The 55,791-nt window shown below is 54.4% G+C and carries 57 protein-coding genes (2 of these 57 cut by a window edge); 21 read left to right on the forward strand and 36 right to left on the reverse strand.

Translation table 11 applies throughout. The features are described from left to right. The 5 genes from TRICHSKD4_RS08515 to TRICHSKD4_RS08535 form a co-directional block, all read right to left on the reverse strand. Positions 1 to 1,055 carry the 5' portion of an AMP-binding protein gene (locus TRICHSKD4_RS08515; RefSeq protein ID WP_009467090.1) on the reverse strand. Its footprint begins 358 nt before the window's first position, so 1,055 of the gene's 1,413 nt are visible here — the first part of the coding sequence; it begins with the start codon at positions 1,053 to 1,055; its stop codon lies beyond the left edge, outside the window. Between the two features lie 9 nt (positions 1,056 to 1,064). After that, the gene (locus tag TRICHSKD4_RS08520; protein WP_040616589.1) at positions 1,065 to 1,619 is read right to left on the reverse strand and encodes a biotin transporter BioY; all 555 of its coding nucleotides are present in this window, start codon (positions 1,617 to 1,619) and stop codon (positions 1,065 to 1,067) included. A 67-nt stretch (positions 1,620 to 1,686) separates the two neighbouring features. Beyond that, complete coding sequence (locus tag TRICHSKD4_RS08525) at positions 1,687 to 2,301, reverse strand: energy-coupling factor transporter transmembrane protein EcfT (protein ID WP_009467092.1); 615 nt, start codon at positions 2,299 to 2,301, stop codon at positions 1,687 to 1,689. Further along, on the reverse strand, positions 2,298 to 3,077 hold the full coding sequence (locus TRICHSKD4_RS08530) for an energy-coupling factor ABC transporter ATP-binding protein (RefSeq protein WP_009467093.1): 780 nt from the start codon (positions 3,075 to 3,077) through the stop codon (positions 2,298 to 2,300). Before TRICHSKD4_RS08530 ends, TRICHSKD4_RS08525 begins: the two co-directional genes overlap by 4 nt. Before the next feature lie 136 nt (positions 3,078 to 3,213). Then, on the reverse strand, positions 3,214 to 4,623 hold the full coding sequence (locus tag TRICHSKD4_RS08535) for a PLP-dependent aminotransferase family protein (RefSeq protein WP_009467095.1): 1,410 nt from the start codon (positions 4,621 to 4,623) through the stop codon (positions 3,214 to 3,216). Positions 4,624 to 4,710: 87 nt separating this feature from the next. Here TRICHSKD4_RS08535 and TRICHSKD4_RS08540 point away from each other — a divergent pair, with 87 nt between their 5' ends. Beyond that, positions 4,711 to 5,307 (forward strand): LysE family translocator, encoded by a 597-nt coding sequence (locus TRICHSKD4_RS08540; protein ID WP_009467096.1) that lies wholly within the window; start codon positions 4,711 to 4,713, stop codon positions 5,305 to 5,307. 44 nt (positions 5,308 to 5,351) lie between these two features. Here the strand turns inward: TRICHSKD4_RS08540 and TRICHSKD4_RS29185 are convergent, their stop codons facing one another. Continuing rightward, positions 5,352 to 5,591 carry a DUF1127 domain-containing protein gene (locus TRICHSKD4_RS29185; RefSeq protein ID WP_009467097.1) on the reverse strand — a complete coding sequence of 80 codons (240 nt, stop codon included), beginning with the start codon at positions 5,589 to 5,591 and terminating at the stop codon, positions 5,352 to 5,354. Between the two features lie 93 nt (positions 5,592 to 5,684). Between TRICHSKD4_RS29185 and TRICHSKD4_RS08545 the strand changes: the two genes are divergently transcribed. Continuing rightward, a complete protein-coding gene (locus tag TRICHSKD4_RS08545) occupies positions 5,685 to 6,614 on the forward strand; it encodes a LysR family transcriptional regulator (RefSeq protein ID WP_009467099.1) in 930 nt (309 codons plus the stop codon). Between the two features lie 3 nt (positions 6,615 to 6,617). On the opposite strand, the gene TRICHSKD4_RS08550 is transcribed toward TRICHSKD4_RS08545, so the two are convergent. The 3 genes from TRICHSKD4_RS08550 to TRICHSKD4_RS08560 are packed head-to-tail and all read right to left on the reverse strand — an operon-like array spanning position 6,618 to position 9,321. Further along, a complete protein-coding gene (locus tag TRICHSKD4_RS08550; protein ID WP_009467100.1) occupies positions 6,618 to 7,193 on the reverse strand; it encodes a sulfite oxidase-like oxidoreductase in 576 nt (191 codons plus the stop codon). Positions 7,194 to 7,212: 19 nt separating this feature from the next. Continuing rightward, on the reverse strand, positions 7,213 to 8,001 hold the full coding sequence (locus tag TRICHSKD4_RS08555) for a 3-keto-5-aminohexanoate cleavage protein (RefSeq protein WP_009467101.1): 789 nt from the start codon (positions 7,999 to 8,001) through the stop codon (positions 7,213 to 7,215). Positions 8,002 to 8,004: 3 nt separating this feature from the next. Then, positions 8,005 to 9,321, reverse strand: a complete 1,317-nt coding sequence (locus TRICHSKD4_RS08560; RefSeq protein WP_009467102.1) for an aspartate aminotransferase family protein — start codon at positions 9,319 to 9,321, stop codon at positions 8,005 to 8,007. Positions 9,322 to 9,584: 263 nt separating this feature from the next. Between TRICHSKD4_RS08560 and TRICHSKD4_RS08565 the strand changes: the two genes are divergently transcribed. Then, positions 9,585 to 10,001 carry a D-Ala-D-Ala carboxypeptidase family metallohydrolase gene (locus TRICHSKD4_RS08565; RefSeq protein WP_009467103.1) on the forward strand — a complete coding sequence of 139 codons (417 nt, stop codon included), beginning with the start codon at positions 9,585 to 9,587 and terminating at the stop codon, positions 9,999 to 10,001. 15 nt (positions 10,002 to 10,016) lie between these two features. Here the strand turns inward: TRICHSKD4_RS08565 and TRICHSKD4_RS08570 are convergent, their stop codons facing one another. Beyond that, the gene (locus TRICHSKD4_RS08570; protein ID WP_009467104.1) at positions 10,017 to 10,376 is read right to left on the reverse strand and encodes an ArsC family reductase; all 360 of its coding nucleotides are present in this window, start codon (positions 10,374 to 10,376) and stop codon (positions 10,017 to 10,019) included. A gap of 136 nt (positions 10,377 to 10,512) precedes the next feature. Here TRICHSKD4_RS08570 and TRICHSKD4_RS08575 point away from each other — a divergent pair, with 136 nt between their 5' ends. The 6 genes from TRICHSKD4_RS08575 (at position 10,513) to TRICHSKD4_RS08600 (ending at position 18,915) form a co-directional block, all read left to right on the forward strand. Continuing rightward, on the forward strand, positions 10,513 to 12,279 hold the full coding sequence (locus tag TRICHSKD4_RS08575; RefSeq protein WP_009467105.1) for an adenylate/guanylate cyclase domain-containing protein: 1,767 nt from the start codon (positions 10,513 to 10,515) through the stop codon (positions 12,277 to 12,279). Further along, positions 12,254 to 13,414, forward strand: a complete 1,161-nt coding sequence (argE, locus tag TRICHSKD4_RS08580; protein ID WP_009467106.1) for an acetylornithine deacetylase — start codon at positions 12,254 to 12,256, stop codon at positions 13,412 to 13,414. Before TRICHSKD4_RS08575 ends, argE begins: the two co-directional genes overlap by 26 nt. 142 nt (positions 13,415 to 13,556) lie before the next feature. Continuing rightward, complete coding sequence (locus tag TRICHSKD4_RS08585) at positions 13,557 to 15,140, forward strand: ABC transporter substrate-binding protein (protein WP_009467107.1); 1,584 nt, start codon at positions 13,557 to 13,559, stop codon at positions 15,138 to 15,140. Between the two features lie 65 nt (positions 15,141 to 15,205). Further along, positions 15,206 to 16,180 (forward strand): ABC transporter permease, encoded by a 975-nt coding sequence (locus tag TRICHSKD4_RS08590; protein WP_009467108.1) that lies wholly within the window; start codon positions 15,206 to 15,208, stop codon positions 16,178 to 16,180. 10 nt (positions 16,181 to 16,190) lie between these two features. Beyond that, complete coding sequence (locus tag TRICHSKD4_RS08595) at positions 16,191 to 17,174, forward strand: ABC transporter permease (RefSeq protein WP_009467109.1); 984 nt, start codon at positions 16,191 to 16,193, stop codon at positions 17,172 to 17,174. A 4-nt stretch (positions 17,175 to 17,178) separates the two neighbouring features. After that, positions 17,179 to 18,915 carry an ABC transporter ATP-binding protein gene (locus TRICHSKD4_RS08600; protein WP_009467110.1) on the forward strand — a complete coding sequence of 579 codons (1,737 nt, stop codon included), beginning with the start codon at positions 17,179 to 17,181 and terminating at the stop codon, positions 18,913 to 18,915. A 54-nt stretch (positions 18,916 to 18,969) separates the two neighbouring features. Here the strand turns inward: TRICHSKD4_RS08600 and galE are convergent, their stop codons facing one another. Further along, on the reverse strand, positions 18,970 to 19,992 hold the full coding sequence (gene galE / locus TRICHSKD4_RS08605) for a UDP-glucose 4-epimerase GalE (protein ID WP_009467111.1): 1,023 nt from the start codon (positions 19,990 to 19,992) through the stop codon (positions 18,970 to 18,972). Between the two features lie 226 nt (positions 19,993 to 20,218). Between galE and TRICHSKD4_RS08610 the strand changes: the two genes are divergently transcribed. From TRICHSKD4_RS08610 to denD, 4 genes are all read left to right on the forward strand, one after another. Beyond that, positions 20,219 to 22,018, forward strand: a complete 1,800-nt coding sequence (locus tag TRICHSKD4_RS08610) for an IlvD/Edd family dehydratase (RefSeq protein ID WP_009467112.1) — start codon at positions 20,219 to 20,221, stop codon at positions 22,016 to 22,018. Positions 22,019 to 22,106: 88 nt separating this feature from the next. Beyond that, positions 22,107 to 22,388 carry an SCP2 sterol-binding domain-containing protein gene (locus tag TRICHSKD4_RS08615; protein WP_009467113.1) on the forward strand — a complete coding sequence of 94 codons (282 nt, stop codon included), beginning with the start codon at positions 22,107 to 22,109 and terminating at the stop codon, positions 22,386 to 22,388. A gap of 125 nt (positions 22,389 to 22,513) precedes the next feature. Next, complete coding sequence (locus TRICHSKD4_RS08620; RefSeq protein ID WP_009467114.1) at positions 22,514 to 23,365, forward strand: isocitrate lyase/phosphoenolpyruvate mutase family protein; 852 nt, start codon at positions 22,514 to 22,516, stop codon at positions 23,363 to 23,365. Positions 23,366 to 23,439: 74 nt separating this feature from the next. Beyond that, complete coding sequence (gene denD, locus TRICHSKD4_RS08625) at positions 23,440 to 24,411, forward strand: D-erythronate dehydrogenase (RefSeq protein ID WP_009467115.1); 972 nt, start codon at positions 23,440 to 23,442, stop codon at positions 24,409 to 24,411. A 19-nt stretch (positions 24,412 to 24,430) separates the two neighbouring features. Here the strand turns inward: denD and TRICHSKD4_RS08630 are convergent, their stop codons facing one another. Both TRICHSKD4_RS08630 and TRICHSKD4_RS08635 read right to left on the reverse strand, forming a co-directional pair. Further along, positions 24,431 to 25,606, reverse strand: coding sequence for a citrate synthase family protein (locus TRICHSKD4_RS08630; RefSeq protein ID WP_009467116.1), 1,176 nt, complete (start codon positions 25,604 to 25,606; stop codon positions 24,431 to 24,433). 181 nt (positions 25,607 to 25,787) lie between these two features. Then, positions 25,788 to 27,137 (reverse strand): IS5 family transposase, encoded by a 1,350-nt coding sequence (locus TRICHSKD4_RS08635; RefSeq protein ID WP_009465529.1) that lies wholly within the window; start codon positions 27,135 to 27,137, stop codon positions 25,788 to 25,790. Between the two features lie 145 nt (positions 27,138 to 27,282). Here TRICHSKD4_RS08635 and TRICHSKD4_RS08640 point away from each other — a divergent pair, with 145 nt between their 5' ends. Continuing rightward, a complete protein-coding gene (locus TRICHSKD4_RS08640) occupies positions 27,283 to 28,278 on the forward strand; it encodes a citrate synthase (RefSeq protein WP_247642805.1) in 996 nt (331 codons plus the stop codon). On the opposite strand, the gene TRICHSKD4_RS08645 is transcribed toward TRICHSKD4_RS08640, so the two are convergent. From TRICHSKD4_RS08645 to TRICHSKD4_RS08665, 5 genes are all read right to left on the reverse strand, one after another. Beyond that, positions 28,267 to 28,686, reverse strand: a complete 420-nt coding sequence (locus tag TRICHSKD4_RS08645) for a GNAT family N-acetyltransferase (protein WP_009467120.1) — start codon at positions 28,684 to 28,686, stop codon at positions 28,267 to 28,269. The genes TRICHSKD4_RS08640 and TRICHSKD4_RS08645 overlap by 12 nt on opposite strands. 113 nt (positions 28,687 to 28,799) lie before the next feature. Next, the gene (locus tag TRICHSKD4_RS08650) at positions 28,800 to 29,825 is read right to left on the reverse strand and encodes a DctP family TRAP transporter solute-binding subunit (protein ID WP_040616591.1); all 1,026 of its coding nucleotides are present in this window, start codon (positions 29,823 to 29,825) and stop codon (positions 28,800 to 28,802) included. A gap of 64 nt (positions 29,826 to 29,889) precedes the next feature. Further along, a complete protein-coding gene (locus TRICHSKD4_RS08655) occupies positions 29,890 to 30,732 on the reverse strand; it encodes a sigma factor-like helix-turn-helix DNA-binding protein (protein WP_247642797.1) in 843 nt (280 codons plus the stop codon). A 71-nt stretch (positions 30,733 to 30,803) separates the two neighbouring features. Then, on the reverse strand, positions 30,804 to 31,235 hold the full coding sequence (locus TRICHSKD4_RS08660) for a carboxymuconolactone decarboxylase family protein (protein WP_009467123.1): 432 nt from the start codon (positions 31,233 to 31,235) through the stop codon (positions 30,804 to 30,806). Between the two features lie 108 nt (positions 31,236 to 31,343). Next, positions 31,344 to 32,948, reverse strand: coding sequence for a GMC family oxidoreductase (locus tag TRICHSKD4_RS08665; protein ID WP_009467124.1), 1,605 nt, complete (start codon positions 32,946 to 32,948; stop codon positions 31,344 to 31,346). 275 nt (positions 32,949 to 33,223) lie between these two features. Between TRICHSKD4_RS08665 and TRICHSKD4_RS08670 the strand changes: the two genes are divergently transcribed. After that, positions 33,224 to 34,318: a hypothetical protein gene (locus TRICHSKD4_RS08670; protein ID WP_009467125.1), complete on the forward strand. Its 1,095-nt coding sequence runs from the start codon at positions 33,224 to 33,226 to the stop codon at positions 34,316 to 34,318. Here TRICHSKD4_RS08670 and TRICHSKD4_RS08675 read toward each other — a convergent pair. The 3 genes from TRICHSKD4_RS08675 to TRICHSKD4_RS08685 form a co-directional block, all read right to left on the reverse strand. Then, positions 34,282 to 34,752: a DUF1203 domain-containing protein gene (locus TRICHSKD4_RS08675; protein WP_009467126.1), complete on the reverse strand. Its 471-nt coding sequence runs from the start codon at positions 34,750 to 34,752 to the stop codon at positions 34,282 to 34,284. The two genes, TRICHSKD4_RS08670 and TRICHSKD4_RS08675, sit on opposite strands and share 37 nt — an antisense overlap. A gap of 76 nt (positions 34,753 to 34,828) precedes the next feature. Continuing rightward, on the reverse strand, positions 34,829 to 35,578 hold the full coding sequence (locus TRICHSKD4_RS08680; RefSeq protein ID WP_009467127.1) for a tellurite resistance TerB family protein: 750 nt from the start codon (positions 35,576 to 35,578) through the stop codon (positions 34,829 to 34,831). A gap of 100 nt (positions 35,579 to 35,678) precedes the next feature. Beyond that, positions 35,679 to 36,146, reverse strand: a complete 468-nt coding sequence (locus tag TRICHSKD4_RS08685) for an Lrp/AsnC family transcriptional regulator (RefSeq protein WP_009467128.1) — start codon at positions 36,144 to 36,146, stop codon at positions 35,679 to 35,681. Positions 36,147 to 36,268: 122 nt separating this feature from the next. Here TRICHSKD4_RS08685 and hppD point away from each other — a divergent pair, with 122 nt between their 5' ends. Then, positions 36,269 to 37,381, forward strand: coding sequence for a 4-hydroxyphenylpyruvate dioxygenase (hppD, locus tag TRICHSKD4_RS08690; RefSeq protein WP_009467129.1), 1,113 nt, complete (start codon positions 36,269 to 36,271; stop codon positions 37,379 to 37,381). 84 nt (positions 37,382 to 37,465) lie between these two features. Here hppD and TRICHSKD4_RS08695 read toward each other — a convergent pair whose 3' ends face one another. From TRICHSKD4_RS08695 to rsmI, 4 genes are all read right to left on the reverse strand, one after another. Continuing rightward, positions 37,466 to 38,389, reverse strand: a complete 924-nt coding sequence (locus TRICHSKD4_RS08695; protein WP_009467130.1) for a YeeE/YedE thiosulfate transporter family protein — start codon at positions 38,387 to 38,389, stop codon at positions 37,466 to 37,468. Positions 38,390 to 38,479: 90 nt separating this feature from the next. Beyond that, entirely contained in the window at positions 38,480 to 39,430 is a 951-nt protein-coding gene (gshB, locus tag TRICHSKD4_RS08700; protein WP_009467131.1) for a glutathione synthase, read from the reverse strand. 102 nt (positions 39,431 to 39,532) lie between these two features. Next, positions 39,533 to 39,904: a YraN family protein gene (locus tag TRICHSKD4_RS08705; RefSeq protein WP_009467132.1), complete on the reverse strand. Its 372-nt coding sequence runs from the start codon at positions 39,902 to 39,904 to the stop codon at positions 39,533 to 39,535. Position 39,905: 1 nt separating this feature from the next. Continuing rightward, a complete protein-coding gene (gene rsmI / locus TRICHSKD4_RS08710) occupies positions 39,906 to 40,814 on the reverse strand; it encodes a 16S rRNA (cytidine(1402)-2'-O)-methyltransferase (RefSeq protein WP_009467133.1) in 909 nt (302 codons plus the stop codon). 202 nt (positions 40,815 to 41,016) lie between these two features. Between rsmI and TRICHSKD4_RS08715 the strand changes: the two genes are divergently transcribed. Both TRICHSKD4_RS08715 and coaBC read left to right on the forward strand, forming a co-directional pair. Next, complete coding sequence (locus TRICHSKD4_RS08715; RefSeq protein ID WP_009467134.1) at positions 41,017 to 42,228, forward strand: penicillin-binding protein activator; 1,212 nt, start codon at positions 41,017 to 41,019, stop codon at positions 42,226 to 42,228. Between the two features lie 39 nt (positions 42,229 to 42,267). Beyond that, positions 42,268 to 43,512: a bifunctional phosphopantothenoylcysteine decarboxylase/phosphopantothenate--cysteine ligase CoaBC gene (coaBC, locus tag TRICHSKD4_RS08720; protein ID WP_009467135.1), complete on the forward strand. Its 1,245-nt coding sequence runs from the start codon at positions 42,268 to 42,270 to the stop codon at positions 43,510 to 43,512. Between the two features lie 48 nt (positions 43,513 to 43,560). Here coaBC and TRICHSKD4_RS08725 read toward each other — a convergent pair whose 3' ends face one another. Together TRICHSKD4_RS08725 and TRICHSKD4_RS08730 are read right to left on the reverse strand one after the other, a co-directional pair. Further along, complete coding sequence (locus tag TRICHSKD4_RS08725; protein WP_009467136.1) at positions 43,561 to 44,139, reverse strand: OmpA family protein; 579 nt, start codon at positions 44,137 to 44,139, stop codon at positions 43,561 to 43,563. Between the two features lie 32 nt (positions 44,140 to 44,171). Beyond that, entirely contained in the window at positions 44,172 to 44,591 is a 420-nt protein-coding gene (locus TRICHSKD4_RS08730; RefSeq protein WP_168156997.1) for a hypothetical protein, read from the reverse strand. Between the two features lie 167 nt (positions 44,592 to 44,758). On the opposite strand from TRICHSKD4_RS08730, the gene dut reads away from it, so the two are divergent. The 3 genes from dut (at position 44,759) to cysK (ending at position 46,987) form a co-directional block, all read left to right on the forward strand. Then, positions 44,759 to 45,208: a dUTP diphosphatase gene (gene dut / locus TRICHSKD4_RS08735; RefSeq protein ID WP_009467139.1), complete on the forward strand. Its 450-nt coding sequence runs from the start codon at positions 44,759 to 44,761 to the stop codon at positions 45,206 to 45,208. After that, positions 45,205 to 45,894, forward strand: coding sequence for an HAD family phosphatase (locus TRICHSKD4_RS08740; RefSeq protein ID WP_208993048.1), 690 nt, complete (start codon positions 45,205 to 45,207; stop codon positions 45,892 to 45,894). Before dut ends, TRICHSKD4_RS08740 begins: the two co-directional genes overlap by 4 nt. Positions 45,895 to 46,027: 133 nt before the next feature. Continuing rightward, on the forward strand, positions 46,028 to 46,987 hold the full coding sequence (gene cysK / locus TRICHSKD4_RS08745) for a cysteine synthase A (protein WP_009467141.1): 960 nt from the start codon (positions 46,028 to 46,030) through the stop codon (positions 46,985 to 46,987). Here cysK and TRICHSKD4_RS08750 read toward each other — a convergent pair. From TRICHSKD4_RS08750 to TRICHSKD4_RS08790, 9 genes are all read right to left on the reverse strand, one after another. Continuing rightward, positions 46,984 to 47,574 carry a GNAT family N-acetyltransferase gene (locus tag TRICHSKD4_RS08750; RefSeq protein ID WP_009467142.1) on the reverse strand — a complete coding sequence of 197 codons (591 nt, stop codon included), beginning with the start codon at positions 47,572 to 47,574 and terminating at the stop codon, positions 46,984 to 46,986. The two genes, cysK and TRICHSKD4_RS08750, sit on opposite strands and share 4 nt — an antisense overlap. A gap of 10 nt (positions 47,575 to 47,584) precedes the next feature. Next, positions 47,585 to 47,902, reverse strand: coding sequence for a heavy metal-binding domain-containing protein (locus TRICHSKD4_RS08755; protein ID WP_009467143.1), 318 nt, complete (start codon positions 47,900 to 47,902; stop codon positions 47,585 to 47,587). A gap of 78 nt (positions 47,903 to 47,980) precedes the next feature. Beyond that, positions 47,981 to 48,931: an agmatinase gene (gene speB, locus TRICHSKD4_RS08760; RefSeq protein ID WP_009467144.1), complete on the reverse strand. Its 951-nt coding sequence runs from the start codon at positions 48,929 to 48,931 to the stop codon at positions 47,981 to 47,983. A gap of 57 nt (positions 48,932 to 48,988) precedes the next feature. Continuing rightward, positions 48,989 to 50,068, reverse strand: a complete 1,080-nt coding sequence (gene trpS / locus TRICHSKD4_RS08765; protein ID WP_040616662.1) for a tryptophan--tRNA ligase — start codon at positions 50,066 to 50,068, stop codon at positions 48,989 to 48,991. A gap of 112 nt (positions 50,069 to 50,180) precedes the next feature. Next, the gene (gene murJ, locus TRICHSKD4_RS08770; protein ID WP_009467146.1) at positions 50,181 to 51,749 is read right to left on the reverse strand and encodes a murein biosynthesis integral membrane protein MurJ; all 1,569 of its coding nucleotides are present in this window, start codon (positions 51,747 to 51,749) and stop codon (positions 50,181 to 50,183) included. Between the two features lie 42 nt (positions 51,750 to 51,791). Next, positions 51,792 to 54,629: a [protein-PII] uridylyltransferase gene (locus TRICHSKD4_RS08775; protein ID WP_009467147.1), complete on the reverse strand. Its 2,838-nt coding sequence runs from the start codon at positions 54,627 to 54,629 to the stop codon at positions 51,792 to 51,794. A 108-nt stretch (positions 54,630 to 54,737) separates the two neighbouring features. Then, positions 54,738 to 55,109 (reverse strand): helix-turn-helix domain-containing protein, encoded by a 372-nt coding sequence (locus tag TRICHSKD4_RS08780; protein WP_009467149.1) that lies wholly within the window; start codon positions 55,107 to 55,109, stop codon positions 54,738 to 54,740. A gap of 3 nt (positions 55,110 to 55,112) precedes the next feature. After that, the gene (locus tag TRICHSKD4_RS08785) at positions 55,113 to 55,682 is read right to left on the reverse strand and encodes a Smr/MutS family protein (RefSeq protein ID WP_009467150.1); all 570 of its coding nucleotides are present in this window, start codon (positions 55,680 to 55,682) and stop codon (positions 55,113 to 55,115) included. Beyond that, a protein-coding gene (locus tag TRICHSKD4_RS08790; protein ID WP_009467151.1) for a murein transglycosylase A crosses the window boundary here: on the reverse strand, positions 55,679 to 55,791 show its 3' portion. Its footprint extends 1,009 nt past the window's final position; the window shows 113 of its 1,122 coding nt (coding positions 1,010-1,122); the start codon falls outside the window, past its right edge — the gene reads right to left on this strand; the stop codon is at positions 55,679 to 55,681. Before TRICHSKD4_RS08790 ends, TRICHSKD4_RS08785 begins: the two co-directional genes overlap by 4 nt.

Consider the following 55,791-nt stretch of genomic DNA (forward strand, 5'->3'; position numbering starts at 1 on the left):
GTCTTATCAAGAAACCCATGGTCTCCGACGGTCAGCCATTCCCCTTTCCAGCGCGTATCTGGACTATCCCCGCAGACATAACGCGAAAACACCATAGGGCTGCGCGTCCAAATCAACCCGCTTTGTCCGACTGGGAGTGGATGAAGCGGATCACCAATGCACAGCTCCACGCCCTGGACCGGAAAGCCGACACTGTTGTCCAGACTTGTCTTCACGCCATTGGACGCCGTGAGGAAACTGGTTTCCGAAGCTCCATAGAACTCCGCCAGTGTGGCATTTGGAAAGACCTGTTGCAGACGCGTTTGATCTTCCGGGCGCCATTTGGCACCGCTGGCCAAACCCAATCGGAGCGGAACGGAGGCCTCCTGACGCTTAAGCGTTTCATATATGTAATGGAGTTGGGTGGGCGTTGCGTAGAGGACAGAAATGCTCTCGCTCTGCAGGCATCCAGAGATGATTTTCGGATCGAACCGACTAAAAAGTGTAACCGAAGCACCGGTATGGAGCGCATGCACCGCCCCGTATAAATGTAGAGAATGCTGCATACTGCCAGCTATCAGCACATGATCTGAGGAACTGATGCCGAATTCCGTTTCGCTGACGCGAAAACTCTCTAACCAAGAGGAATGGGTCCGCTCAAACCCTTTTGGCAGTCCCGTAGAGCCAGATGTGAAGCCGATGTAGAACGGGTCATGCTCTGATGGCGGATGGTAAGGGCTAGAACCGGTGCCGCTGCTTGTCGGCTCAATAAGGACTGCGACAGGCTGGATGGCAGCTTCAATCTTCTGCCGTCTCTCTTCAGGCCAGTCCGGATCAAAGACGGTGACGACATGCCCAGCGCGCACTATCGCAAAATAGGAAATGAGAAACTGAACTGGGTTGTAAATAGCAAGCGCCAGCCGCGAGCCAGACGGATAAAAAGACAGTGCTTGCGCCATCCCGCTTACCCGGCGCTCCAGTTCAGCCCAAGTCAGCGTTTCAGCTTCAAGTGTCAGCGCCGGCGCATTCGGCCGGCGCTGTGCATGTTGGCCCAAAGGTTCGCCAACATAAGCCATTGAGGAGCCTCAGGCCCGTGACATCAGCGCGTGCGGCAACCCGCGAGCAACCGTTTGAGCGACGATCGCCGCAATGGCCACCTTCACCAAATCACCGGGCAGGTAAATCGCACTGCCCATCGCAGCTTTTGCAAATGTCAGATCCGTCATGACAACCAGCCCCGGAATGCCAAACGCATAAATGACACCGATACCCCCGATTGCAGCAGCAAAGGCTGCTGAGACGAGAACATTATAGTTGGCTGTCTTTTGCATGATCAGCCCGGCAACAAAAGCACCAACCGGCCAGCCGATCAGGAACCCAACAGACGGTCCTGCGAAAACGGCAAGGCCTCCGCGCCCGCCCGACAGAAGTGGCGCACCCAATGCGACAAGGAACAAAAGGAGGAGAACAGCCAGAGCGCCGCGAACCGGCCCAAGCATGACACCTGCAAGCATGACCCCAAGAGACTGCGCTGTAATTGGAACACCTCCCAGAAAGGGAATTGCGATGGGAGGAAGAAGGCCCAGAGCTGCAATCAGCGCCGCATAAAATGCGATCTGGACCAAGGAACGATCAGACATGATTTGTCCTTTTCTTGCGTCTGTTTCGTCAAAGCGTGGGGGAAAGTCGTCGGCAAGGTCGCTTGGCCTAGCGTTCACCGGACAATCCCTTTGTTCCACCGCGGGCTGTCAGGGCTTCCGCGACATGTTCTGACATGCGCAGCGCCTGAAGGGCTAGCGGGGCGATCAGGCGCCAACTGGATTTTTGACCTGTGCGCGCCCGGAAAGCTTCTTGCAAATTTCTATATATGGTCAGCAGCACTGGTGCAAACCGAATTACCAATGTGACCGCAAGTGCAGGTTTTTGCGGCGAACCGCCAATCCACTTCAGCGGAACAAACATGGGGCGCACTGCGTCCAGCATATCGTCCATGCGCGTGGTGACAGATACGAAATTTGCCAAGAGCACCATAGCAGTCAGGCGAAGCGCAATGCTGATGCCGTTTTGCAAGGTGCCAGACAAGGCATGAAGGCCAACAATGAAGACAAGCATATAAGCGAAGGGCCGCAACAAGCGCAGTTGCGCCAGCCCATTTGCACCAAGGCTGGCATAAAACCCAAAAACGACAATCACGCTGGCACCCAAGACAAGTGGGTCTTTTACCGGAAACAGCAGAGCGCCGCTAAAGGCGAGGAAAAGTAGCTTCACATGAGCGGGCAGCGCGTGCGCCCAGCTCGGGCCGGGTATTTGAAGGGCAATCACAGGGCACCACCCCCAGCTTCCGCGTTGGCGGCGCGTCGATCCAGATCAGCAGAATATGCCGGGAGCACATCCCCCGGCACGCCGTCCATGCGAATGGTTCCCTCATCCAGCCACAAAATGCGATCAAAATCTGCAAATGTAGACAGGTCATGTGAGACCATGACGATCCGCTGCTCCAGACTGCCGAGCTTTTTCAGGATCAATCGGGACGCCAGACCATCGAGACTGGACAACGGCTCATCCAGAACGAGAATTTGCGGCCCCATGACCAATATCGCCAGAATACAAATGAGTTGTTTTTGCCCCTCTGACAGAGAGGAAAACGGCAATTCTGCCAGTCTTTCACAATCATGAAGCTTCAAGAACGCCCTTGCATCTCGCGCGGCATCCTTCTTTGGCAGCCCCAGTTGGGTTAGCCCAAAAGTTATCTCTTCTTCGACGGTTGGAAAAATCGCCTGATGATCCGGATTTTGAAACACGAACCCGACATGGCGGGGCAAATCACCTGTCACGTCTTCCGTTGGAGCTCCAAAGATCCGAACGGTACCACTGTCTGGAAGGCGCAAACCGTTTAACAAGCGGACAAGAGTGCTCTTGCCAGAACCATTCAGCCCGACAAGGCCAATGCGGCGCTCCCTTAGCTCAAGCGATACGGAGTTCAGAACCACCCGATCACCGAGCTTTAAGCTGACATTTTCAAAAGCAGCATAAACGTCTTGTGACAAGTTGAAGGCCTGCCCACCATTGGTCTTGCTGCGTTTTGACCAGAATGCCATGTCTGCCTGTCCGCCACCGTTCACACGACCAGCCCGCACGCCGCGGGCCTGTTTTGTGATGGCGCTTATTGACGGCTTTCAGCTGGTTGTCAAAGGAAAGGCAACTGTTGGTCTAATTGGCTGAGCCGGTCAGATTTCAGCCCACCGGGTCTCGCCGCGGTGTTTCCTGCCGGTATCGGCCAAACATTCGGCTCACTCGAGAGACCGCTTCTTGGAATGCTTGGTCAGATGATATGGACCCCAGAGTAAGCCGCATGAAAGGGGCGCTAGCCTGCGGTTGAGCCTGAAAATGCCGTGCTGCAAGAATGCGGACGCCTTGTGCGTTCAATCCAGCTTCGAGAATGTCGGGATCAACACCCTCTGGAACCTTGAGCCAAACGAACACCTTGTCTGGCGCGCCATACACGCAGGTTTCGCCGATGCATTCCTGCACAAGCTGGAACCGAGCCGCATTTGCCCTCTTTTTCGCGGCAACTGTTTTTTCCAATGCGCCGTCCCGCACCCAACCGGAAATAAGTTCAGCGGTAATGGGAGACGCCATCCAAGTGCTTTCGCCGATCAGATTGCGCACATCGCCGGAATACCGGTCTGGCACATGAACAAAGCCGATGCGACTGCCCGGAGAGATGACCTTGGAGATGCTGGCAATGGAGGCCGTGCGCTCTGGGGCCAATTCACCGAAGGCCGCGGTTCGCTCACTCACAAAGGGGGTATAAGGGTCATCTTCAATGAGCTTTAGATCAAACTCTCGCGCCACATCGACCAGAGCCTGACGCTCCTTTAGACTCATGGTGTGGGTGGTCGGGTTTTGCATGTTGGGCATCAAGAATGCCCCCTTGATGCTTTGGCTGCGACAGGCGCTCGCCAGAGCTGCCGCATCCATCGCGCCTGGACTTTCGGAGCCTCCGCCAGATGATGCAATCGGCAGAAGTTTCAGCCCGAGATTGGGGGCTGAGTGGAGTATCGATGGGTAAGTGAACGCGTCTACGGCAACGATGTCACCCGGTCGGAACAAAGCCTGCAGCAAGATTTGAATTCCGTGTTGCGCACCACAGGTCAATGCAACACGGTCAGGGTCAGCTTGAAGGCCATAAAAGGAGAAGAGCAACGCGCCAGTTTCACGGTGAGATCGCAAGCCTTCAGAGGGAACAAACCCGTTCAATCGCTCAATGCCCGGTGTTCGGGACAACCGCAGAAGCCCGCTCGCCAAATTCGGGTTGAGATGCGGATAGGCGAAGTTTCGCGCCAGATCGAGCGATTCAGTCTCATTTTCTGTCGGCAGCAAGGGCGAAATAGGCGGGCCATCCGGGGCCACAAATGTTCCCCGTCCCGTTTCGCCGCGAAGCAATCGCCGTCTTTCGGCTTCTGTATAGGCTCGGGTTACCGTTCCCAGCGTAACACCAAGCTGATAGGCCAACTCGCGCTGCGGCGGCAGTCTATCGCCAACGGCCAGCACACCCGCCTTGATGTCACTTTCGATGGCATCCGCGATCGCCTGATAGATCGGCCCGTCAGATGCCTCGATGTTTGGGACCCATATTGTCATGGGAACAATGTTATCATTGACGGATACAATTTTGCAATCATATCGTCCTCTTCGAAATTTGTATCGATTGTATCTATGGAGCACCCCGTGGACTTCTCCACTTTGACCGCCTTCGCGCTGTTTGTCGCTGTCATGACCGGCACACCGGGACCCGGCAACCTGACTTTCATGGCAATTGGCGCGTCTGCGGGATATCGCACAGCCTTCCCGGTGATTGTGGCTTCCCAAATCGGCTCTATCGGGCTGAACATGTGCGTTGCCTATGGGCTGGGCAAAGTGATGGCGGAGGGCGGACCGGTGGTGATGCTCTTTAAAGTTCTCTCCATGGCGTACATGACTTACCTGGCATGGCGAATCATTTCTCTGAGCGTCAAACCAAAAGGCGAAGTGGCCCTGCCGAGTTTTTGGGAAGGCCTTCTCATTCACCCGTTAAGCCCGAAAACATGGGCCATGAGCCTGGCCGCATATACCAGTTTTTTTGCCGGAAACGGGTTGGGCCTAACGGAGAACGCGGTGCTTTTGACAAGTGGCTTCATACTTGGCGGCATGATTTCCCACTCCATGTGGGCGATGGCCGGGGTGTCCATTCTTGCCTTGCTTGGAGACGGACCGTTGATGCGTGCGGTGACGATCTTCATGGCAGCCGCCATGCTGGCGGCGACTTTATGGGTGATGGTCCAATAGCCCCGTCTTCATCTGACCTGACTGAAATGCATCCCGGACACATCCTATTTGGACTGCATGTCCAGATCATCAAGCCACCGGCTTTCCTTGCGCTGCGGGACATTGACTTCTTCGGAGAGTCCGACATCGTGCAAGAGATGTGGTGGAAGCTCTGACAAGTGCGTACGAATTTGCCGCATGCGTTGCGTATCACGCCTTTTTTCTAGAAATATTGAAAGGGCTTTTTGCAGCTCCTTTAATAAACCAAACCTTGTCTTGTCATGACATTGACTGTCAGCAGGCATGAGTTTTTCTCCTTTATCCTCTTGCCAGCATGAGGTTTTCCTGATTGGGTGACCAACCAAATCTCGGCTGCAATGCATAAGGGAGATTTATGCATGACAAGCGATCCACTCCCGCCAGTCCTTGCCATTCGGGCGTTTGAAGCCGTCAGTCGGCACTTGAGTTTCACCAAGGCGGGCGAAGAACTTGGCATGACGCAAGCTGCGGTCAGCTATCAGATAAAGGTTCTTGAAGAGCGGCTCGGGTTTCCCGTTTTTGTGCGACGAGCACGCAAAATCGACCTGACAGAAAAAGGAACGCAATTGGCAACACGGGTGGTCGATGCCTTCAGAGACCTCAGGACTGCATTTTCAGACGTTCGACAGGAGAACGACACGCAATTGGTGATCGCCTGCAATCCCACTTTCGCCTCCCGCTGGCTTGCGGCACATCTGTTCGATTTTCAGATCGCCAATCCTGATCTTGCTATCCGCATTATCCCAAGCGATTCAGAAGACCAGTACAAGAATGGCGAGCAAGACATAACGATTTCGGGTTGTTATGCGCCGCCGCCTGACAATATCCGCCATCCACTCATCCCGGCGACGTTCAGCCCGATGCTGCACCCGGACTTGGCCGCATCAATCGGTGGCATAAACTCTCCTACCGACCTTTTAAAATTGCCAATTACTGATCCCGCAGATCATTGGTGGCCTCTTTGGTTTGCCAAAGCGGGAATTCCGAACCCTGACTTGGGAAGCTGGCCGTCTTCGCGGATGGGGTCTCAGGGACTGGAGGCGGACCGGGCCATTGCAGGGAAAGGTGTCGCGATCCTGACACCATTCTTCTATCGGGCTGAGCTCGCATCTGGTCAACTCATTCAGCCATTTGACCTTGTAGAGCACGATCCCGGCATGGCTTGGCATTTGAGCTATCCGCACTCCAACAGGAACAGCCGAAAGGTGCGCCTGTTTCGGGACTGGATTTTCACTGAATTGCTCAAGGACGGACTTGATATGGAGGAGACAGGTCTAGCCGTCGCTTAGCACTCATCCGCGATACCGCTGCTCTTTCCAAGGGTCTCCATAATTATGGTAGCCCAGTTTTTCCCAAAAGCCTTTGTAGTCGTATTCGCTGAACGTCAGCTTGCGGAGCCATTTGGCGCTTTTCCAGAAATAGAGACCAGGGACAACAAGTCGGGCGGGCCCGCCATGTTCAGCCGTTAAAGGAGCTCCATCGAAATGGGTTGCAACAAAGGCGCAGCCGCCGGTCAGGTCCGGAAGGCGAAGGTTGGCGGAATAGTCTCCATCAGAGACCGCACTTACATAGCGGGCCTCCGGCAAGGGTTTGACCAGATCAATCAGCGTTTCCAGCGACACACCACGCCATTTCGTATCCAGCTTGGACCATTTGGTGACACAATGTATGTCCACTTCAAAGTCTTCAGTGGGAAGCTCCTTCAACTCTTTCCATGAGAGTTCCAGCGGGTTCTCAACCTTCCCATCGAGGGTCAGTGTCCATTTTTCGGCAGATGTGATCTTCGGAGTTCCGGCAGTCATGACCGGGAACTTCTTTGTCACCACCTGCCCGGGCGGGATACGCGGCTTGTCGTCCTGATCGCTCATCTTACCCCTTCCCAGTGATTTACCCGATAAGTGCGTTTTTCAGATCCCGCACACGGTCCGCATTGTCTTTTGCAAGCGCGCCATCGCTGTTCCAAAGGCCATTCTCAAAGCCGATACGCGCCTTGCCGCCTTGATCGATAGCATGCGCAAGACAGTCCGTTTCACGATGCCCAAAGGCACAGACCGCCCAGTCCAAAGCCAGACTGGGATTCTTTTGACGCATCGCGTCCAAGAACGGAGCTAGATCTTCAGGGGCGCTTTCCTGATTGGTGGCATAACGCCCAAGCACAAACAGAACCTGATGCGCATTCCCCGGAATGACACCTTCCTCAGTCAAAGCGAAGAACCGGTGCACATCATCCGGGCTGTAGAGAATATGCTGAACCGCAATTTCCTCTCCGAGCGCCCAGTCATAAAACCCGGCTGCTTCAGCGGAATTTTCATCCGGCACCATTTCACGAACAGCGATGGAAACAGCGCCCGGAACGACATCACGCACCAACTGGCGTTGTTCTTCCGGTGAATAATGACCGACCGCTTCGGTGGTGATTTGCAAATACATGTCCGGAACGGCTGCACGCAGATCGCTCAACAGTTGCCGGTAAAGCGCGGCATCAAGAACATGCTTGCCATTTTCATCGCGAACGTGGGCGTGAATCGCACCTGCGCCGGCCTGAAAACAGGCCTTTGCCACCACAACAGTCTCGGCACTCGTGATTGGCAACTGCGGATGGTCTGCCTTTGTCCGCCGCGCCCCATTGGGCGCGACCATGATTTGCGGCAATGGCTGAGAAAATTCCGGTGTCATGGGTCAGAATACAGCCTTGAACGCGGTGGTCAGTTTGTCGGTGACCTCGTCTACCTGCGCCTCATTCATGATGAAGGGAGGTGCCAGAAGAACGTGATCGCCCTGAACACCGTCAATGGTGCCGCCCATGGGATAACAGGCAAGACCGGCTTCAAAAGCCGCCTCTTTCAGCGCCTTGTTGATGCCGCGTTTGGGATCAAACGGAGCCTTGGTCTCCCGATCTTCGACGATCTCGATCCCCCGAAACAGCCCACGACCCCGAATATCGCCAACATGCGGATGCTGGCCCAGCGCCGCTTCCAACGAGGAATGAAGCTTGGCACCCATCGGGTTAACCCGCTCAACCAGCCCGCCAGTCAGTTTTTTCAAGACAGCCAGAGAAGCGGCACATGCGGTTGGGTGACCGATATAGGTATGACCGTGCTGGAAGAAGCCGGACCCATTTTCAATTGCTGCGTAAATCTCAGCTGAACAGAGCATGGCACCAATTGGCTGATAGCCTGCGCCGAGGCCCTTGGCGATTGCCAGAATATCCGGTGAAACACCATCCTGCTCGCAGGCAAACAAGCTACCGGTCCGCCCCATACCGCACATGACCTCGTCAAGGATTAGCAAAATGCCGTGTTGATCACAGATCTCGCGGATGCGCTTGAAATAGCCCTCCACCGGTGGGACGGCTCCAGCAGTGGCCCCAACAACAGGTTCGGCCACAAAAGCCATCACATTCTCGGCCCCGAGGCGCTGGATTTCCGTTTCCAGCTCGTTGGCAACGCGCTGGCCGTATTCGAATGCCGTCTCGTCGTCCCTGCGACCACGATATTCATAGCAAGGCGAGATATGAGAAGTTTCGATCATCAACGGCGAAAACGGCTCACGCCGCCACTGATTGCCGCCCGTTGCCAAGGCGCCCAGTGTGTTGCCATGATAACTTTGGCGCCTTGCAATGACGCGGTGGCGGCTGGTCTCGCCTTTTTCCAGAAAGTACTGGCGCGCCAGTTTGAGCGCCGCTTCCATAGCCTCCGACCCGCCGGACACAAAATAGACCCGGTCCAGACCCTCAGGAGCATGCTTGATCAAAAGGTCGGCCAATTCCTCAGCCGGTTCAGAGGTGAAAAAACCCGTATGTGCAAAGGCGATCTGGTCTACCTGGCCCTCGATGGCCGCAATTACGTCCGGATCGCTGTGCCCGAGGCAGGAGACGGCGGCACCGCCCGACCCGTCGAAATAGCGTTTGCCGTTCTGGTCGATGACATAACACCCATCACCTTTGGCGGCGACTGGCGGATTGGCTTTGGTATGGCGGGGAAAAACGTGTGACATCGTGAGTGCCTGTTGGGCTTTGCCTTTTGGGAGAGTGCTGAGAAGCAAGGAAGATAATTGGCGTAGCCCAAGCCGAATGCAACCGCCATCTCTTTCCGCAGCGAAATGCTCACAACGTGATCACATTGTGTTAACGGCCGCAACCTTTTGCCCATTGAATGAGCCTACCGGTTAACCCTGTTTTTCATGAGAATTTTAACGGACATCGCCGACAGTCGGCTTTGGGCAGTTAGCTCTTGGGGGGCCGACCGTAGGGATACATTATGCGCAACCGTTGCGTCACACTCGCCATTTTGCTTTTGCTGCTTCCGGTTCTGGCCGGATGTGGAACCGTCGCCGGCGTCACCGGTCTGGGTTGGATCACCAACACCAGCAGCAAGGTGACGTATAACGACACAGCCTGGTGTGTCCCCCGCAAACTCAAGAAGGTGCTGAACCGCGTTGCCAAGCGTTATGGAAAAGTGACCGTTCACTCGACCAAACGATGGTGGCTGGAAAACTGGTGGAAGGGCGGCGCTTCCGATTCCTACCACCTGAATTGTCAGGCCGTCGATTTTTCAGTCAAAGCAAACCCATCTTCCGTGATTGCGTTCTTAAAAGCGCAAAAGGAAGTGGGGGGCTATAAATACTATTCGTCTGGATTTTATCACATCGACACGGGCCCACGCCGGACCTGGTAGTCCGGCATCTGGCGCTTACTTCAATTCGCCCATTTCCAGCGCGGTTTCCCACGCAACCGGGTCAAACCCGACGAAGTTTTTGCCTTCAGCCTCGACGATCGGTCGTTTGATGGCTGATGGGTTTTCCTGCAGCACTTCTAGCGCACTGGCATTATCGCGAACGCTGTCCTTGATTTCGTCATCCAGCTTGCGCCAAGTGGTGCCACGCCGATTGACGATTTGCTCCCATCCAAATTCTTCAAGAAATGCGGCCAGCTTGCCCGCATCAACGCCATCTTTCTTGTAATCATGAAATACATAGTCAACGCCCGCTTCTTCCAGAAACTTACGGGCTTTTTTGACTGTGTCGCAGTTCTTGATGCCGTAGACCTTCATCACCACCTCCTTGCCATTCTTGCCGCAGTAATGGACTGCTTCGCCATTTCTGTGCAAGGGATAGACACAGCGCAGCTTTGGAAAACAAGGCGTCTGCTTCACGTTAGGCTGTGTGAACGAACTGGAGGCGTATTTCGTGGACCAAAAGGCTAAGCTGACTGCAAATGCCAAAAGGGCATCGGCAAGTTCCGGGAACTGGCGTCAACGCCTGCGCCTCTGTAGCGGTTTGGTCCTCTTTGCCTTCTGTTTGACCCACTTTGCAAACCATACGCTCGGCATAATTTCGCTTAGTGCGATGGAGACAGGGGCTGAGTTATATGATGTGATCTGGAGCAATCCGGTCATGACATGGCTTTTGATCGCAGCGGCCCTTGTTCATGTCGGTTTGAGCCTTTGGCGAACCGCACGCAGGAGGACCCTCAAGATCCCGACTTGGGAGTTCGTCCAGCTTGTTCTCGGCCTCTATATTCCGTGGACGCTGATTCCCCATGTCATTGCAACGATGGGGGCATCTCGTCAGTTTGGTGTGGACGTTGATTATCCTTTAATCCTTTCCCTTCTCTGGACGGATGGCGCTTTAACGCAATCCCTGCTGTTACTTGTTGTTTGGGTTCACTCGATTATCGGTCTGCATTTCTGGCTTCGCCTTTATCCTTGGTATGCGAGAGCCTTACCCGGCCTCGCCGTTCTCTCAGTCGCCTTTCCGATTGCCGCCCTTTGGGGTTGGATTGAAGGCGCCCGTCGGCAAGCACTGACGGCCTATTATCAGCCCGACATTAGCCAATCCCAGATTGATTGGGTTTATGTGCAGACAGACCAGATCCGGGCCATTGTGTTCGGTCTGATCCTGCTCAGCTTGCTTGTAATTGTGTTTCGTGCGGCAACGCGGCGTTTCCGACAAACAATCACGGTGCACTATCCCGGTGGGCTGAAAGTTCGGGCAAATCCCGGCGCGTCTTTGCTAGAAATCAGCCGGATGAACGACATCCCGCACACAGCTGTGTGCGGTGGCCGTGCGCGGTGTTCCACCTGCCGGGTCAAGATTCTTGACAGCGCAGAACCATTGCCTGCACCTGAAAAGGCCGAAGCTGCCGTACTCAAACGCCTTGAAGCTGATGAAACAGTGCGTCTTGCCTGCCAGGTTCGCCCAACCGCCAATATAAGCATTCAACCGCTTGTTCCGGTGCGAAAAGCTGCGCTTGGCGCACCGCAGTCAGCCGACTCATACTATTGGGGTGTCGAAAAGCAGGTTGCGATCATGTTCATCGATCTGCGCAACTTCACAGGCCTGACAGAGCAAAACCTGTCTTACGACGTGGTTTTCATGCTGAACCGATATCTCGACACCGTCTCAGAGGCGATCCGGAAAAAGGGAGGCTATGTCGACAAGTTCATCGGAGACGGCATCATGGCGATCTTTGGTATGGACACGACGTTTGAAGAAGCCTGCCGACAAGCGCTGGAGGCCTGCCCTGATATTGCGGTTGCCATGGAGAATTTGAACGAAGATCGCGGCCCGCAATTTGTTGACCCTTTGCGCATCGGGATTGGCCTTCACGGTGGGTCGGCCATTTTGGGGCGGATTGGATCGGCTGGTGACAGCTCCTCGCGTGCTCCAATTACAGCGCTGGGTGATGTGGTGAACACCGCCAGCCGTCTGGAAAGCGAAAACAAGGCGCTCGGAAGTGTTTTGACCGTCTCCTCTACAGTCCTTACATCGGCCGGGGTTGAAATTGCCGATGCGACACCATCTGAAATCCTGTTGCGCGGAAAACGTGAAGCCTTACAAGTGTTTGCCGTGACAGACATGGGCGATCTGGCGAAGGCACTGACCGCCCCCCTGTCCGCACCGCACAGTTTGGACAGGAGACAGGATATTGGCGCCCACGCCCCTCACAGCTAAGCAAATGTTGGAAAAACTGGTCAGCTTTCCAACTGTTTCGGACCAGACAAACCTGCCTCTCATTGAGTTTGTTGAAGCCTATTTGCAAAGTTACGGCGTTTCTTCGGTCAAGACCTTCAACGCGGAAGGCAATAAGGCCTCACTTCACGCTGTTGTTGGACCTGATGTCAACGGCAGTGTTGTGCTGTCGGCCCATACGGATGTTGTCCCGGTGGACGGGCAGAACTGGACAAGTGACCCATTCACGCTGACCGAGCGCGATGGAAAACTCTATGGACGTGGCACTGCAGACATGAAGGGATTTGCCGCGTGTGCGCTGGCGCATGTCCCGAAATTTCTGGGTGCGGAGCTGTCTCGCCCTATTCATATCGCGCTGTCTTATGACGAAGAAGTCGGGTGTTTTGGCGCTCCGCCGATGATTGACCGCATGCTGGCGGAAGGCCCCACACCGTCTGCTGTGATTGTTGGGGAACCAACCCTGATGAAAGTGGTCACCGGCCACAAGGGGATCATGGTGTTCAAAACAACCTTCACCGGCCACCCTGTCCACGCCAGCCAGCTTGACCGCGGCGTTTCAGCCATTTCAGCAGCAGCACAACTGATCAACTGGTTGGATGAACGAACTGCGGAAAACAAGGCGAACGCAGACCCTGACTGCCTGTTTGACCCTCCCTACACCACCCTCCACAGCGGTGTGATCAAAGGTGGAACCGCCCATAACATAACGGCTCAGACTTGCGAGCTGACCTCTGATATTCGGTTTCTACCGCATGAGGAGGCTGACTTCTGGGAAACCGCATTCCGGGATTTTGCAGCAACAGAAATCCTGCCGAAAATGAAGGCAATTCATCCAGACTGCGACATCAAGATAGAGCGTTTGGCGTCGGTTCCCGGTCTTGATCGGGAAGAGGATGGGGTGGCTGAGGCATTGGCGCGACGGCTGACTGGAGACAACGCCGAAACAGTGGTCGTTTATGCAACCGAAGGCGGCCAGTTTCAGGAGCGAAATCTGTCAACCATCGTGTGCGGACCGGGATCAATCGATCAGGCACACCAGCCCAATGAATTTATTGAATCCACTCAACTCCTTAAGTGCGCTACGTTTTTGGACCGCTTGATAGAAAACCTGAAATAAGACCATTCCAAAACCAATTGGAAGCATGTTTACTGCCTGACATTGCAAACGAGTTCCCGCTTCCGCAAAGCGGGTTCAATACAAGAAGACGCGCTCTTGCGGACACAGATAAAGGCGCGCTTAGGGAAATTGAGAGGGGAATATGATCAAAAAATCACTGGCTGTTACAGCCCTGTTTCTTGGTTGTGTGGGAGCAACCACAGCAGGTGCAGAAACGCTTAAATTCGCGTTTCAGGGCACACTGAACCAACTTGATCCATACAGCCTGAACGAGACCTTCACGCTTGGCGCTCTCAGCAATGCGTATGAAGGCCTCACCCGCCGCGACGAAAATCTGCAGATTCAGCCGGGCCTTGCCGAGCGCTGGGAAGTTGTTGAACCAAATCGTTGGCGCTTTCATCTGCGCAAAGGCGTCAAGTTCCACAATGGCAACGACTTTACAGCCGAAGATGTGGCGTTTTCCGCTGACCGCGTGCGGGCCGAAGGCTCTGACCTTGGAACACGCATCAACAAGGATGTGAAGGTCGAGATTGTTGACGACCACACTGTTGACTTCGTGTTGCCCGGTCCGAACCCGATCCTGCACTATGAGTGGGACACGTGGTACATCATGGACAAGGAGTGGACCGAGGCCAACAACGCCGTGAAGGTGACGTCTGCGTCTGACACCACCCCGAATCACGCTGCCCTGAACGCCAATGGCACAGGCCCGTTCAAGATCGCCAGCCATGAGCCGGGCGTCAAAACCGTTTACGAGAAGAACGACGGCTGGTGGGATACTCCAAGCCACAATCTGACCAAGGTTGAGTTCACTCCAATCGGCTCTGACGCAACCCGCGTTGCAGCGCTTTTGTCCGGCGAACTGGACATGGTGTATCCGATCCCCGTTCAGGACGTAAAACGCGTTGACGGCAATGCAGGAACCAAGGCCCTCACGGGTCCGGAACTGCGGACCATCTTCCTTGGCATGGATCAGATGCGCGACGAGCTGCTTTACTCTGATGTAAAGGGCAAGAACCCGTTCAAGGACGCCCGTGTCCGGAAGGCTTTCTATCAGGCCATCGACATTGAAGGCATCAAGCGGAAGGTTATGCGGGATCTTTCCACCCCGTCTGCGATCATGATTTCGCCGTTCCTGTTCTCCAAATCGGACGAGTTCGAGCGGTATCCATATGATCCGGAAGCTGCAAAGGCTCTTCTTGCCGAAGCTGGTTATGCAGACGGCTTCACCGTTTCCATGGACTGCCCGAATGATCGGTATGTCAATGACGAGCCGATCTGTCAGGCCGTTGCTGCGATGCTTGCCCGCATCGGTGTCAAGGTCGACCTGATTGCCCAGCCAAAAGCGAAATACTTCGCCAAGGTTCTGGCCTCTGGTGGTTATGATACGTCCTTCTACCTGCTTGGCTGGACCCCGGGGTCCTTCGACAGCTGGAACATTCTGGAAAACCTGATCCAGTGCCGTGATGAAGCTGGTGCGGGCGGTGCCTTCAACCTTGGAGGCTACTGCAACAAGGAAGTTGACGCCCTGAAGGACCAGATTCTGGTCGAGAACGATCCGGAAAAGCGCGACGACCTGATCGCTCAAGCCTACAAGATCGTTCATGACGAAGCCGGTTACATCCCGCTTCACCAACAAGGCCTTGCCTGGGGCGTTGCCGACGGTGTTGAGCTTGCTCAGCGCGCCGACAATCAGTTCCAGTTCCGCTTTGTAACCAAAAACTGATCCCATAAATCCAGCAGGTGTCCGAGACCATCGGGCACCTCCTTTTTAATTATAAAAGAGCCGATATGATTGGTTTCGCAATACGTCGCCTTGTTCAGGCGGTTATTGTCATGCTCGTGGTGGCCCTTCTGGCCTTTACCCTTTTCCGTTTTGTCGGGGATCCGGTCAACCAGATGGTTGGTATCGAGACATCTCTTGAAGAACGAGAAGCCTTGCGCGAGCGTCTGGGCCTCAATGACCCGATCCCTGTGCAATTTGCCCGCTTTATCCAGAATGCGGCCCAGTTCGACTTCGGAACCTCCTATCAGTTCCGGCAACCGGTTTCCGACCTCTTCTTGAAGCGGATCCCGGCGACACTCGAGCTCAGTTTCATGTCGGCTTTGTTTGCGCTCGTGGTCGGTATCCCCATGGGGATTTACGCTGGTCTCAATCGAGAATCGTGGGTTTCGAAGCTGTTTTTGTCCGTTTCCCTTGTCGGAATATCCCTACCCACTTTCTTTATCGGAATTTTGCTGATCTTCCTGTTCTCGGTGACCTTGCAATGGCTGCCAAGTTTCGGCCGCGGTGAAGTGGTTCAGGTTGGCTCATGGTGGACGACCGGCCTTTTAACCGTATCCGGTCTCAAGGCACTTGTATTGCCGTCGATCACACTCGGGCTTTACCAGATGACGCTGATCATGCGCCTGATCCGCGCTGAGATGCTGGAAGTAATTCGGACCGACTACATCAAATTTGCCCGCGCACGTGGTTTGCCGGATCGTCTGGTTCACTTCCGTCATGCACTTAAGAACACACTTGTTCCGGTGATCACCATCACAGGCCTTCAGCTTGGCTCCATCATTGCTTTTGCCACGATCACGGAAACTGTCTTTCAGTGGCCGGGTATGGGTCTGATGTTCCTGCAGGCGGTCCAAAACGTCGATATCCCGATCATGTCAGCCTACTTGCTGCTGACCGCGTTCCTGTTCGTCAGCATCAACTTCATCGTCGACATACTCTACTACCTGATTGACCCGCGGCTTCGCGTGGAACGAGCCTGAGGATACCGATATGCCAAACGTTACCAACGAAGAGGCCAAGGCTGAGGTTCCTGTCTTTGCGAACCCGGCTGATGCGCCGGCGAAGGGAGCCATTGCGCGCGCCCTCGACAGCGACATCTTTCATTCCTTCCTGAAATCCAAAGTCACCGTCGTGGCTGCCATTGGAACGATTGTATTGTTCTTCTTGGCATTCATGGCGCCGTGGATTGCACCGCATGATCCGTTTGACCTTTCAACCATCTCGATCATGGATGCACGGGTTCCGCCAGTTTGGATGGAATATGCCGACCCACGTTTTTTGCTGGGCACGGATGATCAGGGCCGTGACCTATTGTCGGGCATTTTCTACGGCATGCGCATTTCGCTGATTGTCGGTTTCTGTTCCGTCATTGCAGCGGCCATCCTCGGCATTGGTCTCGGGCTGGTTGCAGGTTATGTCGGTGGACGTACCGATGCCATCATCATGCGGATTGCAGATATTCAGCTGACCTTTCCGGCCATTTTGATCGCCCTCTTGATTGATGGAGCTGCACGCGGCATCTTCGGGGCACTCGATCGGGAAGTCTTCTCCTTCTATATCCTGACCTTCTCTCTCGCCCTTTCCTTCTGGGTTCAGTATGCGCGAACCGTGCGCGGCTCGACCATGGTCGAGAAAAACAAGGAGTATGTGCAGGCGGCACGTGTGATCGGCATTCCAGCTCCGATCATCATGCTTCGACACATCTTGCCGAACGTAACCGGACCCGTGCTCGTGATTGCCACCATCAACCTGGCGCTGGCGATTGTGACTGAGGCAACACTGTCCTTCCTCGGTGTTGGCATGCCCCCCACCCAGCCATCACTTGGCACCTTGATCGCCATCGGAAATGACTTCCTATATTCCGGCGAATGGTGGATCGCCATCTTCCCGGGTCTGGCCCTTGCCTTGCTGGTCCTCAACGTCAACCTTCTGGGCGACTGGTTGCGCGACGCCCTGAACCCGAAGCTGCGGTGATCCCATGAGCGTTCTTGATATTCGTGACCTCAAGGTCGAATTTCCGGGCCGCAAGTCCACATTCGTGGCGGTTCAGGGAGTTAATCTGGAAGTCGAAGCTGGCAAAATCCTCGGCGTTGTCGGGGAATCAGGTGCCGGCAAGTCCACGGTTGGCAATGCCGTAATCGGGCTCTTGCAGGAACCGGGTCGGATTGCAGAAGGTGAAGTCCATCTGCATGGCGAGCGGATTGACCAATTGTCAGAGAAGGAAAAGCGGCACCTGCGTGGCCGCCGGGTGGGGATGATTTTTCAGGATCCGCTCACCTCTCTGGACCCGCTCCAGACCATCGAGTCCCAGTTGACCGAGACGATCCGGACGCACTTACCGCTGTCTGGTTCTGACGCGACAAAGCGGGCCATTGAATTGTTGGATGCGGTTGGTATTCCAGACCCAGCGGAACGGATCAAACAATATCCGCACCAATTCTCTGGCGGCATGCGCCAGCGTGTGGTTATAGCTCTTGCGCTTTGCGCTGAACCGGAAGTGGTGATTGCCGATGAGCCAACAACCGCATTGGATGTTTCCATTCAGGCGCAAATCCTGGAGTTGATGAAAAAGCTCTGCGTGGAACGGAACGTCTCCATGCTGGTCATCACCCACGACATGGGCGTGATTGCCGACATCACCGACCATGTGGCTGTGATGTATCGCGGCAAACTGGTGGAATATGGTGAAACTGATCAGGTGCTTGGTCGCCCAGAGCACCCGTATACACAAAGCCTGATTTCGGCCGTCCCGCGCCCTGATATTCGCGTCAATCGGTTTCCCGTGGTCAACTATATCGAGGCAGCAGAGACACCGACAAAACATATCGATATTTCAACGCATTGGCTGGGCAAGGCACGTGACTACGCCAAGCCGGATGGGGCATTGGTCAAAATCCGCGATCTCAGCATGCGGTTTGAGACCAAGGGCTCGGTCTTTCCTTCCCGCCGAAAATATTTCCACGCGGTGAAGAAGGTCAGCTTCGATATCCACGAAGGCGAGACCTTTGGAGTGGTAGGAGAAAGTGGATCTGGAAAATCCACCATCGCCCGCATCATTACCGGTCTTTATCACCCTTCCGGCGGCTCGATTGATTTTGCTGGCACCGAACTCACCTCACTAATGGATCACCGGCAGGTTCTGGCCATGCGTCGCCAGATGCAAATGATCTTCCAGGACCCCTACTCATCGCTCAATTCACGGATGCGGGTGCGGTCGATCATTGCCGAGCCGATCAAGTTCCACAAGCTGGCGACCAGCAACTCGGAAGTGCGGCAGATCGTTGATGACCTGCTGGACCACGTCGGGCTTGGTGTGGCAGCTGGTGAAAAGTTCCCGCACGAATTTTCTGGTGGCCAACGTCAACGCATCTCAATTGCACGGGCGCTTGCAACCCGTCCTCGCTTTCTGATTTGTGACGAGCCAACATCTGCGTTGGATGTGTCTATTCAGGCGCAAATCCTGAACCTTCTCAAAGACCTTCAAGAAGAACTAGGCCTGACCATGCTGTTCATCAGTCACGATCTGGCGGTCATACGTCAGATGTGCAACCGCATTGGCGTGATGAAAAATGGAGAGCTTTGCGAGGTGGCAGACTGTGATGCTCTGTTTGAAAACCCACAGCACGACTACACCAAGCAACTGCTCGAGTTGATGCCATCGATGGAGCTTTTGTCCCGGGCCAATTTACAGGAAGAAGCTGGAACCTCCGCTTAATCCGACCTCCAGTTGAAACCTTCAAAACCCGGGGCTTTACTCCGGGTTTTTTGGTCAAACTGCATAACCCTTGGGGTTCTTGCACAGCCAGTTCCATGTATCGTGGCACATGATCTTCAAGTCCCGTTTGGCCTCCCACCCGAGTGTTTCCCGCGCCAGTATTGGATCAGCAAAAGATACGGCCAAATTCCCAGCGCGGCGTGGTGCCATCTCTATCGGGATAGCCTTGTTGGACGCGCGTTCAAATTCGCGCACCAGCTCCAGAACGCTATAGCCCTTGCCGGTTCCAAGATTGAGGGTTTGAAATCGATTATCAGCATCAGCTGCCATCAAGTGACGATAGGCTGAGAGATGGCCTTCCGCCAGATCCATTACATGAATGAAATCCCGGATACCTGTCCCGTCCGGCGTCTCGTAGTCTGAACCAAAGACTGTTAGTTTGGCGCGTTCACCTGTTGCCACTTGACCAATGATCGGCATGAGATTGGTGGGCGTGCTGAGCGGATCTTCCCCAATCTGGCCGCTATCATGTGCACCAACCGGGTTGAAATATCTCATGGCCGTGACGCGCCAGGAAGGATCACTTTCAACCAAGTCTTCCAAAAGCTGCTCAACAATCCGCTTGGTCTGCCCGTAGGGGGTCATTGGAGCTGTTCGATGGCCTTCCTTGAGCGGGAGTTCCAGAGGATCACCATAAACATTGGCAGACGAGGAGAATATCAGGTTCTTAATGCCGCATCCGACCATGGCCCGGAGAAGGGAAAGCGTTCCTGATACATTGACATCGTAGTAGCTCACTGGATCTGCGATGGAATCCCCGACCACTTTCAAACCGGCGAAATGGACGACGGCGGTGCAGCCGTGGGCTTTGAGGACAGACTCCAGCTTGCTTTGATCGCGAATATCGGCCTCAACAAACGGCACTTCGCGCCCCGTGATCGCAGCAACCCTTTTCAAGCTTTCCGGATGTGCGTTGGACAAATTGTCCACCACGACAACATCCAACCCTGCTTCAAGGAAACAGACACAGCTGTGGGACCCAATGTAACCGGCCCCTCCGGTTATCAAGATGGACATTTTATCGCCTTTCTGATGGCGCGTCCCCCGCTGGCCGCTTTCGAGTTCGTAAGGCTAGGCAGAAACTCGGCCCTGCCCCCATATTTTCCTTGGTCGAATCACCATTGCCAGATCAACATAACGCAAGGAAAGCAACCAAGAGGTAAAGTCTCTTTGCGCAGACCTGCTTCTTCCTGCTAATCGTCAATCAACAAATCTTGAGCTCCGGCTCGTGGGGAGGAATTTCATGACCGATAAAAAGACGCCACAATTACGCTCTACAGCTTGGTTCAACAATCCTGACGACCCGGGTATGACGGCGCTTTACATCGAGCGGTATCTGAATTTTGGTCTGACGCGCGAAGAGCTTCAATCCGGCAAGCCGATCATCGGTATTGCCCAGACTGGCTCTGACCTTTCACCTTGCAATCGACATCATCTGGATTTGGCTAATCGTGTTCGCGAAGGCATTCGGGAAGCAGGTGGTATCTGTTTTGAATTTCCGGTTCATCCCATACAGGAAACCGGGAAACGGCCTACTGCGGCGCTTGACCGGAACCTTGCCTATCTCGGGCTTGTCGAGCTTCTCTATGGCTATCCTCTGGACGGCGTGGTGTTGACGATTGGCTGTGACAAGACAACACCGGCCTGCTTGATGGCCGCGGCCACCGTCAACATCCCGGCGATTGCCCTTTCCGTTGGACCAATGCTCAACGGATGGCACAAGGGAGAACGCACGGGGTCGGGAACAATTGTCTGGAAAGCCCGCCAAATGATGGCAGCGGGCGAAATTGACTACACCGGCTTTATGGATCTGGTGGCTTCTGCTGCCCCATCGGTCGGCTATTGCAACACGATGGGCACGGCGACAACCATGAACTCTCTGGCCGAAGCGCTTGGCATGCAATTGCCGGGATCAGCGGCTATCCCCGCACCTTATCGGGAGAGAAGCCAGGCTGCCTATGAAACCGGCAAACGAATTGTTGATTTGGCGATTGAAGACATAAAGCCTTTTGACATCATGACCCGTGAGGCCTTTGAGAACGCTATTGTTGTTAATTCGGCTATCGGAGGCTCGACCAACGCACCAATCCACCTCAACGGTATCGCCCGGCATCTGGGCATTGATCTGACCAATGACGACTGGCAGCAGGTCGGACACGAAATCCCGCTTTTGGTAAATTTGCAGCCAGCTGGCGAGTATCTCGGTGAGGATTATTTCCACGCAGGCGGGGTGCCGGCCGTTGTGGCAGAGCTCTTGAAAAACAGAAAACTGCCCCATCCAAACGCCCTGACCGTAAACGGCCAGTCGATTGGGGACAATTGCCGCGACATTGAAACAGACCTGCCTGACGTCATCAAACCATATGACCAGCCGATGAAAGAAAATGCCGGTTTCATCAATCTGAAGGGCAATCTGTTCGACAGCGCCATCATGAAAACGAGCGTGATCTCAGACCAATTCCGAACACGTTATCTGTCCAACCCGGATGATCCCGGAGCATTCGAAGGACGCGCCATCGTGTTTGAAGGCCCTGAAGACTATCATCATCGCATTGACGACCCAGACCTTGAGATTGACGAAAATTGCATGCTTTTCATCCGAGGTACCGGCCCCATCGGTTATCCGGGTGGGGCAGAAGTAGTAAACATGCAACCACCCGCAGCGCTCATCAAAAAGGGCGTTACCGAGTTGCCCTGTATCGGGGATGGCCGTCAATCTGGCACATCAGGCTCGCCCTCCATCTTGAATGCAGCCCCAGAAGCGGCCGCCATGGGAGGGCTTGCCCTGATCAAAACGGGCGATCGTGTTCGCATTGATCTGGAGCGCGGCACAGCCAATATTCTGATTTCAGACGAAGAGTTGACCGAGAGACGGCAAAAGCTCGAGGCAGAAGGCGGTTTTGATATAGCTCCCCATCAAACTCCTTGGCAGGAAATCCAAAGATCCATGGTTGACCAGTTCGACAACGGCATGGTCCTCAAACCTGCGGTCAAATACCAAGATATAGCTCACACCAAAGGATTGCCGCGGAACAATCACTAGGACGCGCAAATGAGCTTGACGATTACGTAAGCGTCATGCTTCATGAGTGCGATCCAGCATTGACCAAAAGCTTAAGGAGCGAAGAATTATGTCACTTGTAGACCTGACCGAAACCGTGCGCAGCAAAGTATCTGGCGGCGGGATTGATGAAAGCGTCAAGTTTGACCTCGGCGAGGAGGGCCAAATTTTTGTCCAAGGCGCTGAGGTTTCAAACGAAAACAAGGATGCGGACTGCACCATTACCATGTCTTCTGAAGACCTCGGTGAAATGCTCGCCGGAGACCTTGATCCAACAGCTGCGTTCATGGGCGGAAAACTGAAAGTCGATGGTGATATGAGCGTCGCGATGAAGCTTGGCAGCATCGTCTGATATCAGAAAACTCTGTAAAATTCGATTTACAGTTGAATAAATGAATTCTTTCGCGTCTATATATTCTTACGCATCCGTCTGATACGCTACGGCATGTCGGACTTTTGGAAAAATGAGGAACGACCATGCCCAGCATTGAAGAACGTCGAGCCCGTTTCCGGGAATTGCATGAGACCGCGAACGCATTCCTGATGCCGAACCCATATGACGTTGGGACGGCACAAATCTTGAGCGGATTGAAGTTCGAGGCCTTGGCCACAACCAGTGCCGGCCATGCCTTTTCCCTCGGATACAAGGATGCGGAAGGGTTCATTACACGCGAAATGGCGATGCTCCATGCGGCGGAAATCGTCGGAGCAACGCCGCTTCCAGTCAATGGCGATCTGGAAAACGGCTTTGGCGACAGTCCGGATGAAGTCGCCGATACAATTGAAGCTGCGATTGAAGCCGGGCTGGCCGGGTGTTCCATTGAAGATTACTCGCAGAACCCCGAAGCGCCTTATTATTCCCTTGAACATTCTGTCGACCGGATCCGGGCGGCAGTCGAAACCAAAAACCGGATCGCGCCGGATTTTGTGCTTACAGCCCGAAGTGAAGCCCCAATCGCAAACCCGGATGATCTGGCCGAAGCAATCAAGCGCCTGCAAGCGTTTGCTGAAGTCGGTGCGGATTGCCTTTATGCACCGGACTTGTTGCGCCAAGAAGATATCACAAGCGTTCTTGGCGAGATCGACAAGCCATTGAACCTGCTCGCTGGTCGTCGCCATTTCAATTATACACGCAAGCAACTGGCAGATATGGGTGTTACGCGAATTTCCATCGGTGCCGGTTTGGCACGGGTTGCCTATGGCGCCTTTGTCGCGGCCTCTGAAAGCATTATGGATGGCGGAAGCTTCGATGTGTTTGGCGAAGCGGTTGGCTTCAAGGAATTTGATTCCTACCTGAAAGGCCGCAAATCCGGCAATCTCGAAGGCTAACCTTCTAATTCAGTTGAGCAAGTGTGGTTTCCCGTTAGCATGAACCTCCTATCGAACGGGGAGCCCTACGCTGTATGAAAGTCTTGATCATTGGTGCCGCAGGCATGCTCGGTCGCAAGCTTGCGGAAAAACTCGCGCAGTCCCGCCAGCTATCTGGTGAACCGATTACTCATCTGACTCAAGTTGACGTTGTCGAACCGATCACGCCAGAGGGATCAGATTTTCCGGTCGAAAATCAGGCGTGTGACTTCTCTAAAATGGACAACGCGCATCGGCTCATCTCTCAAAAGCCTGACGTGATATTCCATCTGGCTGCGATCGTGTCAGGAGAAGCTGAGGCTGACTTTGGCAAAGGCTACGCCATCAACCTTGATGGAACCCGGCATTTGCTGGATACAATCGCTGCTAAGGATGGCTACTGTCCCCGATTCGTCTTTGCGTCCTCTTTGGCGGTTTTCGGCACGCCCTTTCCAGACACGATCCCGGACGACTTTCACCAAGCGCCCCTCACCTCCTACGGCACACAGAAAGCCATTGGCGAGCTCTTGTTGAGCGACTACAGCCGAAAAGGCTTGTTGGATGGAATTGCTCTTCGCTTGCCCACAATTGTCGTTCGACCCGGCAAACCCAACGCAGCCGCTTCAAGTTTCTTTTCAAGCATCATCCGCGAGCCTCTTAATGGCCAGGAAGCGATCCTGCCTGTTCCGGAAAATGTTGTTCACTGGATGGCCAGCCCTAAAGCTGCGACCCGCTATTTCGTTCATGCAGCTGAGATGGACACATCCGCTTTCCACGGCAGCCGAGCGTTTACGATGCCAGGACTTGCCGTGTCTGTGTCTGAACAAATCGAAACCTTGAGAAAAATCGGCGGACAGGCCTGCGTTGATCTCATCAAGCGCCTCCCTGATCCCATGGTTGAGAAAATCGTGCTTGGGTGGCCGGAACGGTTTGATACCAAACGCGCGCTATCGGTAGGCTTTCAGCCTGACACTTCATTCGAAGCCATTGTTCGCGACTATATTAAAAGTGAAGGCATTTCGATCTAACGCACTTAGGGTCAAGAGCCTAGCTCGGCCGCTCGCCGATATAAGTCGCCCGGGGGCGGATCTTGTCAGGGGCGGCATATTGCTCCAATGCGTGCGCAATCCAGCCCACCATACGGCCAATACAAAACAGGGTTTTCGCCGCGTGCTCTGGAAGCTCTAGCGCCTGTTGGACAGCTGCCAGCGCAAAGTCGACATTTGGCGGGTCGCCATAAAGGCTTTCTGCCACCTCAATGACTTTAGGCAACATAACAACAAAGGGTGTCTCAGCTGCGTTTTCTTGAAGAACAGCCAACAGGCAATCCGCTCTGGGGTCCCGATGTTTGTAAACCCCGTGCCCAATACCGGGAAGAGGTTCACCGCGCGCGAGACGCGCCGAGAGGACAGGCTCCACGTCATCGCGGCTTTGCAGAGAGGAAATCCAGGCCACGACACGATCTGGCGAAGCGCCATGCCTTGGTCCGGAAAAAGCTCCCAGCCCCGATATCAGAGCAGCATGCAATGGTGCGCGAGTAGAGGCAGCACAGCGCACGGTAAAAGCGCTGGTATTCAATTCATGATCTGCAGACAAGATCAGAGCGGCCCGCAAAATTGCTGTTTTCGGACCAGATACGCCCCACGCGTTAGCGATCTGACTATGGATCGGCATGTTTGACGCAGCCTGCCCTAAAAGCACAGCAGTTCCGTAGCGCAAGAGGGCGGCACCCTTTTTCGAGAGTAGATTTGGTGAGAGTGTATAGGCTGCCCTGTCCAAGAGCGGCCACGCGGCAAGAGCCATGGTCAACCGGCTGAGCGGATCTAATCCTTCGGGAAGGTTCGGTGCCGCTTCCGGAGCTGCCTCGTGAAAGGGATCACTTTCACAACCCCAAAGCAATGTTGCGACCGCTTCAAGTGAAGAGGACCGAGCCAATACCGTTGCGGATTGTCCTCGATATATCGGGCCGACCTCATCAGAAATCATCGTCAAACGTGTGCTCAAAACCGGTGCGCCGGACAACCCTTTTCCGCCTTCGCCCACCGGCTCTTCAGCCTTTTGCGCCAAAAACCGCCGAACATCTTCCGCATCATAACGCTTCTGCTTGCCAGGCCCAGGCACCGAACGGATCAGGCCGCGGCTCACATAGGCATAAAGGGTTGCCGGTTGCACACCGAGTTCAGCAGCCGCTTCACGAGCAGATAGATAGACACGATCATTCATATATTGATGATAACAATCAATATTGATAAAGCAAGTTGATTGACGGTTCATGGGCAAAACCAAGAGGAGAATTCGATGACCCATGCACCTGATCGCGCCGCGCTTGCTGATGCGTCTTCAAACGGACTGGAAGGTGTTGTCGCCGCACAGACCCGGCTAAGTGGTCCGCCCTGAACAACGTCTAAGCCATTGATGTTGCGCGTGGCCGAAGCAATACGCAAATATTCGATTTGACCGGTTTGGGGATGGGGTTTGTGATCCAGAGCAGCAAAATGATCAGTGCATTGAGGATCAGACGCAGGTTATGACCGGCTGCGGCCAGCAGGGCGTTGATGGCATCGCCATTTTTGCCATTGAGGAAGTTCCGGTCAAGTCGTCCATCTGTTTTCATGTGGCCGATGGTGGCCTCGATCGCTGATCGTCGTTTCAGCTCACGCTTCATCTGTGCCGTCAGCCCGCGCTTCTGGCCGGAGATCATGACCTTGGCGTCGCCCTCATAATCATGCCCCCGATAGCCACGGTCCACATAGACACGCTCAGCTTTGGTGCCGCAGACTTTCTCAGCCTGACTGATGGTGTCATTCAAGGTGTGCCCATCATAGGGATTGCCCTCAAAAGCCCTCGCCGCAAGAACCAATCCTTCCCGATTGGTCGTGGCAATGCCAACCTTGGCCCCGAACTCGTAAGGTGTTCGCGCCTTGCCCTTGGCAATACAGGCCACTTCCGGCGCATGCATGGAATAAATCTTGTTTTTGTCCTTGGGGGTCTGGGCCAGAAGCCGCTCCACCAGTCCCAGCAGACGGGAGAACCGGTGCTCAAGACCTTCGTTGCCTGCGATCTTGCGGGAGATGTCGCGATAGACCCGGCCCAGATAGGTCTTCAGCTTTTTGAGTTCCCGGCGCATCCGCTTGAACTGTTTGGCATGGGCATAACGGCCCGCCATCAAGGCCGCCTTTTTGGCAACTCTGGTATGGCTGCGACGCAAGATGATGCCGGCCCTCTTGGCCTGGCGCACCAGAAGCTGCAAGGCCTTGTGATAAAGACGGCTATCGGTGGGATGGGCAATGGCTTTGGGTTGAACGGTCGTATCAACCAAGACCCGCTCAAGGCTGCTCTTCTTGATCGTCCCGCTCTCAATCGCAACACCTACCGTAGCAGAAAGAAGCTTTTCCATTCCCTCAGGACCAATCCGTTTGCGCCAGCGGGTCATGGTTGAGGGATCAATGGGGAATTGGTGCTGGAAAAACTCAAAACCGCAGAAAGACTGCCAGTAGGGGTTTTCAACCCAACGCTCAACCGTCTCTTCATCGGAAAGATCGTACATGTGCTTGAGAAAGTGCAGCCCGGCCATCAGACGCGTTGGTTTGGCCGGTCGTCCCAAGGGGCGATAATGCCTGCCGAACTCCGCATCAAATTCATCCCAAGGCATCAGACCAGACAGCCGCACCAACGAATGGTTCATATCGATGATTGCGGCCAGGCGTTCCTTGAACAGATCGCCACACCGTTTGTTGCGTTTTGAAGGTCTCATGAGAATATGCCAGAAAATGCGTGCTTCGGATCAACTAACCGGCATATTCACACATCCAAAACCCAATGGGTATCCATACTCTTCAATCAGTTAAGGGGTTTTTCAGCGCGAACTAAGTGAAGTCAACGGATACGATGGTACTCTGATCCTCAATGGTCGACGCCTTGAAGACCTAGCCGGACATTTGAGCTTTGAAGCAGCCATAGACCATCTTTGGTCAGGCACTGTTTCAGCAGGAAGCTCCCAGTTAAACGATCTGGTCAGGTTGCTTGGCCGCGCCCGGCAGGAAGCCTTTGCAACTGTTCCGGTTATGCTGGCTGAAACCGGCTCACTCTCCATCGTCGAACGCCTGCAAGTAGGCCTTTCCGCCCTGCCAATTTCAGAGGATTTACCTGAAGCGGTGGCAATCACTGGGGCGTTTCCTGTGCTGGTGGCAGCGGCTGCTCGCGACAGCGGAGGCCTTCTACCAATTGCTCCAGAGCCCGCCTTGCCTGCCGCCGAAGACTTCCTTCGACTGCTGTCTGGAGAGACACCGGAACCTTGGACTGTTGACGCGCTGGAACGCTATCTGGTGACCGTCCTGGATCATGGCTTGAATGCCTCGACCTTCACAGCGCGGGTGATCGCCTCGACACAAGCAAATATGAAAGATGCTACCCTTGGGGCCGTTGGAGCCCTAAAGGGTCCGTTGCATGGCGGTGCTCCCGGGCCGGTACTGGATATGCTGGATGCAATCGAAATACCGGACAACGCGGCGGAATGGATCGCTTCTGCTCTTGCCAAAGGGGATCGGCTTATGGGCTTTGGCCATCGGATTTATCGAACACGCGACCCCCGCGCGGATGCTTTAAAGGCAGGGCTGGCCCACGTGCCTGAAACCGACCGCCTCGCTCTTGCAGAGGCCGTTGAACAAGCCGCGCTTACTGCATTGAGCAAAGCAAAACCAGATCGCGTTCTGGAAACCAACGTAGAATTTTATACGGCGGTTCTGCTGGACTCTATCGGCCTCGACAGAAGCCTGTTTACACCCGTATTTGCCATTGGCCGGGCCGCCGGATGGTGCGCACATGTGGTTGAGCAACAAACCACCGGAAAACTCATCCGGCCAGCCTCGGTCTATGTCGGCCCCTTACCGGTTTGACGCTTCACTGCGCATGGCCATGCCTATGGTTTTTGGCGCAGTTTCCTTAAAGCCATATTTTTCATAGAGCTTGTTGGCCGGAACGTCGGCCAGCAGATTCACATAGGCACCGGCAGGCAGGTTTTCGGCGATCCAGTTCATCAGCTCGCTCACAATCCGCTTTGCAAGACCCTTGCCCTGATACTCAGGCACCACGACAATGTCTGTAACCTGAACAAAAAGCCCACCGTCCCCGACAAGCCGCCCCATTCCAACAGCTTTGCCGTCTATCTCCATGACAACAGAAAAGAGTGAATTGGGTAGTCCCGCTCGAGCTGATCCTTCCGAATAGCTTCCCATCCCCCCGGCTTTTCTGAGAGCCAGATATGTTTCAACGGTAGGGATTTTCTGACAGACAATCGGTTCCACGAGGCTACTCCTTAAAATGAAGGCAGTATCTTTCGTGGATTCGCGAAAAGCGAGCAACAGCTATACGAACATCACCAGCTCTATATGCGTAACAACTTCGTCAAATGCCCCAATCAATGCAAACCGCTGCGCTTTCGTGGTTGACTGGCTTCCATTGCAGCTTCGATCACGTCTTGACCGATGCCATCAATAAACTGATCCCAAACAGGCTTCATCACTTCGACCCATTTATCACGCTGGTCAGGGGAAAGTTGACGAACCACACCCCCGTTCTCGATGATCTGAATCTTTTTGAAGGCATTCATTCCAAGAGCGCGTGCGTTATACTCTTTGGAAACTTCGTCAAAGATTTTCAGAAATTGATACTGAACATCGGGTTGGAGGCTGTCGAGCCAATCACGAGACACAACAGCAAGATAGGCTAGAAGCTGATGGTTTGTTTCGGTAACCCCATCTTGAACCGTATAAAAGTTTTCGGCAAAAATATTTGACCAGGTGTTTTCCTGTCCGTCCACTTTTCCTCTCTCCAGAGCAGTGTAGACGTCACCAAACCGGATTTTACGAGCACTTGCTCCCAAGGCTTCAATCATCGCCACGGTCACGTCAGAATTCTGCACCCGAAAGTCCAAACCAGTGGCATCGCGTGGCAATTGCAGTGGCTTGTCTGCAGAAAACTGCTTCAATCCGTTGAGCATATAGCCCAAGCCAACAAAACAGTAATCAGACATGGCACCCAGAAGCTCTTGACCTACCTCTCCCTCGGTGAACGATTTGACTGCGGCCATGGAACTGAACAGAAAGGGCAAATCAAATACGCGATATTTCAGCGTATATGCCTCAAACTTTGACAAGGACGGCGCTGCGAGCTGCACATCCCCCAGTAGAAGCGCCTCCATAACCTTGTCATCATCAAAAAGCTTTGCTGACGGAAACACCTGCATGCAGGCTTTCCCATCCATTTCCTCGTTAATACGACGGGCTAATGCACTGGCCATTTCGCCTTTGGGATGCCCTTCGGCAGAAACGACATGACTGAACTTGATCACCACTTCATCGTCATCGCAATGGTCAGCAGCGTATAAAGGCAAACTAGAACATAATGACAACGCGAAAATTGCAGCGGAAACAATCTCTTTCATGTATTACCGTCATTTAATGTGAAGTTTTACCAATTTCTGGCAGCTTACGCATTCTCATATTAGCTCATGAATAAACTTTTACTGCAAATTCGAAGCAGAAAAGCCCTCGTGCCAAAGCCCCCCCATTTTTCAGGTCGTGAGTATAAATGAGAGACAGGTGACCCAGCTTGTCAGGATTCCGTGAGACAAAGACGTCGGCGACCTTTCCTGCAGCATCAAAACCGAAAGACATGGCCGTATGAGCCTCACCGCACTCGAACACAACAAGGCTGCGGACGCCGTTCAACTCCACAAATCTGGTTTGGTTTTGATCCCACAAGCGACCGAGAATTCGTACGATGTATTTGGCCACCTGCTCCGCTCCGTCCAGACTGCGGGTCAAAGCGGTCGCCTTCCCACCGCCGTCTGTTCTGTACCTTACCGACGCTGACAAAAGTTGTTGCATGTTTTCAACAGAACCGGTTTCAACAGCCGCAAGAAAGGCATGAAGAAACTGCTCCTGTTCCTTTGGTGCCGGCGCGCATCTTGGCGCTGCACTTTGAACATTCCGCTTTGCTCGGGACACCAGTTGCCTGCAAGCTGGTTCGCCAATTTGCAGAACGTCCGCCACCTCTCCGTAGGAGTTTCCGAACACCTCGCGCAGAAGGTAGGCCGCTCGCTCTTTCGGAGTAAGGCGCTCCATCACCATCAGAAATGCGGTGGTCAGTGTTTGAAGTGGTTCGGAAATCCAGGGGCCATCATAGTCCAGCCGGGTCTTATGGGCCGATTTCAGAATATCCAGACAATGATTTGCACAAACCCGCGTGAGCCATGCTTCGGCATTGTTGATCTGCGCGATGTCCTGCGCTTGCCATTTCAAAAACGTATCCTGAACGGCATCCTCAGCATCTGCGACGGTTCCGAGCATTCGGTAGGCGAGCCCCATTAACTGGGGCCGCATTTTTTCAAATTGAGATTGAGCTACACGAGACTTGGACATCAGTGATTTGACACGCCAATCCTGTTCCACAAGTTGATCATCGCAACGGCAGCGGTGAGACTGCTGATTTCGGCATCAGAGAAATGTTGTTGCAACTCCTGCCTTAATCCCGTGAGATCCTGATGATCTTCCAGCTTGGTCAAGGCTTCTGTCCATGCAAAGGCGGCTCGTTCCGCGGCGCTGAAGTCATCGACATGCCGCCACACCATCAGTCTCTCCAAGCGTTGCTGAGTTTCCCCGTCCTTGCGCGCTTCCGCTATGTGCATCTTCACACAATAGGCGCAGTTGTTCATTTGCGAAGCACGCAGTTTCACAAGGTGGTGCAGGGTGTTGTCCAACCCTGTCTTGCAGATTTCCGCATGCCCTTCGGCAAAGGTCGACAGAACTTTCGGGATGTTGGCGAAGTGGTCGATGGAAGCTGTTGTGGCCATAGTGGTTTTCAACTCCTGTGTTGAGTGCTTAGGTACTCAATCGACGAGCGAGTCTGTTCAACTGTGACATGGCGCAAGTCCAAAAGTTCAAAACCAAAACCGATACGGTCACCTGCCGTCTTCCAACATCATTGCAGCCCCTTTCTCTGCAATCATGATCGTTGGCGCATTGGTGTTGCCAGATGTGATTGTCGGCATGACGGACGCGTCAATCACACGCAAACCATCTAACCCCTTTAGCCGCAAGCGCTCATCCACAACTGCATGATCATCCATACCCATTCGGCAAGTCCCTACCGGGTGAAAAATTGTGGTGCCAATGTTTCCAGCCGCTGTTGCCAAGTCCTCATCGGACACAAGGTCTGAACCTGGAAGATATTCTTCCGGCTGGTGCATCGACAATGCGGGAGCAGCCAAGATTCTGCGCGCCAAGCGAATGGAATCGGCTGCAACCTTCCGGTCGCCTTCGGTTGAAAGGTAATTGGCCAGAATCTCCGGTTGCTGCGTTTCATCTGTCGATCTGATGTGACAATGCCCCCGGCTTTCGGGGCGCAAATTGCAGACGCTGGCAGTGATGGCCGGGAAATCGTGCAGAGGATCTCCGAACTTGTCCAGTGACAGGGGTTGGACGTGAAACTCAACATTCGCCGTTTCAAAAGACTGATCAGATTTCGCAAAAACTCCCAATTGGCTTGGCGCCATGGACATCGGGCCAGACCTTTTCAGCAGATATTCCAATCCGATCAGCGCTTTGCCAAAAAGGCTTCCCGCCATCTGGTTCAGAGTTTTTGCTCCCGTCACCTTGAAGATCGTGCGCAGTTGCAAGTGATCCTGCAGGTTTTTTCCGATCTGCCGGCTCGCCAGAATGGTCTCCAAACCAACCTGCCCGAGTATTTCAGGATCGCCAATTCCCGACAGTTCCAGAAGTTGCGGTGAGCCGATCGCACCGGCGGCCAGAACAAGTTCTCCATCCACCTCCAGTTTGCAGGCTTCGCCCTTGACCTTCAGCTCCAATCCGGATGCCTTACCCTCGTGCACGAGAATTCGGGACGCCTGCGCCTCAGTCAAGATGGTCAGGTTGGGCCGGTTTTTCGCAGGCTTCAGGAAGGCTTTCGCCGTGCTGACACGCGCGCCTCCGCGCTGGGTGACCTGAAAATAGGAAGAGCCGAAATTGTCGCCACCGTTAAAGTCCTGCACTTTTGGAATGCCGACTTCTACACATGCTTCGCGAAACCGGTCAAGGATGTCCCAGGACAAGCGCTGCTCTTCAACGCGCAATTCCCCACCTTGTGCGTGCAGGTCATTTGACCATGCGTAGTGATCTTCGGATTTCAGGAAATGCGGCAGGACATCACCCCAGCCCCAGCCGGTGAGCCCCATCTGGCGCCACCCGTCGTAATCGCGCGCCTGACCTCGCATGTAAATCATGCCATTGATAGAGGAACATCCACCCAAAACCTTGCCACGGGGATACATCAAGGAACGACCATTAAGGCCGGGGTCGGGAGCGGTGTTGAAGCCCCAATCGGTCCGTGGATTTCCCATGCAGTAAAGATAACCGACAGGAATATGAACCCAGATGTAATTGTCGTCCTTTCCCGCTTCCAGCAACAGCACCTTGTTGTTGGGGTTCTCAGACAGGCGATTGGCCAATACACACCCGGCGGAACCGGCACCAACAATTACATAATCCCAAGATCCAAGATCCCGCATAGGTCCTCTCAATGTCATTTTTGACAGATGGAGACATGCATCACTTGGCTGGTCAAGGTCAGTTCGAGTCAGACAACCACTGGTGGTCTAAACTATGACGGGAGACATTTACGTAGTTATTACGAGTCTTCGATATGGTCGCTTGATCTCAAGAACGAGGGTCAGCAGTGCCGAATTCCGCCAAACACCTTTTTGAAACCATCACCGAAACGCTGTTCGGCACCGCTTGCAGGATTTACACCCCAGCTAGACACTGGATAGGTGCCTCCGTCTTAATGATATTCGTTGCCATGATCGCAGCGGTTGTGACGATTTATCCGTCTTCCAACTGGGATGTATTTGCCTACACTGCCTCAGTGTTGGAAGACGAGGTGGATGACCCGGATGAACTGCACCGCCAAAGCTATGCCTATGTGCGCGAAAATGTGCCAGACGGGCAGTATATAACGCTCACACAGGATCGGGGTTATCGCGTCAGGCAAGCTACGGACCCACATTCATTTTCAACGATGCTAGGGTTTTACCGAATTAAAGTTCTTTACATTGAAACGGCAAAGCTATTTGCCAAAATTACAAATCCGGTGACCGCACTTCGTTGGATATCAATAGGGTCTTCAATTGCTCTTGGCCTACTGCTCTTCACATGGCTTGCCCAAGAAAAGCTGCTGTCTCATGGCCCGATTGTGGTCGCACTGCTTATTTTATCCGGATTTCCTTATTCGGCGGAACTGATTACTCCGGACCTATATGCAGCCCTTTTTATAGTTCTGGGAGGTTATTTGTATCTGAACAAGCAGGATGTTTCCGCTGTGGGAACATTGGTTCTTGCTTTTTTGATCAGACCGGACCACCTCGCATTCATAGGCGTATTCTTTTTTGTTGCTGCTTTATATGGACCAGGAAGGTGGGTCTTAACTGCCTGTTTTGCGATTTGTTTCGGGCTGTATATGTTTTTGACACGAGGCGCCGATCACCCGGGTTGGTGGATCCATATGTGGTTCACACATGTCGAATATGTGCCGACACTTGAGGGATTTAATCCGGACTTTTCCATTCTAGCCTATCTGAAAATGCTCGTTCGTTCGACCGTCCGGTCTCTGATCAACGAAACTTGGCTGGCCCTTTTATTCGTGCAGTTGGTGTTTTTGGTACGGTTCATCGACCTTAGGGCCCTAACCGATCGCACCAAAGTTCTGCTGTACTCTGTGCTCTTGTCGATCCCGGCAAAATATGCCGTGTTTCCACATTTCGAGACCCGCTTTTACCTTCCCTATCTCGTCATCACCGGGATGATTTTGCTGACAGAATGGAACCGGCGTCAGACTAACATCCTTCACAACGATCCAACACGCTCCACACGCGCAGCGTAGCATCCACGGCGGGCAAAATGGACATGCAGGTAGTCGATTTCAGAATTGGCAAACTGGCGCTCGATTTCGCTTTTCAAGTCGGCCCCTTCTACCACTTCAGCATCCATCATGATGCCGGAGGCATTAAAGCCCCGAACGGAAAGCAGGCGTGACGAGACCATCTCGGGAATCGTGTTTTCCGGAGTTGATGCCTCGATCGCATTGCAGCCGACGAAAATCGCATGGCGAGAGCGATAGGGTGTGTGCGCCGTTTGATGTTCGTAGTTCAGCAGAAAAACCGAGTTTCCGGACGGAACATCTTCCAGGCTGACCCGGCATGGATACCCACCATCAGAGACATGTATCTCAACGCACTGATCTTTGAGCGCGTCTTCACTCAAGCCATGCAAATGGGAAAATTGAGACGCGGGAAGGGGAATGAATTGAAATGACATGCCTGATCTCCTTGATTGCCGAGATCAGGCCTATCAATCCGTTTTGTGCTCGGACACCCGTTTTGCGAGTGGCTGCTTATCCTGCCATTTCAGCTTCGCGCACCGCCATTTCGATTTCGTCGACAAGCGCCGGATCCAGTGCGAGGCGAGCCGCGAGCATTTGCAGATAGGCCTTTTCAGCTGGATGATCCGGATTGATGGCAAGCCGGGAAGCTGCATAGATTTCAGCCGCCGTTTCCGGGCAAGTTGCGCTGGCCACGACCTTGTCGAGGTCAAGCGGTGACCGCAGCTCGTCCATCAAAAAGGCTTTCGCCTCGCTGTCTAGACCTGCCTCATCGATCTTGTCGAAAATGCGGGCCTGTTCTTCTGCGTCAATATGGCCATCTGCCTTGGCAGCAGAGATCATCGCCGTCAGAAGGTTGATCGCAAACTGGTTTTCGCCACCCGGCTGCCGGGCCGGGTCAAAGGCTGTGTCGCGCGGGGCTTCAATCGGGATCGGCTGGTCTGACGGGTAGGACGGACGTGGCTGGCCCTGCTGGTTGGCCTGATATCCCTTGTAAGCCTTGTAGGCGAGGCCCGCCACCAATGCCATGCCCCCATAAGTGACCGCCTTTGAGCCAAGCTTACGGCCTGTCTTCGTGCCAAGCATCAAGCCTGCCAAACTGCCCAGAGCGAGACCACCGCCTTGCGATGACAAGAAGTCTTTTCCTTGAGAGACGAGATCCGCGGACCCACCACGCTGGTCCCGGTTGGTGTATTGACCTGAGCCTTGGCCACCTGCCTGACTTCCCAAAAACTGATCCAGCAAGGACTTTGCATCAAACATCGACAGCCGCTCCCATTTGCCCTGATTAAAGGGCGTTCGGTTTAAATCCAAATTACAGATGGGGGATGTTTGTGCCCTCTGCAAGCTTTCTCGGAAATCCCTACAGGGTCAAAGGCAAGAAATTATCATCCTTGAGCGTGTCCATTGCGATGGAAGACCGGACATTTTGCACCGCCTCTTGTGGCAGAAGGTCATCATTGATGATTTGGGACAAGGCCTTGAGGTCCGGCACCACGATCTTCAAGAGATAATCCACATCGCCGGTCAAGGTGTGGGCTTCCTGCACTTCGGGCATCGCTGTCACCATGTTGCGGAATTTTCGGGCATTTTCACGGCTGTGCGCACCAAGCGTCACACCGACAAACGCTGTCACACTCAAGCCCAGCGCTTCAGGCTCTAGGGCTGCCCGATAGCGACGAATGACGCCGTCCTGCTCCAACCGCTGACGCCTGCGCGAGATCTGGCTCGCAGACAATCCAATCCGATCCGCAATCTCCTGATTGGTCAGCGCGGCGTTTTCCTGCAGGACGCCCAGGATTTTCATATCAAAGCCATCAAGCGCAATCATTGTGCATCAAACATCTATTTAGAATTTATTTCTTGCGTCAGTATACGTGAAAACCCATGGTTTGCACACACTGTGCGCGGAAATAGTTTCATTCTTGACCAAATTGTATTTGGGAGAAAATTATGGGTCCGTTTCCGCACGATGCGCCCCCGGCGCAAATCTCCGATGAAAACCCGGCTGGTACCGACGGCTTCGAGTTTGTCGAGTTCTCCCACCCGGAACCGGAAAAGCTGGACACATTGTTCCGTAAAATGGGCTTTGTTCCGGTTGCCAAGCACAAGACCAAAGACGTCACTCTCTATCGTCAGGGCGATGTGACCTATGTTCTGAATGCAGAACCCAGTTCCTTTGGCATGCAGTTTGTCGACCAACACGGCCCATGTGCGCCATCCATGGCGTGGCGTGTTGTTGATGCAAAGCATGCTTTCGAGCATGCCGTTGCCAAGGGAGCAACGCCCTATGAAGGCACTGACAAGACGCTGGACGTACCAGCCATTGTCGGCATCGGCGGATCAGTGCTCTATTTCATCGACACCTATGGCGACAAGGGCTCTGCCTATGACGCTGAGTTTGACTGGCTGGAAGCGGTAAACCCGCAGCCGGAAGGCGTTGGCTTCTATTACCTCGACCACCTGACACACAATGTCTATCGCGGCAACATGGACAAGTGGTGGGACTTTTACCGCGACCTGTTCGGTTTTTCGCAAATCCACTTCTTCGATATTGATGGCCGTATCACGGGGCTGGTCAGCCGAGCGATTACGTCGCCCTGTGGCAAAATCCGCATTCCGCTGAACGAATCCAAGGATGACACCAGCCAGATCGAGGAATACCTCAAGAAATACAAGGGCGAAGGCATCCAGCACATCGCCGTAGGTTGTGACAACATCTATGACTGCACGGACAAACTGGCAGAAAACGAGCTCAAGTTCATGCCGGGGCCGCCGGACACGTATTACGAGATGTCCAAGGACCGCGTTCAAGGCCACGACGAGCCGCTCGACCGGATGAAGAAGCACGGCATTCTGATTGACGGGGAAGGGGTCGTGAATGGCGGAATGACCAAGATCCTGCTGCAGATCTTCTCCAAGACAGTCATTGGGCCAATCTTCTTTGAATTCATCCAGCGCAAAGGCGACGAGGGCTTTGGTGAAGGCAACTTCCGCGCCCTGTTTGAATCCATCGAAGAAGATCAGATCCGGCGCGGTGTGATTTCCACTGAAGCTGCCGAATAAGAGCAGTCCGGGACACCTTCAAAGCCTCGCAACATGGTGGGTGTTGCGGGGCTTTTCTTTTTTGTTTTTCGCTCATCTTGACGATTAAGCGTCCCGCTTTCGCTCTCCGGTGATCAAGATCAGCGACGCAACGGTTGCCACCATGACGGCATAGACGACAAGGCCATGCAGGACGAAGTTTGGGATGGTCCAAAGCAGAAGCGTGTCATTGCCACCGGCGGTAAAAATTGCGCCCAGTCCCATCAAAATACCGCCAACAAAACACAAGAGTGCGCGTTTAAGACGCGGCCAGCGCGGGGTGAACTTGGAATTCAGGATTGCACTGATGGTTGCGCCGGAAAACAGGGCCAGAATTGCCAACTCAATTTGTAGACCATTTGATAATCCCTGACCGGCCAGCATCCGCCCGATCCACGCCTCATAACTCCACCCGGGATTAAGTGCGAAGGTCAAAACGGCCGCGATCCCCATGATGCAAAGCGCCAAAATTGCTGGCTCCCGTTTGCGAGCAAAACGCACCACGCCATAAACCGCACCGAACGTTCCGATAAGGGCGGACACCCAGAAAAAGGTGCCTTCCGCCATAAGGACGCCGATCGGAAACTCCAACACTTCTGAAGGGTCTGGTTGCCACTGGTTTACGGTGTGGCGTGCCGCGATCAGACCCAGAAACGTTGTAAGAAAAGACGGGTCACCCGAAGTCAGACGCCCGACGCTGCCAATGAAGCAGCCATCATTCAGGTATGCGCCCACACCCATGACGATTGCGGCCGCCACAAGCACAAGGCCAATTGGCAAAATATGAGCATTCGGCACGTCCGCGCCCAGACCGAAACGCAGAAACAAAAGACATGCCGTGGCCGTGCACACCGCAACCCAGATGCCGATAAGCCAATCCGGTTTGCCGCGCCGGACCAGACGCCGAGTTGCTGCAACGGTACATGTACTGGCGCGCGAGAGCGAAAACCCGAACACAAAGGCCGTCAGGAGTATTAAATAGTCAAACATGCGCGTTACTTAAGCCAAATCTAGGCGTTGTTGCTAGCGACTTGGCGGAGAAATTCGCCGCTTGACCTCATGCTCGTTAGGGTCAGGACCCTAGCTTCCAGCCGTTACCTTTGCTTCCAGCACATCCCAAACCTTGGCCGCAACATCCGGTCCGCCGAGGTTCTGGATTGCGCGGATGCCTGTTGGCGCGGTGACATTGATTTCCGTCAACATGCCGTCAATCACATCGATTCCGACGAGGACCAAGCCCTTTTCCCGCAAGGACGGGCCAAGGCGCACGCAAATTTCCAGTTCCCTATCAGTCAGATCACTATCGGTCGGAGAGCCACCGCGCACCATGTTGGAGCGCAGGTCGCCTTCAGCTGGAACCCGGTTCACAGCCCCCGCGAACTCGCCATCGACCAGAAGGATACGTTTGTCGCCATGCTTCACATTTGGCAGGAATTGTTGGATGACCCATGGCTCGCGAAAGGTTGCGGCGAAGAAGTCATAAAGAGAGCCGTAGTTCAGATCGTCTCTGGTCACCCGGAAGACGGCAGCTCCGCCATGCCCGAACAGCGGCTTCATGACAATATCGCCATATTCGGCGCGGAATAGGTCAATCTCGTCCCGATCCCGGGTGATGAGTGTCGGCGGCATCAAGTCCGGAAACTCTGTCACAAACAGCTTTTCCGGTGCGTTGCGCACCTCTGTCGGGTTGTTCACGACCAGTGTGTTCGGGTGGATCTTCTCCAGAATATGCGTCGCGGCGATGTAGGACAGGTCGAACGGTGGGTCCTGACGCATCAAGACCACATCAACATCCAACATGTTCAGGCGCTGTTTTTCACCTAAAGTGAAATGATTGCCTTTTTCATCGCGCACTTCCACCGGATCAAGAGCGCAAAACACATCATCGCCGATCATCGCCAGACGGTCAGGCGTGTAGTGATAAAGCTCGTGCCCACGGGCCTGCGCTTCCAGCATCAACGCAAAGGCGCTGTCACCGGCGATATTAATTGAAGAAATATGGTCCATCTGGACCGCGATCTTGAGGGCCATTCAGCGTCTCCGGGCGGGCGCGGAAGGCCCGCGCAAAGGAATGTCTTGCTCCAGATATGCTAAGTGGACTGCAGTTTGTCCAGTGGGCACAACGTGTTGATTTCAGTCCGCTGCCTGAAAGGCATTTGCAATTCGCTCCGGCCAGCGCCAAGGGCGAACGATCACAACATCAAACCGCAGGCTGTAGAACCCGGCCTTGGGATGCTCTGCCACGAAAATCCGGGCTGCCCGGATGATCCGTCGCTGGTTTGAAGGCGAAACGGCCTCCATGGCAGCACGGCGTGTTTTGCGTGCCTTTACCTCGACAAAAGCGACCGTCTTGCCCTTTTTGGCGATCAGGTCGATTTCGCCAGCCTTGGTTTTGTAGCGGTGTTTCAAGATCCGCCAACCGGTAAGGCGCAGCGCCCAGGCAGCACGGCTTTCGGCAGATAGGCCCAAACCATACGCCTTTTTGCGCCTTTGGGTTTCGCCCATCTTAACCCTTACCGTCTTTGAGAGACAACGCCCGCTTGTAAAGCTCTCCGCGATCAAGGCCCGTTGCCTTGGCAACCTTTTTGGCCGCGGCGCTGACTGGCATGTCCGACAAGGCTTCCAAAAGCAGCGCATCGGCATCTGCTGCTTCTGCTTCCGGTTTTTCTTCAGGTGGGCCAATGAGAATGACGATTTCGCCCTTCACGGTCGTACCCTCATACCGGTTTGCCACCTCTGCCAGTGTCCCTCGCTCAAATGTTTCAAAGCGTTTGGTCAGTTCGCGGGCAACGACTGCCTCTCGGTCCGGACCCAAAACCTCAGCCATTGTGCTCAAGGTTGCCGCCAGCCGGTGCGGGGACTCAAAGAAAATCAGGGTTGACTTGATTGCCGCCAACTCGTTGAGCCGCGTTGTCTTGGGGCCGCCTTTTTGCGGCAAAAAGCCTGCAAAAACTACTGTGTCACTCGGGAGGCCTGACGCCACCAACCCCGCCATGGGAGCAGATGCGCCGGGGATCGGGATGACATTGTAGCCTTCCTCAAGCACGGACCGCACCAAACGATAGCCGGGGTCCGACACGAGTGGTGTACCAGCATCACTGACCAACGCGACAGCCTCGCCCCGTTCCAGTGTTTCCAGCAATTTCGGTCGTTGCTTTTCGGCGTTATGCTCATGATAGGCAAGCAACTGTGCCTTTAAACCAAATTTATGGGTGAGGGTGGCGGTGACTCGTGTGTCCTCGCAGGCAATGATGGATGCGGCGGCCAGCGTTTCCAGCGCCCTGACCGTGATATCTCCCAGATTGCCAATTGGCGTGGAGACAATATAAAGCGCGGGCTCAAGACGCGGGGCCTCATATGCATGCGCAGACAGATGATAGCGGCGTTCCACGGAAATCTTGTCAGTCTTGTCCATGGTGCGCTCCTGCTGCAATCCGGTTTAGTACGTCGCAAAAATGCCCGTTTTGGGCGGTTGTTTTCAGCGCTACCGGGCCTTTTATCGTTATTCAAGTGTAAATCCGGCGCGGAATGGGGTCTTGCCCTTGATCTCGGAGTAGATCTGGACACACCCTTCACGAAACCGTAAGTGTCTCGTGAAGTTTTACAAGGAGGCTGGGGTGCAGCGTATTCATCTGAGCAAGAAATCCACACACTGGTTCCGCGCGACATGTGTTGGCGCAGCAGCATTGATGTTGGCTGCCTGTCAGGGATCCTCGCTTGGCTCACTCCCTGGAACTTCCATTTCCGGTGACCAACCGCCGCAAACATCCGGTGACGTGATTGGCACTGGCTCTGTCCGTGTCGGCCTTCTCCTACCTCTGAGTGGCAACAGCGGTTCGCAGTCAATCGGGACAGTTTTTCGCAATTCGGCGGAACTTGCCCTTTCCAGCTTTCCCAACGCTGATGTCCAGCTTCTGGTGAAGGATACAGGCGGGACAGTTGAAGGTGGACGCAGCGCAGCTCAGTCGGCTATTGCCGAAGGTGCTGAGTTTATCCTCGGGCCCATTTTCTCTCCTGCCGTTTCAGGAGCTGCGACGGTTGCTCGTTCATCCGGCGTTCCCGTTGTTGCGTTTTCAACCGACACTTCCGTCGCCTCCAGCGGTGTTTACCTGTTGAGCTTCCTGCCAGCGGGAGATGTAAAACGTATTATCGGCTATGCTGCGAGCCAGCAAAAACGCTCTTTTGCAGCGCTAATACCTGACAACACATACGGTGCAGTTGTCGAAGCTTCCTTCCGGCAGGAAGTTGGCCGTGCGGGAGGTCGAATTGTCTCCATTCAGCGGTACAAGACAACTGGCGGGGATACGGCAGACCTGACCGCCAAAGCGCAGTCTCTTGCAGCAAGCGCCGGTCAGATTGATGCTTTATTTGTTCCAGCTGGCGGCGGGGTGCCGTCACTGGTGGTCCAGACTTTGACCGCCGCCGGGGCGAATTTCGGCAACATCAAGATCCTCGGCAGCGGCCAATGGGATACACAGCAAATGAAATCCAATCCGGTTCTGGCCGGAAGCTGGTATCCGGGACCGGAAAACAGCGGTTTTCAGACATTTGCCGGGCGATACAAGTCCACCTACAATTCGGTTCCACCGCGCAATGCGACGCTCGCCTATGACGGTGTGACATTAGCCGCAGGGCTCGTACGCTCTGCCGGGCAGCAGCGCTTTTCGCGCAGTGTTCTGACAAACCGCGACGGCTTTATCGGCATTGACGGGCTTTTCCGCTTCCTGAGCAATGGCCAGAATGAGCGCGGTCTCGCTGTTTATCAGATGACAGGGTCGAGCAGTCAGGTTGTATCGCCAGCGCCTCGCGACTTCCGCTCAGCACGCTGATAGAATAGAGCTATCTGTGAAACCTTGGGAAAGCATATCGTGCTGAACGGCAAACGGATTGTCCTGATTATCAGCGGTGGGATTGCCGCCTATAAGTCACTTGACCTTATCCGACGCCTTCGTGAGCGCGGTGCGCGGGTAATCCCGGTCATGACGAAGGGCGCACAGCAGTTCATCACGCCTTTGGCTGTTGGTGCCCTTTCTACTGAAAAAGTCTTCACTGAGTTGTTCGACCGGGAGGCCGAACAGGATGTGGGTCATATCCGGCTTGCACGAGACAATGATCTCATTCTGATTGCGCCAGCCACAGCTGATTTGATGGCCAAGATGGCGCATGGAATTGCCGATGATCTGGCAACAGCTGTGCTGCTGGCGACCGACAAGCCGGTGCTGGTTGCCCCAGCCATGAACCCCAAAATGTGGGACAATGCAGCCACCCAGCGCAATATTGCCCAACTTCAAGCCGATGGAATCCACTTCGTTGGGCCTGAACGGGGTGAAATGGCGGAAAGCGGCGAGGCTGGCCTTGGTCGCATGTCAGAACCGCTCAACATCGTTGCTGCCGTTGAAAACTTCATTTCACGTGAAACTGATTTTTCCTCAGCGGAAGAACAAAAGGCAAGTTTGACGGGCCGGCGGGTGGTCATTACATCCGGTCCGACACATGAACCGATTGACCCTGTGCGCTATATCGCCAACCGGTCCTCCGGCAAACAGGGGCATGCCATAGCAGCAGCTGCGGCACGGGCAGGGGCGACCGTAGCGCTCATCTCCGGTCCTGTGAACCTGCCGGACCCGGAAGGGGTTCAGACAGTGCATGTGGAGTCAGCCAGCGAAATGCTTCAGGCTGTCAAGGACGCCCTCCCGGCGGATGTCGCGATCATGGCAGCAGCCGTGGCCGATTGGCGGATCGCCTCAGAATCTGATCAAAAAATCAAGAAAGACGCGACCGGCGCGCCTCCAGCGCTGTCCCTGACCGAAAACCCGGACATTTTGGCGACAATTGGTCATCACGATACGCTCCGACCTTTGTTGCTGGTCGGGTTTGCGGCAGAAACGCAAAACCTTGAGGCCAATGCGCGCTCGAAACTCCAGCGTAAACGCGCCGACTGGATTGTTGCCAACGATGTAAGCCCGGAAACCGGCATCATGGGCGGCGACCACAATATGGTTCGCATTGTCAGCAAAACAGGTATCGAGGACTGGCCGCACATGGGCAAATCCGAGGTGGCTGAACGCCTCGTGACCCGGATAGCGGATTTTCTTTCCAAGCCGACACCATGAAAAAAGGCGGCCCGGAGCCGCCTTGTTCCAGATTACTTGTGATCCCGATCAGTAACCAACATTGATCAGCTGGACCCTGCGATTTACTTCTGCATCCGGGTTTTCCGGATCACGAAGTTGTTCTTCTCCGAGGCCAACAGCCTCAAGACGGTCGGCAGGAACCCGGAAGGTCGTGATCAAAGCTTCACGAATGGCGTCTGCGCGCCGCTGAGACAGCTTGATGTTGTACTCGCGATCACCCTTTGCATCGGTGTGACCAACAACAAAGAACTTGGCACCCCAGAGATACGGTGTGTGAAGTGCGTCTGCGATTACCCCAACGGTTTCATAGGACTCTGGCCGAATGCGGTCTGAATCGAAATCGAAGGTGATCTCGACATTGAACTGACGCAGCTGGTTCAGCTTCAGGGCCAGCGGCAGAACTTCCGCAGCATTGTCACCCGGATATTTTTTGATGTTGTCGAATGCGGCCTTGCGCAGTTCATCAGCACTCACCTCCACCTTGGCTTGTGCGCCTTGAAGGGAATTGATGATTTCGTTCCGCGACAACTTTGTTTGTGCCAATGCGCCCGTCGCACTTACAGCTGCAACAGCGACCGCGCCAACGAAAAGTGAAGTGAATTTCATGGGAAACTCCAAATCAGAGACTCAAATCGGGATTAGCGGTAGCCAGCGAGATTAATCGCTTCGTTGCACTTGTTCCCGACAACGCGCTCAGCCTTCAAAAGACATTTCAGGATGTGGCCAGAACCCGGCTCCATGCCTTGGCAATACTGCTGCGACGCACGCTCACAAATTTTTGGCACCGCAGCCTGTGCGGCCAGGCGCGCTTCAATCAATGTCGCCACGCGCGCACGATCTGCATTGCATTGCGCGGACACTTTTGAGCTGTTTTGTTCCAAACATTGTCCGATCTCGTTGTTGCCGAGATTGGCCTTCTTACAGTACTTGTCTATGTCCTTGCCGCAACTTTGGCTCAAAATCTTGATAGCATCAGCAAAACCGACAGTTTGTGCATGCGCGGCTGGCACAAGACCAAGCCATGCAACGGCTGTCAGGAGACACATAAAACGGATCATTTCGGATTAACCCCCGTGGTTACCTTGGCAATACGATGGCACCTTTTCAGGTTGCGTGTGTTCCCGCAAGGAGATTCGCCGGGAAATTGCAAGTAACCTGAATTTTTCTCTGCCCCCCAACCATCGCAAAAGCCTTGAAATCTTTTTGGAAAATCAATGAGGCCTGAATGTCCCTGAAACTGGAAATCTGCCGTCTCCCTCACGCGGAGGGATTGCCGCTGCCCGAGTATCAAAGCCTTGCGGCAGCCGGGTTTGATCTTGTCGCAGCGGTGACGGACCCGCTCACCTTGCTGCCCGGAGCTCGAGCACTTGTGCCGACCGGGCTGACGATGGCTTTGCCGGATGGCCATGAAGGTCAGGTTCGTCCCCGCTCCGGTCTCGCTGCCAAAAACGGGGTCACCGTGCTCAATACGCCCGGCACGGTCGACGCTGACTATCGCGGTGAAGTGAAGGTCATATTGATCAATCTTGGCGAAAATCCGTTCGTCATTGAACGCGGCATGCGTATCGCGCAAATGGTGATTGCACCTGTAGTTCAAATGGCGCCTGTTGAGGTAGAGAGCCTGTCGGAAACAGAACGTGGCAGCGGGGGCTTTGGCTCAACGGGTGTTGAATGAGCATCGATAACCTCATGTCCAAGACCCCAACAAACCCGGAACTTGTCATCTTCGATTGTGACGGCGTTTTGGTGGATACCGAGCGCCTTACCAATCGAACATTGGCTGCGATGATCACAGACCTCGGCTACCCGATGAGCGGACCGGAAAGCCAGCAGCGTTTCATGGGTCGGACGATTGAAAACGTTCAGGCCATGGTGGAAGAGCTTACCGGCAAACACTTGCCGCCAGATTGGCCGGACCAGGTCCGCGCGCGAGACCTTGAGGTTTTCCGTCGAGGCGTAGACCCGATAAACGGCATTTTCGACGTATTGGATTTTCTGAATGGTAAGGACATTCCATATTGTGTTGCCTCATCCGGGAAACACGCGAAAATGGACATCACATTGGGCTCATCAGGCCTGATGCCAAGCGTAAAGGGGCGCACATTTTCTGCGCAAGACTGTGAAAACGGCAAACCGCATCCCGACGTGTTCCTGCTTGCAGCGAAAACCATGGGTTTTGCGCCGGAGACTTGCGTTGTCATTGAAGACAGTTTGCCGGGCGTTCAAGCCGGGCTGGCTGCTGGCATGACGGTTTTTGCCTATGTGGAAGACCCGGCCTGCGACAGGGCGGCGATGAAGGCGGCTGGCGCAACGCTGTTTGAAGACATGAACCAGCTTCCCGATCTTCTCTTTTCTGCATGACGCACAATTGTTGGAAAACAATTTCCGCGCTGTGCGTTGCAGAACAAAAACTACCTCTTAAAACAGCACCAAATCCCTACTACGTTGGTGGCTGATAAAAACACCAGTTAGCATTCTTTTCCGGGAGCAAGACATGAGCAGTGAAACGCGCGGACGCGGCAAGATTTATTCCTCGATCACTGACACCATCGGTGATACCCCGCTCGTGCAGTTGGACAAGCTGGCAAAAGCCCATGGGGTGAAAGCCAACTTGTTGGGCAAGCTGGAGTTTTTCAACCCAATTGCCAGCGTGAAGGACCGCATTGGCGTTGCCATGATCGAGGCGCTGGAGAAAGACGGCAAAATCGACGCGGGCAAGTCTGTCCTTGTTGAACCAACATCCGGCAATACCGGAATTGCGCTTGCCTTTGCGGCGGCTGCAAAAGGCTACCGTCTTATTCTGGTGATGCCGGAAACCATGTCCGTCGAACGCCGCAAGATGTTCAAGATCCTCGGCGCAGAACTTGAACTAACCGAAGGCCCGAAGGGCATGAAAGGTGCCATCGCCCGTGCCGAAGAGCTGGCTGGCGAGATCGAAAACGCTATCATTCCGCAACAATTTCAGAACCCGGCAAACCCGGAAATCCATCGCAACACAACTGCAGAAGAGATTTGGAACGACACCAACGGTGATGTGGATGTGTTCGTCTCAGGTATTGGCACTGGCGGCACGATTACGGGTGTGTCTCAAGTGCTGAAGGAGCGCAAGCCAAGCCTTCACGTTGTTGCCGTTGAACCTGAAGACAGCCCAATCCTGTCCGGCGGCGAACCAGGTCCGCACAAAATCCAGGGCATCGGCGCAGGGTTTGTTCCAAGCGTTCTGGACACCAGCGTTTATAATGAAGTCCAGACAATCTCCAACGATGATGCCTTTGCAACGGCCCGTGAAGTGGCCCGTACCGAAGGCGTTCCAGTCGGCATTTCCTCCGGTGCAGCGCTCACGGCTGCCATTCGCGTCGGCCAGCGAGACGACATGGAGGGCAAGACCATTGTTGTGATCATTCCGTCCTTCGCCGAGCGTTATCTCTCTACCGCGCTGTTCGAAGGCCTTTAAGAAACGCGTTTGATCATCGTTGTTGCAAACTTGAACCCGAAGAGGCCGGCCAATGGGCCGGTCTCGACAGTTCCGGTCCCCACAAAGCCGTGGCGCTCGTAAAGAGATTTCGCACGCGGATTTGTGTCGATCACATCCAGTCGCATTTTTTTGAGGCCCCGGCTTTGAGCTTCGCTGCAAACCGCATCCAGAAGCGCGCTTCCGACCCCTTGTCCCCGGGCTTCTTCGGACACAAAAATCCCGTCCATCAAAAGCGTTTCTGCTTCGAGGTCTCTCTCCAGCGTTTCAAGAAGCAGCCCACGCCATAGCGCTCCGAAACAGCCATAGACCTTCGCCAGTTCTTTCAAGCCACCGCCCGCCAAAGCCCCTCCAGCTGTCTTGTAACCAGCCATGCCGAGCAGCTTTCCATCGGCTGTTACCGCGCTCAGCGCGAAATCTGGGTTTAGAACACCCTCAAAGAAGGCCAGAGCTTTCTCATCCGGCCCCATCACTTTGCCAAGCTTGCCAGAAAACGCCTGCCAGAAGAGCAGAGCTACGCGCTCGCGGTGTTCTTCTGAGAACCCGCGCCGGATTTCAAAGCCAGTCATGTTTGAAGGCTTATCTGACGACTACAGCGGTGCCAGTTGCGCTCACCATCAGCATAGAGCCTTGTCCGACGGTTTCGTAGTCCAGATCAACACCGACAACGGCGTTGCAGCCCATTTGTTGCGCCCGGGCGATCATCTCATCTGTTGCGATCTGACGCGCCCTGGCCAGCTCTTCTTCATAGGCGCCCGAACGACCACCTACGATGTCACGAATGCCGGCAAAAAGGTCCTTGAAGATATTCGCTCCGAGGATCGCCTCGCCGGTTACAATGCCCTTGTATTCGACGATATCCCGCCCTTGTAGGGTCGGAGTGGTTGTGACGATCATCAGCGGTCTCCTTCAAGAATTTCCCGAAAATCAGGATACAAGGTGGACATAAGAACCCTGCGTTGTAACCACAAGGTGTCATCGGTGATGCAATATGCGCCCAATGGTGTTCATCAGGATTTGGGCCGCCAACGTGCTCGTGGACCCGGTCGGATCGTAGTCCGGCGCAACCTCTACCAAGTCCAGCCCAACAATCGTCCCGCGTTTGGCGAGACCGTCGATCAGCTCCAACACCTCATAATAAAGAAACCCGCCGTGGCTTGGCGTTCCGGTTCCCGGAGCAATTGAGGGGTCAAAAGCGTCGATATCGATGGTCAGATAATAGCGCTTTCCTTTCGGAATGCGCGCCAACATGCCTTCGATGCCCAATTTGCGGACATGACGCACGGACTGAATATCTGAGCCCATACGCCGTGCATCCTCATAGCCTTCTCGGGCGGTGGAAGAGACATTACGAATGCCAATCTGGCTTAAGCCGGTCACATACGGTTTTTCCGCTGCCCGGCGCATGGGATTGCCATGACCATATCGCACTCCGTGGCGTTCATCGACGAAATCGAGATGCGCATCAATTTGCACCACATGGACTGGCTCTTCGCCGTCAAATGCATTTATGCAGGGGATATTGACGGAATGATCCCCGCCCAACACCACAGGCAAAGCACCTGCGGCGAGGATTTTTCGAACACCTGCCTCAATATTGGCGTGGCTCTGGATCGTGTCAGTGTGGATGATATCAGCATCACCTATGTCGACGATCCGTGTGGTCTCTGCAGGAAGATAAGTGATGTCATCTTCGAAGTCGTAAGCTCCAGCGTGGCCGAAGGAAAACAGCGTGGACGCTTCTCGGATTGCCCGTGGTCCCATCCGCGCACCCGACCGCCACTGGGTACCAAAATCAAACGGAGCGCCAAGAACAGCCACATCCGCTTCTATGGCATCCCAATCCGGTTGATAGGGAAACTTCCCGAATGTGCAGATGCCGACAAAGGGCAGATTTAATCTGCCGCTCTCATACCCGTGCGCCATAAAAAAGGCCCTCCCAAACCATGTTCGAGAGAGCCTAGATCATTTCAGTGCCACATGTCAGCGGACGTCGAGGAAACCGACAATCTTGCGCACATCCTTCAACACTGGCTCGGCGATGGCCGAGGCCTGTTCTGCACCATCTTTCAAGACCGCATCAATTTCCGACGTGTCTTCAGTCAGGCGGCGCATTTCATTGGTCATGGGCGACAGCTTTTCAACGGCCAGATCCGACAAAGCCGGCTTGAAGGCCGAGAACTGCTGACCGCCAAAGTCCTTCAGGACTGCTTCCTTTGTAGACCCGGCAAGCGCGGCATAGATGCCAACCAGATTGTCAGCTTCCGGACGATCCTTCAAACCATCAACCTCGCTTGGCAGGGCATCCGGGTCGGTCTTGGCCTTGCGGATTTTCTTGGCAATCGCATCCGCATCGTCTTTCAAGTTGATCCGGGAAAGGTCTGACGGATCAGACTTTGACATCTTCTTGGTGCCGTCGCGCAACGACATGATGCGGGTCGCAGGGCCTGCAATCATCGGTTCTGTCAGTGGGAAATAGAGGTTTTCCGGCAATTCTGGAGATGGTGTCGGGTTCGGGACGCCAATCCCAAGTTCCGTGATTCGCTCTGCAAAATCATTGTTGAACTTGGCCGCAATGTCGCGGGTCAGCTCGAGATGCTGCTTCTGGTCATCACCAACGGGTACGTGGGTTGCCCGATAGGCCAGAATGTCTGCCGCCATCAGGTTCGGATAGGCGAACAGGCCAACAGAGGCGTTTTCCTTGTTCTTGCCTGCCTTTTCCTTGAATTGCGTCATGCGGTTCAGCCAGCCCATGCGCGCAACGCAGTTGAAAATCCAGGCCAGTTCAGTGTGCTCGCGCACCTGACTCTGGTTGAAGATGATTGACTTTTTCGGGTCAATCCCGGCAGCCATATAGGCAGCGGTTACTTCGCGTGTTGCGTCCGTCAACTCTTGCGGGTTTGGAAAGCTTGCCGTGATGGCGTGGGAATCCACGACACAGAAGATGGTCGGCATTTGATCCTGAAGCGGCACCCAGCGCGAAACCGCGCCAAGATAGTTGCCGAGATGGAGGTTGCCGGTCGGTTGAACGCCGGAGAAAACGCGAGGCTGAAACTCAGTCATGGACAGATCCATTGTTTGACAGGGCCGGTTGGAAGGGCCTGCTGGTTTGGTTTTGCGCGATGGTCATAGGCAGCCCGTCGGCGCATTGCAAGACAGATTGATCCCGGAAGGGTCAAGTCGCCGATTTTCGGCGGCGGAACGACTTTGCATGGGTAATCAGGTCACTGCCACCAGTTAGCTGCGCGACAATCGCAAATGTGAGCATGCCAACACCGACCAAAACGCCCAACGCGGCAGCTCGGACAATAAACCAGCCATCAGACAGGTATTCCGCCAACCCGAGAGAGGCAAGATGAACTGCGCCGCCCATGACAAGGCTGGCAACGAGGATCAGGACAATCTTGCGCAAGACCTTAAAGTCGGGCGCGAAATGGCCACGCCGCCACAAGACCACCACCAAGAGCGCCGTGTTGATCCATCCGGCAATGGTGGTCGCCATGGCGATGCCAACATGATGAAAAAACGGAAAGAGTACGATCGACAAGGCGACATTCAGGATCATGCCAACCGCTGCGAATTTCATCGGTGTCTTGGTATCTTCCCGCGCGAAATATCCCGGAGAAAACACCTTGTTTAGGACAAAGGCAGGCAAGCCAAAGGCAAAAGCGGCAAGTGCCGCCGCCGTACCCTCAACTGCGAGCTGATCAAACTTGCCGCGCTCAAATAGCACAGACACGATCTCGTGCGGAACAACGGCAAGCGCGACAGCAGCTGGCAGGGTTAGAACAAGCGAAAACTCCAGTGCGTTGTTCAAACTGCGCTGATACTCAGTTTCCTGACCAGAGCGTAAGAGGCGGGTCAGGCTTGGCAAAAGCACAACCCCAATGGCAATTCCGATGACGCCCAGAGGAAGCTGGTAAAGCCGATCAGCATAGTAGAGCAGGGAATTGGCTCCATCTTGCAGGGATGCAATGATTTGCCCAACTGCGACATTGATCTGGGTAACACCGCCCGCGATCACACCCGGAATGCCCAGCGCCAAAAGGCGTTTTGCCGATTTTGTGTAGCACGGTCTGAATAAGGGAATGGAAAAGCCAAGCCGTTTTAGATCAATGAGCACCACGGAGAGCTGAACGATACCGCCAAATGTGACCCCAAGGGTCAGTACGATCCCCAAGGTCATGTTGTCCTCAACACCGAGCAACAGCACACCGCCCAGAACGCAGCTCATCACAACATTGAGCATGACCGGTGCAAAGGCTGCCGCTGCAAACCGTTGATAAGTGTTCAGGATCCCGCCAATGAAGGCCAGCATCGACATGAATATGAGATAGGGAAACGCAATCCGTGCCATGAGCACGGTCAGATCAAACTTTTCCGGGTCAGCAACAAAACCTGGTGCCAGTGCCCAGACAACAAATGGCATGAAAATCTGCGCCAAAGCGGTGAGAATCAACAGGCAAAACAGGAGCGCAGCCCCAATTTCACCAGCGAACTTTCGTGCACCCTCATCGCCTTGCTCTTCAACGGTGCGGCCAAACAGAGGCACAAAGGCTGAGTTAAAAGCCCCTTCTGCAAAGAGGCGGCGAAAGAGATTGGGCAAGCGGAAGGCGACAACAAAGGCATCTGCCACCGGGCCGACGCCGACCGCCGCCGCAAGCAGCAGATCCCGGACAAAGCCCAGAACACGGCTGGCCAGTGTCGCGCCACCAACCGTTGCAAAGTTCTTTAAAAGGCTCATTTTCCGAGCGGCTCCCGCGTCAATTCAAGTCAGCCCGCCCCGTTACCGCGTGTTCTTACGGGTGACTGGAGCCGATCCGCTCATATCCACATTTCCGCCAACAGCTGCTTCCAGCCGTTCGCGAATGATTTCCTGACGGCCAATATTGGCGATCTTCTGACCGGTCAAATCGGTGACATAGAAAACGTCCACCACCTTTTCACCAAACGTGGTGATGTGGGCTGAGCCGATATTCAGATTGAGCGTTGAAATCGCACGGGTCAGATCAAACAACAAGCCCGGACGATCCAGACCAGTGATTTCCACCACCGTGTAATCATCCGAAATCGAATTGTTCACGAGCACTTCGGCCATCACCTTGAACGCCTTGACCCGCGATTTCATGGAGGCTTTGCCGTTCTGATTGCCCACGAGCCGTGTCTTGCCTTTCAGCGCCTTGGAAATCAAATCGGTAATGCGCTTACCTCGGCGGCGTTCATCTTCATCTTTTGGCAGCTCCCGGCTGATGAAGATTGTATCGAGGGCGAACCCGTCCGTCGTCGTATCGATCTGTGCATCCACGATATTGGCTCCGGTCGCAAAACAAGCGCCCGCCACAATAGACAGCAATTTGGGGTGATCAGGTGCCAGAACCGTGATCTCGGTCACCCCTTCAAAGGCGTGGGGGGTAACCTGAAAGGCGAGCTGTTTCTTTGCCTTGTCCGCCTCAAGGATGAGTTCCGCATGGCCAATCATGCGCTCCTTGGACATCCGCAACCAGTACGCCTGATAGTGGCGCTCGACATAGGCCTCGCGCACGGTCTCCGGCCAATGCGACAACGCCTCAATCAACTCTGCCTTGGCACGCTGGACCAGCTGCGTGTTGGGAGCCTTGGTGTGACCACCGGTCAAATGCGGTTCGGTTTCATAATAAAGCGTTCGGAGCAACTGCCCCTTCCAACCATTGAAAACACCCGGCCCCACCGCCCGGATATCCGCTACCGTCAGGATCAACAGCAGCTTGAGACGCTCCAGAGACTGAACGGTGGCTGCAAAATCCGAGATTGTTTTTGGATCGGCCAAGTCTCGTGTTTGAGCGATGTTGCTCATATCGAGGTGATGCTCAATCAACCAGGACACCGTGTCGGTTTCAGCATCGCTCAAACCGAAACGTGGGCAGATCTTGCGGGCGATCCGGGCACCGGCAATGGAATGGTCCTCAGGCCGACCCTTCGCAATGTCGTGCAGGAACATCGCCACATAAAGCACCTTGCGGTTCTTCAATGTGCGGATGAGTTCCGTTGATAGCGGGTGATTTTCTCCTGAATCCCCCCGTTCGATTTCAGCCAAAACGCCGATTGAGCGGATCAAATGCTCATCGACCGTGTAGTGGTGATACATATTGAACTGCATCATCGCCACGACCTTGCCGAAGTCGGGAACAAACCGGCCCAGAACGCCGGTCTCGTTCATCTTGCGCAATGCGCTTTCCGGCTTCTTCCGAGAGGTCAGCAGAGAAATGAAAAGCCGATTGGCTTCAGGGTCAGAGCGAACCGCTGCCGTGATCAGCTTCAGCGAGCGGCGAATATTCTTGGTCAGTTCGGGATGAAGGTAACACTGCTCCTTATCCGTGATCTGAAAGGCGCGGATCAGGTTGACCGGGTCATCTGCAAACACGGATTTGGATGTGATGTTCAGCCGATTGTTTTCAATCACAAACCCCGGATTGCCGGGAACGGGCTTTGCCCGCATAGGTGACCAACCGGGCCTTAGTCGCCTCATCAAGCGCCCCAGAGTTGTGCCCTCAGGTGCCTTGACGTGCTGGCTTTCCAACGCAGCGCACAGGATGCGGGTCAGGTCACCCACATCCTTCGCCACAAGGAAATAGTGCTTCATGAAGCGCTCTACCTCCTGCATTCCCGGATGATGGGTGTAGCTCAGGCGCATGGCAATTTCACGCTGAACATCAAAGGACAGCCGTTCTTCGGCCCGCCCTGTCAGGAAGTGGAGATGGCACCGCACGGCCCACAGAAAGTCCTCGGATTTGACCATGCGATTGTATTCCGCACGCGAGAGAACCCCCAACTTGACCAGTTCCTTCTGGCGGCGGACGCGGTAGTGATACTTTGCGATCCAAAAGAGAGTGTTCAAGTCACGAAGGCCGCCCTTGCCTTCCTTGATATTCGGCTCAACGAGATATCGGGACGCGCCTTGGCGGTCATGGCGCTGATCTCGTTCTTCAAGCTTGGCCTCAATGAACTCGGAACTTGTTCCTGCAACGACTTCCGCATCGAAACGGCGTACAAGGTCTTCAAACAGCTCCGTATCGCCCCAGATGTGGCGGGATTCCAAGATAGCAGTTCGAATGGTCATGTCGGATTTCGACAGACGGATGCATTCGTCGATGTTGCGAGTGGCGTGGCCGACCTTGAGACCAAGGTCCCAAAGCAGATAGAGAATGTATTCCACCACCTGCTCACCCCAAGGGGTTTGCTTGTAGGGCAACACAAACAACAGATCGACGTCAGACCCCGGCGCCAGTGTTCCCCGGCCATACCCACCAACCGCGACAACCGACATGCGTTCGCCGGCGGACGGGTTGGTGACCCGGTAGACGTGCCAGAGCGCAAAATCATAAATTACGCGGATCAATTCGTCCTGCAGATGGCTAAGGCGCTGCGCACAGGTCTTGCCATGGCCATCTTCCTCAAACTGGGCCCGAACTGCATCACGCCCATCTTTCATGGCCTGCTTCAATTCGGCCAGAACCTTTGAGCGGACGGCGAAATCAGCGCCGTTTTCATCGCTCTTCTTGACCATGTCCGTTAGCCGCTGACGCAAGGCTTCTGCATCGATGATCTCGATTGGCGGCATGTCTTCAGGCTTGGGTAGTGCTGTCATTTAAGACCCAGTTGGTTCGTTTGCGTTTGGAGAATCGGACCGGAAGCTGCCCAAAATTGCAAGGGCCAACCTTTTGAGCGCTCAAAACAAATCCGCGTCTAAACAGCCTCATACGCTATCTTTGGCTGCAACAACACGCAGTTGGTGAAGCAGATGAGCGAGCGACTCTTCTGACAAACCGCCGATCTTCAAAGCCAGCTGATTGGTCAGTTCTGTCGCTTTCGGGTCCATGCCGGATGTATCGAGGGTAATTTTGGGATCGGAAAGTTCAGCAAGACGCTGGATTTCTTCGGCTTCGTCCCAGATCACATTGAAATAGGCAATGATGCGCTGAACCATAAACCAGGTCGGGCGACCACGCTTGCCGTGCTCAAGGGCTGACAGATAGGCACTGGACACTGAAAGTTCCTTGGCCATTTCCTTCAGCGAAACGCCGCGTTTTTTCCTTAGCTCCCGAATTTTTGCGCCAAGTGGTGTCACCGCTTACCTTTTCCGCCGTATGCGCACATAAAGGGCACCAGACCCGCCATGGCTGGCATGTGCTTCTTCATAACCAATCACGAGCGGTCTGAGGTCTGCCATCGCCAGCCACTGCGGCACGACACGCCTCAACACGCCTCGCTCATCCATAAACCCCCGGCCATCCCCGCCCTTGCCGGTTATGACCAAGACAACCTTGTGTCCTCTTGCCTGACTGCGATGCAGGAACGACCGCAAGGCTCCATGGGCTTGATTCTGCGTCATGCCATGAAGGTCAATACGACTGTCGATGGTCTTGCTGCCGCGCACGAGCTTCTTACGGTATCTGTGCTCAAGCTGATGAAGTGGCGGCGGAGCAGGTACCGGTTTCGCTTTGGACGGTGTACGGAGCGCCGTTTCCGTATGCGGGGCGGGAGCCGGGGCGCTCTCCATGATGTCCGAAGTATCAGGCTCACCAAGGTCGTCGGGCATGCGCTCAGGGTGCATCGGGGTCAGCGTCTTGGTGACCTTGGACCACAATTCGCGGTCCTCCGGAGACAGGTTGCCCCTCTTTTTCCGCCGCCCACCGGTCATTGTGCCTCGCTGAGCCGCTTCAAAAAGACATCTTCTGTACCAATAGGCACCAAAACAGTCATGTCAGCCGGATGCCGGATTTCGCCTGCGATCTCACCGGCTTTCATCC

It is taken from the genome of Roseibium sp. TrichSKD4 (assembly GCF_000148725.1).
Classification (GTDB): Bacteria; Pseudomonadota; Alphaproteobacteria; order Rhizobiales; family Stappiaceae; genus Roseibium.

Excerpts from the sequence above, each read along its gene's own strand:
- trpS (WP_040616662.1), bottom strand. The coding sequence starts at position 50,068 with ATGACTGAGTTTCAGCCTCGCGTTTTCTCCGGCGTTCAACCGACCGGC.
- TRICHSKD4_RS08705 (WP_009467132.1), bottom strand. The coding sequence starts at position 39,904 with ATGGGCGAAACCCAAAGGCGCAAAAAGGCGTATGGTTTGGGCCTATCT.
- TRICHSKD4_RS08600 (WP_009467110.1), top strand. The coding sequence starts at position 17,179 with ATGAGCGTTCTTGATATTCGTGACCTCAAGGTCGAATTTCCGGGCCGC.
- TRICHSKD4_RS08775 (WP_009467147.1), bottom strand. The coding sequence starts at position 54,629 with ATGACAGCACTACCCAAGCCTGAAGACATGCCGCCAATCGAGATCATC.
- TRICHSKD4_RS08725 (WP_009467136.1), bottom strand. The coding sequence starts at position 44,139 with ATGAAATTCACTTCACTTTTCGTTGGCGCGGTCGCTGTTGCAGCTGTA.
- TRICHSKD4_RS08610 (WP_009467112.1), top strand. The coding sequence starts at position 20,219 with ATGACCGATAAAAAGACGCCACAATTACGCTCTACAGCTTGGTTCAAC.
- TRICHSKD4_RS08565 (WP_009467103.1), top strand. The coding sequence starts at position 9,585 with ATGCGCAACCGTTGCGTCACACTCGCCATTTTGCTTTTGCTGCTTCCG.
- TRICHSKD4_RS08635 (WP_009465529.1), bottom strand. The coding sequence starts at position 27,137 with ATGAGACCTTCAAAACGCAACAAACGGTGTGGCGATCTGTTCAAGGAA.
- murJ (WP_009467146.1), bottom strand. The coding sequence starts at position 51,749 with ATGAGCCTTTTAAAGAACTTTGCAACGGTTGGTGGCGCGACACTGGCC.
- TRICHSKD4_RS08740 (WP_208993048.1), top strand. The coding sequence starts at position 45,205 with ATGAGCATCGATAACCTCATGTCCAAGACCCCAACAAACCCGGAACTT.
- rsmI (WP_009467133.1), bottom strand. The coding sequence starts at position 40,814 with ATGGACAAGACTGACAAGATTTCCGTGGAACGCCGCTATCATCTGTCT.
- TRICHSKD4_RS08785 (WP_009467150.1), bottom strand. The coding sequence starts at position 55,682 with ATGACCGGTGGGCGGCGGAAAAAGAGGGGCAACCTGTCTCCGGAGGAC.
- TRICHSKD4_RS08655 (WP_247642797.1), bottom strand. The coding sequence starts at position 30,732 with ATGCTCGGAACCGTCGCAGATGCTGAGGATGCCGTTCAGGATACGTTT.
- TRICHSKD4_RS08730 (WP_168156997.1), bottom strand. The coding sequence starts at position 44,591 with ATGATCCGTTTTATGTGTCTCCTGACAGCCGTTGCATGGCTTGGTCTT.
- TRICHSKD4_RS08660 (WP_009467123.1), bottom strand. The coding sequence starts at position 31,235 with ATGGCCACAACAGCTTCCATCGACCACTTCGCCAACATCCCGAAAGTT.
- TRICHSKD4_RS29185 (WP_009467097.1), bottom strand. The coding sequence starts at position 5,591 with ATGCCTGCTGACAGTCAATGTCATGACAAGACAAGGTTTGGTTTATTA.
- TRICHSKD4_RS08520 (WP_040616589.1), bottom strand. The coding sequence starts at position 1,619 with ATGTCTGATCGTTCCTTGGTCCAGATCGCATTTTATGCGGCGCTGATT.
- TRICHSKD4_RS08615 (WP_009467113.1), top strand. The coding sequence starts at position 22,107 with ATGTCACTTGTAGACCTGACCGAAACCGTGCGCAGCAAAGTATCTGGC.
- TRICHSKD4_RS08570 (WP_009467104.1), bottom strand. The coding sequence starts at position 10,376 with ATGAAGGTCTACGGCATCAAGAACTGCGACACAGTCAAAAAAGCCCGT.
- TRICHSKD4_RS08695 (WP_009467130.1), bottom strand. The coding sequence starts at position 38,389 with ATGTTTGACTATTTAATACTCCTGACGGCCTTTGTGTTCGGGTTTTCG.
- galE (WP_009467111.1), bottom strand. The coding sequence starts at position 19,992 with ATGTCCATCTTGATAACCGGAGGGGCCGGTTACATTGGGTCCCACAGC.
- TRICHSKD4_RS08670 (WP_009467125.1), top strand. The coding sequence starts at position 33,224 with ATGATATTCGTTGCCATGATCGCAGCGGTTGTGACGATTTATCCGTCT.
- speB (WP_009467144.1), bottom strand. The coding sequence starts at position 48,931 with ATGGCGCACGGGTATGAGAGCGGCAGATTAAATCTGCCCTTTGTCGGC.
- TRICHSKD4_RS08530 (WP_009467093.1), bottom strand. The coding sequence starts at position 3,077 with ATGGCATTCTGGTCAAAACGCAGCAAGACCAATGGTGGGCAGGCCTTC.
- hppD (WP_009467129.1), top strand. The coding sequence starts at position 36,269 with ATGGGTCCGTTTCCGCACGATGCGCCCCCGGCGCAAATCTCCGATGAA.
- TRICHSKD4_RS08665 (WP_009467124.1), bottom strand. The coding sequence starts at position 32,948 with ATGCGGGATCTTGGATCTTGGGATTATGTAATTGTTGGTGCCGGTTCC.
- cysK (WP_009467141.1), top strand. The coding sequence starts at position 46,028 with ATGAGCAGTGAAACGCGCGGACGCGGCAAGATTTATTCCTCGATCACT.
- denD (WP_009467115.1), top strand. The coding sequence starts at position 23,440 with ATGAAAGTCTTGATCATTGGTGCCGCAGGCATGCTCGGTCGCAAGCTT.
- gshB (WP_009467131.1), bottom strand. The coding sequence starts at position 39,430 with ATGGCCCTCAAGATCGCGGTCCAGATGGACCATATTTCTTCAATTAAT.
- TRICHSKD4_RS08535 (WP_009467095.1), bottom strand. The coding sequence starts at position 4,623 with ATGACAATATGGGTCCCAAACATCGAGGCATCTGACGGGCCGATCTAT.
- TRICHSKD4_RS08560 (WP_009467102.1), bottom strand. The coding sequence starts at position 9,321 with ATGTCACACGTTTTTCCCCGCCATACCAAAGCCAATCCGCCAGTCGCC.
- TRICHSKD4_RS08650 (WP_040616591.1), bottom strand. The coding sequence starts at position 29,825 with ATGAAAGAGATTGTTTCCGCTGCAATTTTCGCGTTGTCATTATGTTCT.
- TRICHSKD4_RS08545 (WP_009467099.1), top strand. The coding sequence starts at position 5,685 with ATGACAAGCGATCCACTCCCGCCAGTCCTTGCCATTCGGGCGTTTGAA.
- TRICHSKD4_RS08755 (WP_009467143.1), bottom strand. The coding sequence starts at position 47,902 with ATGATCGTCACAACCACTCCGACCCTACAAGGGCGGGATATCGTCGAA.
- TRICHSKD4_RS08750 (WP_009467142.1), bottom strand. The coding sequence starts at position 47,574 with ATGACTGGCTTTGAAATCCGGCGCGGGTTCTCAGAAGAACACCGCGAG.
- TRICHSKD4_RS08675 (WP_009467126.1), bottom strand. The coding sequence starts at position 34,752 with ATGTCATTTCAATTCATTCCCCTTCCCGCGTCTCAATTTTCCCATTTG.
- TRICHSKD4_RS08590 (WP_009467108.1), top strand. The coding sequence starts at position 15,206 with ATGATTGGTTTCGCAATACGTCGCCTTGTTCAGGCGGTTATTGTCATG.
- TRICHSKD4_RS08630 (WP_009467116.1), bottom strand. The coding sequence starts at position 25,606 with ATGAATGATCGTGTCTATCTATCTGCTCGTGAAGCGGCTGCTGAACTC.
- TRICHSKD4_RS08680 (WP_009467127.1), bottom strand. The coding sequence starts at position 35,578 with ATGTTTGATGCAAAGTCCTTGCTGGATCAGTTTTTGGGAAGTCAGGCA.
- TRICHSKD4_RS08585 (WP_009467107.1), top strand. The coding sequence starts at position 13,557 with ATGATCAAAAAATCACTGGCTGTTACAGCCCTGTTTCTTGGTTGTGTG.
- TRICHSKD4_RS08555 (WP_009467101.1), bottom strand. The coding sequence starts at position 8,001 with ATGACACCGGAATTTTCTCAGCCATTGCCGCAAATCATGGTCGCGCCC.
- TRICHSKD4_RS08620 (WP_009467114.1), top strand. The coding sequence starts at position 22,514 with ATGCCCAGCATTGAAGAACGTCGAGCCCGTTTCCGGGAATTGCATGAG.
- TRICHSKD4_RS08595 (WP_009467109.1), top strand. The coding sequence starts at position 16,191 with ATGCCAAACGTTACCAACGAAGAGGCCAAGGCTGAGGTTCCTGTCTTT.
- TRICHSKD4_RS08550 (WP_009467100.1), bottom strand. The coding sequence starts at position 7,193 with ATGAGCGATCAGGACGACAAGCCGCGTATCCCGCCCGGGCAGGTGGTG.
- dut (WP_009467139.1), top strand. The coding sequence starts at position 44,759 with ATGTCCCTGAAACTGGAAATCTGCCGTCTCCCTCACGCGGAGGGATTG.
- TRICHSKD4_RS08685 (WP_009467128.1), bottom strand. The coding sequence starts at position 36,146 with ATGATTGCGCTTGATGGCTTTGATATGAAAATCCTGGGCGTCCTGCAG.